Genomic DNA, 55901 nt, shown 5'->3' on the forward strand with positions numbered 1-55901 from the left:
ATCTGGACCGACGCACCCCTGCACCACGGCACCGACAACCCCGGGCGCATCGTGCGCACCCGCGGGGGCAGCGCGGCGAACGTCGCCGTCTTCGCCGCCGCCTCCGGTGCGCCCACCCGGTTCGTCGGCCGGGTCGGCGACGACGCCCTGGGCCGATCGCTGGAGGAGCAGCTGACCGTCGACGGCGTCGAGCCCCGGCTCCAGCACCTCGGCCGCACCGGCAGCATCGTCGTCCTGGTGGCCCCCGACGGGGAGCGCACGATGTTCCCCGACCGGGCAGCCGCCGCGGAGCTCGCCGACGTCCCGGCCGACTGGCTGGCCGGCGCCCGCGTCGTGCACGCCCCGGCGTACTCGCTGCTCGACGGCCCCATCGGCGCCACCACCCGCGAGCTGCTCACCGCCGCCCGGGCCGCCGGCGCCCTGGTGAGCGTCGACGTCTCCTCGGTCGACCTGGTGCGCCGGGTCGGGGCCGAGGCCTTCGCCGACCTGCTGCGCGCGATCGCCCCGGACCTGCTGTTCGCCAACGCCGACGAGGCCGCCGCGCTCGGTCTGGGCACGTCGTCCGCGCTGCCCGGCACCACCCTGGTGCTCAAGGCCGGGGCCGGCACCGCCGTCGTCCTCGCACCCGACGGCACCCGGCACGAGGTGGCGCCCGAGCCGGTCGCCGCCGTCCGCGACACCACGGGGGCCGGCGACGCGTTCGCCGCCGGCTACCTGTCCGCCCTGCTCGACGGCGCGGCGCCGCCCGCCGCAGCCCTGGCCGGCCACCGGCTGGCCGCCCGCGTGCTGGCCTCGCCCGGCGCCCGGCTCGCCTGATCCCGCACCCCACCCGAGGAGAACCCCCATGGCCCACCGCACCGAGACCGCCGAGCGCATCGGCCTGGTCGTCGCCGACGAGGTCGCCACCGCCCTGGCCGAGGGCACCCCCGTCGTGGCGATGGAGTCGACCATCTTCTCCAACCTCGGCCTGCCCGCCCCGGGCAACCGCGAGGCCTTCGACCGGTGCGAGGCCGCCGTGCGCGGCGCCGGCGCCGTCCCGGCCGTGACCGCCGTGCTCGACGGCCGCCCGCGCGTGGGCCTGTCGGCCGCCGACGTCGACCGCGTGCTCACCGGCAGCTCGAAGGTCGCCGAGCGCGACGTCCCGGTGGCCATCGCGCAGCGCTGGGCCGAGGGCATGACCACCGTGTCGGCCTCGGTCGCGCTCGCCCACGCCGCGGGCGTCGAGGTCTTCGCCACCGGCGGCATCGGCGGCGTGCACCGCGGCGTCGAGCTCTCCGGCGACGTGTCCGCCGACCTCGACGCGCTGGCCAGCCACCCCGTGGTCACCGTGTGCGCCGGCGCCAAGGCCTTCCTCGACCTGCCCCGCACGCTCGAGCACCTCGAGGCCATCGGCGTCCCGGTGCTGGGCTGGCAGCACGACTGGTTCCCCGCGTTCTACTCCCGCTCGGTCGGCCTGGCCGTGCCGCACCGCGTCGAGGACGCCGCCACCGTCGCGGGCGTGCTGCGCAACCGGCTGCGCCCGGACAACGGCGTGCTGCTCGCCGTCCCGATCCCCGAGTCGGCCGAGATCCCGGCCGAGGAGATCGAGGCGAAGATGCTGCGTGCGCTGGCCGCCGCCGACGAGGCCGGTGTCCGCGGGCCGAAGGTGACCCCGTTCGTGCTGGCCCGCATCGAGGCCGAGACCGACGGCGAGTCGATCCCGGCCAACCTCGCGCTGGCCGAGAACAACGCCGCGATCGCCGCCCAGGTGGCGAAGGCCCTGCTGGAGGCCTGACCCCACCAGCCGCCGCCTGACGCCGAGGACCCGGACCAGCTGGTTCTGGGTCCTCGGCGTCGTGTGACGGTCGTGGGCCAGGGTGCCAGGATGAGCGGCGTGACCGAGCAGCAGACGGCCCCGCGGGAAGTGCTCACCTACGAGCTGTTCGGGACGGCGGGGCGCGACCTCGCCCAGCAGGTCGCCGACGACGGCTTCGAGCCCGACCTGATCCTGGCCATCGCCCGCGGGGGTCTGTTCCTGGGCGGGGCGCTGGGCTACGCGCTCGACGTGAAGAACCTGTTCGTCATGAACGTCGAGTTCTACACCGGCGTCGACGAGCGGCTCGACCTGCCGGTGATGCTGCCGCCCAACCTCGACCGGGTGGACCTCACCGGCGCGAACGTGCTCATCGCCGACGACGTCGCCGACACCGGCAAGACCCTCGAGCTGGTGCGCGACTTCTGCGCCGGCTACGTCGCCGAGGTGCGCTCGGCCGTGGTCTACGAGAAGCCCCGCTCGGTGGTCAAGTGCGACTACGTCTGGAAGCGCACCGACGCCTGGATCGACTTCCCCTGGTCGGTGCAGCCCCCGGTGGTCAACCGCCGCGGCGGACTCGCGCACTGAGCGGTCAGCGGCGGGTCGACTCCGTCACCGTGAACTTCGGGTCGCGCGAGAGCTGACGCGTCGGCCCCACCAGGCGCTGCAGGGCCGGCCGGTGCGGCAGGTGCGAGTTGTAGACCGTGAGCAGCCGACCACCCGGGCGCAGCACCCGCGCCGCGGCCTCGAACAGGCGCTCGGCGATGCCCGCGTGCACCGTCGTCCCCTGGTGGAAGGGCGGGTTGCACGCGACGAGGTCGACGCTGCCCGGCTCGACGCCGGCCAGCGCGTCGTCCCGGGTGACGGTCACGCGGTCGGCCACCCCGTTGCGGACGGCGGTCTCGCGTGCCGAGGCCACGGCCGCGGCGGAGGCGTCCGACGCCAGGACGGCGAACCCCGCGCGGGCCAGCGCCACGGCCAGCACGCCGGTGCCGCAGCCGAGGTCGACCGCTACACCCGGCCCCTCGGCCGGGAGCTGGCGGAGCAGGGCGCGAGTGCCGATGTCGACCTTCGTGCCGGCGAACGCGGCGCCGTGCGCCGCGACGGTGATCCCGAGGTCGGGGTGCTCGGCCACCCGCGGGAACGACGAGGGACCCGGGCGCGGGCCGGTGGCCACCAGCACGCGGGACTTCTGCCGGGCGAGCGTGGCGTGCACGTGCTCGAACGAGTCGGCCAGCACGTCGTTCATCGCACGGGTCATGTGCTTGACGCGGCCGCCGACGAACAGCGTGACGGAGGGGTCCGCACCGGCGGCCACGACCTCGGCGACCTCGCGCAGCGCGTCGAGCGACTTGGGCGCCTGCACCAGCACGACCCGGGCGCCGGTGGCGTCGAGCTGCGGGAGCACGGTGAACCCCTGCACCCCGGTGCGCTCGGCGTTGGCGGCCAGAGCCAGCTCGGCGACCCGCAGGTCGGTGTGCGCGCGCACGCCGGTCGCCCCGTGCAGCGCGACGGCACCCAGGGTCAGTGCCCCGTGGGTGTCGTCGACGGTGAGCACGCCGTCGGGGTGGACGGCGATCGCCGCGGCGGCCTCGTCGAGCAGCAGCCGGTCGGTGGCGTCGACCGCCACCAGGTCGGGCGCCTCGACGTCGGGGGCGCGGCGAAGCTGGTCGAAGAAGGGGTCGGGCACCGCGACGACGCTAGACCCCGTCGTCCTCCGGCACGGAGGTCCGTCCCCCTCCACCAGATCCGGTGGAGGGGGACGGACTTCTGCGCACCCCCCTGATCGACGCTCGGGGGTCAGACCCCGGTGAGGCCCACGGGACAGCTCACGCCGGTGCCGTTCACCGGGCAGTAGCCGTTCGGGACCTTGTACAGGTACTGCTGGTGGTAGTCCTCGGCGTAGAAGAAGTCGCCCAGCGGCTCGATCTCGGTGGTGATCGCGCCGTAGCCGGCCGCGGTCAGCCGCTCCTGGTACGCCGCCCGCGACGCCTCGGCGGCAGCCTGCTGCTCGGGGCCGGTCACGTAGACCGCCGAGCGGTACTGGGTGCCGACGTCGTTGCCCTGCCGCATGCCCTGGGTGGGGTCGTGCTCCTCCCAGAACTCCTTGAGCAGCACGTCGTAGGAGATCACCGCGGGGTCGAAGACCACCAGCACGACCTCGGTGTGCCCGGTGCGCGCCGAGCAGACCTCCTCGTAGGTGGGGTTCGGGGTGAAGCCGCCGGCGTAGCCCGCGGCGGTGGAGTACACGCCGGGCAGCTGCCAGAACACCTTCTCCACGCCCCAGAAGCAGCCGGCGCCGAAGACGGCGGTCTGCAGGCCCTCGGGGAACGGCGGCTGGATGCGGTTGCCGTTGACCGCGTGCAGCTCGGGGATGTGCGGCAGCACCTGGGACCGGCCCGGCAGGGCGTCCTCCGCGGTGACCGACTGGGTCTTGGCACGGGAGAAGAACGACATGCCCCGAATGTAGGACCGGCCCGCAACCGAGCGGTCAGCCCTGCACCGGGGTGCGCGCCGGGACGGCGGCGGGCCGCCCGAAGAGGTACCCCTGCGCGAACGTGCAGCCCAGCTCCACGAGGGTGGCCTGCTGCGCCTGGGTCTCCACGCCCTCGGCCACGACGTCCAGCGAGAGGCTCCGCGACAGCTCGACGATCGACGCGACCAGGGTCGTGGCCGCGCCGCCGCGGTACAGGTCGGCGACGAAGCTGCGGTCGATCTTGACGATGTCGGCGGGCAGGCGGCGCAGGTAGGACAGGCTGGAGTACCCGGTGCCGAAGTCGTCGATGGCGATGCGCACCCCGAGGTCGCGCAGCTCCTGCAGCCGGCCGGACACGGTGTCCAGGTCGTCGGCCAGCAGGCTCTCGGTGACCTCCAGGACCAGCCGCTGGGCCGGCAACCCGCTGTCGGCCAGGGCGTCGCGCACCGTCTGCACGAACTCGGGGTCGGCCAGCTGGACGGCGGACACGTTGACCGCCACCCGGCTGGGGCCGACCTCCTCCCCCAGACCCCGCACGGCGTCCTGGGCAGCCCGGCGCAGCACCCAGGTGCCCAGCGCGGAGATCGCGCCGGTCTGCTCGGCGAGGGGCACGAACTGCAGGGGCGCGATGGGCCCGCGGGTGGGGTGCCGCCAGCGCACCAGGGCCTCGTACCCGTGCACCTGCCCGTCGGGCAGGGCGACGACGGGCTGGTAGTGCACGGACAGCTGGTCCCCCGACGCCATCGCGGCGGTGAGGTCCTCGGCCAGCGCCGCGCGGTCCGTGGCGGCCTCGGCCATGCCGGGCGCGAAGGTGACGACCTTGTCCCGGCCGGCCGCCTTGGCCTGGTACATCGCCAGGTCGGCGTTGCGCAGCAGCAGGTCGGCGTCCCGGCGTCCGGCCGTGCCCGTGCCGGCGATGCCGACGCTGGTGGTGACCGACACGGGCCGGCCCCCGAGCTGCACGGGGAAGCGGACGGCGGCCTGCAGCCGGTGCGCGACCTCGGCGGCGTGGCTGGCCGGTCCGGGCACCAGGACGGCGAACTCGTCGCCGCCCAGCCGCACCACCAGGTCGTCGCTGCGGACCCCGGCCCGCAGCCGGTCGGCCACCTCGACCAGCAGCGCGTCGCCGATGGCGTGGCCGCGGCCGTCGTTGACCGCCTTGAAGCCGTCGAGGTCCAGGAACAGCACCGACAGCGGCCCGTCGCCGCGCAGCAGCCCCACGGTGGCCTCGGCCAGCCGCCGGCGGTTGCCCAGCCCGGTGAGCGGGTCGGTGCGGGCGCCGTGCTCGGCCAGCTGCCACGTGCGGTGGTGCACCAGGCAGACCAGCAGGGTGGCCGCGACCGGGAGCAGGTCGAAGGGGTCGATGTCGTGGGAGCCGAAGACGACGACGGCGAAGTCGACCAGCGCGACCACCACGGCGGTGGGCACGATGACCCAGTCCTGGTAGAGGGCGCACACGGCGATGGCCAGCAGCATCCAGCTGAACGCCTCGCCCTGGCCGGTGATCGGCACCAGCACGGCCGCCCCGGCGGTCAGCGAGAGGGTGGCCAGGACGGTGCGCAGCCGCGCCGGCCAGGCCGGCCGTGCGGCGAACACCGCGGGCAGCCCGGTGCCGACCAGCACGAGGGCCGCCGCACCCCGGCCGTGGCCGAGCGCGCCGGTGGTCAGGGCCAGGACGACGGCCTGCCAGAGGGCACCGCGGACGATCCAGCGGTGCCGCGACTCCCACTCGGCCGCGGTCAGCGACGTGCCGCCGCGCCGTCGGCCGAGCTCCCAGGTCATGCCTCCACCTCGGCAGCCCGGCGACCGGGGTCGAGCCCGACGGGTGCCGGATCACCCTTTGGGGTGCGGGCGAACCGTCGAGCGCCCACGATCGAACGGTGCAGGTGACCGATCCTCAGCTCGAGCGCCACCCCGTCGACGGCGAGACCCGTGGGGTCGCCCTGTTCTGCCACGGCGGCACCGCCGCCAGCCAGGCCCCGCCCAAGGACCGCGCGTTGTCGTTGGTGCGCATGCGGGCCTTCGAGAAGTTCGTCCGCGACGACCTCGGCGGCCGCGGGGTCGAGACGGCGCTGGTGCGCTACCGGGTGGCCGGCTGGAACGGCGAGGCCGCCGACGCCTACCAGGACGTGCGGTGGTCGATCGAGCAGCTGCGCGCCGACCTCGGCAAGGACGTGCCGGTCGTGCTGGTGGGCCACTCGATGGGCGGTCGTGCTGCGCTCAAGGCCGGCGGCGACCCGCAGGTGACCGCCGTCTGCGCGCTGGCGCCGTGGACCCCGCCCGGCGAGCCCGTCATGCAGCTGCGCGAGCAGACGGTGGCGATCCTGCACGGCTCGGGCGACCGCTGGGTGCCGGCCAAGCTCTCGGCCGACTTCGCCGTGCGGGCCCGGCGGGCCGGCGCCCGGGTGGCCCGGTTCACCGTCCCCGGCGGGCACTCGATGCTGCGGCGGGCCCACACATGGCACGCGTTCGCCCGCGACGTCGTGCTGGCGGGCACCGGACTCGAACCGATGCGGGCCGACGTGGCGAACGCCCTCCAGCTGCCCAGCCCGGAGGGCCTCGCGGTACCGCTCTGACTCCTCCGAGCGGTACCGGGGGGCGCCCCGACTGCCGAGGAGAAGAAGATGTCCGCCGTGCACAATCGACCGACCGCCGCCGTCGTGGGTTCCGGGGTCTCCGGCCTCACCGCCGCGTACCTCCTGCAGCGCACCCACGACGTCACCCTCTTCGAGACCGAGGGCCGGCTCGGCGGGCACGCGCACACCCACGACGTCGAGACCCCCGACGACCGGGTGATCCCGATCGACACCGGCTTCATCGTGCACAACGAGCGCACCTACCCGAACCTGCTCAAGCTCTTCGCCCAGCTCGGGGTGGCCACCCAGCCCACCGAGATGAGCATGTCGATCGTCTGCGAGGGGTGCGGGCTCGAGTACGCCGGCGCCCGAGGGCTGCCCGGCGTCTTCGCCCAGCGCAAGCAGCTGGCCAACCCGGCCTACCTGCGCATGCTGGTCGAGGTGAAGAAGTTCCACCGGCAGGCCCACCGGCTGCTCGACCTCGCCGGCGCCGACCACGAGCGCGGCGCCGGCGGCACGGGCCAGTTCGACGGCCTGACCCTCGGCGCGTTCCTGGCGCTGGGCGGCTACTCCGACTACTTCGTGCGCCACTTCATGGTGCCGGTCGTCTCGTGCGTGTGGTCCTCGGGCACGGGCACCTCGCTGCAGTACCCCGCGCTCTACCTGTTCCGGTTCCTGGCCAACCACGGGATGCTCTCGGTCACCGGCTCGCCGCAGTGGCGCACGGTCACCGGCGGCTCCCGCGCCTACGTGGAGAAGGCCGCCAAGGGGCTGACCAGCGTGCAGACCGCCACCGGCATCCGGTCGCTCACCCGGCACGTCGACGGCGTCGAGCTCACCGACGTCGACGGCCAGCGGCACGCCGCCGACGTCGTCGTCGTGGCCACCCACCCCGACCAGGCGCTCGCGCTGCTCGGTGACCCCACGGACGACGAGCGCGACGTGCTGGGGGCCTTCTCGTACTCGCGCAACGAGACGCTGCTGCACACCGACGCCTCGATCATGCCGGTCGCCGACCAGGCCCGGGCGTCGTGGAACTACCGCATGCCCGGCTGCGCCACCGACACCTCGTCGGTGCAGGTCACCTACTGGATGAACAAGCTGCACGCGATCGACGAGCCGGTCGACTACCTGGTCTCGCTCAACGCGACCGACCGCATCGACCCGGCGACCGTGCTGCGCCGCATGGTCTACGACCACCCCGAGTACACCCCCACCTCGGTCGCCGCCCAGCGCCGGCTGCCCGAGCTGAACACCGGGCGCACCGCCTTCGCCGGCGCCTACCACGGCTGGGGCTTCCACGAGGACGGCTGCGCGTCGGGCGTGCGGGCCGCGGAGTCGTTGGGCAGCGGCTGGTGAGCGCGGGGTCCGTCGACTGGACGCCGACGGCCCTGCCCGCGCTGTACGACGTGCGGGTCGGGCACACCCGGTCGCACCCGTTGCGCAACTCCTTCGAGTACGGCGGCTACCTCTGGGTGGTCGACCTCGACGACCTGCCCCGGCTCCCCCGCGGGCTGGGCTGGGCCGCCCGCTTCGACGCGGCCGACCACCTCGGTGACCCGGCGTCCTCCATCAAGGAGAACGTGGTGCGCTTCGCCGCGCTGCACGGTGTCGGCGACGTCGCCCGGGTCGTGATGATGGCCAACGCCCGCAGCGGGCCGCACGTGTTCAACCCGCTGTCGACGCACTGGTGCTACCGGGCCGACGGGTCGCTGGCCTGCATCGTCGCCGAGGTGCACAACACCTACGGCGAGCGGCACGCCTACCTGCTGCACCCCGACGACGCCGGGCGTGCGGAGGCGGAGAAGGACTTCTACGTCTCGCCGTTCAACACCGTCGACGGCCGCTACCTCATGCGGTTCACCGGCCCCGGCGACCGGCTGCACGTGACGATGGCGCTGCAGGTCGGCGGGCGCACGCCGTTCGTGGCCACCCTGCGCGGCCGGGCTCGGCGGGCGAGCACCGCAGCCGTCGTCCGTACGATCTCGCGCTGGCCGCTCATGAGCCTGTGGGTGGCCGTGCTCATCCGGTGGCAGGGCATCCGGTTGTGGGCGCGCAGGTTGCCGGTGGTGCCCCGCCCCCCGCACGATCCACCGGCGGGGGTCGTTGCGAACACCCCTCGCCAGCAGCACTCCTTGCAGACGATCGAGGACAGGTCATGACCACGGTGCACCACAACGCGAACCGGACCGAGGACGCGCGCTTCCCCGTGCCGCGTCCCGACGAGGCGCACTGGCCCGGCTTGGCCACCCCGCCGCGCTCTCCCCTGCGGGCCCGCGTCGCCGAGCGGCTGTTCCGGCACGCCGTGTCCACGCTCCCCGTGCGGGTCGAGCTGCCCGACGGCACGGTGCTCGGCGCCGGCGACCGGCAGTCCCCCGTGATGCGCCTCGTGCGCCCCGAGGTCGTCTTCCACCGCCTGGGCGCCGACGCCAAGATCGGGTTCGGCGAGGCGTTCATGACCGGCGACTGGACGACGGGGCCGGACACCGACCTCGCCGACCTGCTCACCCCGTTCGCCGCGCGCATGTCCTCGCTGGTGCACCCGGCCCTGCAGCGGGTGCGCCACCTGGTCGAGCGCACCCAGCCGATGGGCGAGGAGAACACCAAGGAGAACAGCCGGCACAACATCAGCCGGCACTACGACCTGTCCAACCAGCTCTTCGAGGCCTTCCTCGACGAGACCATGAGCTACTCGTCGGCCTGGTTCGAGCCCGGCGACAGCTTCGAGGACGCCCAGCGGCGCAAGATCGACGGCGTGCTCGACCTGGCCCGGGTCGGCGAGGGCATGCACGTGCTGGAGATCGGCTCGGGCTGGGGCGGGCTCGCGATCCGGGCCGCGCAGCGCGGCGCCCGCGTGACCACGCTGACGCTGTCGACCGAGCAGCAGGCACTGGCCCGGGTGCGTGCCGCCGACGCCGGGGTCGACCACCTGGTCGACGTCCAGCTGTGCGACTACCGCGACGCCCGCGGCCAGTTCGACGCCGTCGTGTCGGTGGAGATGATCGAGGCCGTCGGCGAGAAGTTCTGGGCCACCTACTTCACCGCGCTGGACACGCTGCTCGCACCGGGCGGTCGGGTCGGCCTGCAGTCGATCACCATGCCGCACGACCGCATGATGGCCACCCGGCGCAGCTACACCTGGATCCACAAGTACGTCTTCCCGGGCGGGATCATCCCCTCGATCCGCTCGATCGAGGACAACCTCGCCCAGCACACCGGTCTGGGCATCGTCGAGCGCCGCGACCTGGGCCCGCACTACGCGCACACGCTGCGGTTGTGGCGCGAGCGGTTCCTGGACGCCTGGCCGACGCTGACGGGGGACTTCGACGGCACGTTCCGGGCGATGTGGGAGTTCTACCTCGCCTACTGCGAGGCCGGGTTCCGCTCGGGCTACCTCGGCGTGAGCCAGCTCGGCCTGGCGCGGAACCCCTTCCCCGCCCAGCCCGCCTAGCCCGCCACGCGCCCGGCCACCAGCGCGAGCACGTGGTCGGCGTGCTCGACCGCCGCCGGTTCGTGGGTGGCGTGCACGACGACGGCACCCCGCTGCGCCTCCAGGGCCAGCGCACGGAGGACGGTGGTCCGGGTGTCGGCGTCGACGCCGGCGGTCGGCTCGTCCACGAGCAGCACGTCGGCCCGCGACACCAGGCCCTGGCCGACCAGCGCGCGTTGCCGTTGCCCGCCGGAGACCGAGGACAGCGGGGCCGCCAGCAACGGGGTGAGGCCGAGCAGGGATGCGGTCCCGGCGACGAGGTCGCGGTCGCTGCGGCGCAGTCGACGCCAGGCCCCGACCCGGCGCCACGCACCCATGGCCAGGGTGTCGCCGACGGTGACCGGGAGGTCGTCGGGGACGGCACTGCGCTGGGGGACGTAGGCCACGCTGGCCCCGGCCAGGCCGGCGACCCCACCTGACGTGGGCGTCCGCACCCCGGCCAGCACGTCGAGCAGCGTCGACTTCCCGGCCCCGTTGTGGCCGACGAGCGCGGTCACCGCGGCGGGCTGCACGACCGCGCTGACCTCCGAGAGGGCGAGGGTGTCGCCTCGCCGGACGGTGAGGTGCTCGATGCGGAGCGGGGGGGCGGGCACGACCCCACCCTAGCGGGACTGGGAATCATTCCTAGTACTGTGCCCCGTCGTGACCTGGCTCCTCGACCCCTTCACGCTGCCGTTCATGCAGCGCGCGCTGCTCGGTGGCCTGTTGGCCGCGGTGATGTGCGCGGTGGTCGGCACCTGGGTCGTCACCCGCGGGATGGCCTTCCTGGGCGAGGCGCTGGCCCACGGGATGCTCCCGGGCGTCGCCGTCGCCACGCTGGCCGGCTGGCCACCGGTCCTGGGCGCTGCGCTCAGCGCCGGGGTCATGGGGGTCGGGGTGACCGCCCTGTCCCGCCGCGGCCGGCTGTCCCACGACACCGGCATCGGCCTGGTCTTCGCCGGGATGCTGGCCCTGGGCGTGCTCATCGTGTCCAGGTCACGGTCCTTCGCCACCGACATCACCGCGATCCTCTTCGGCGACGTCCTGGCCATCCGCCCGGCGGACCTGGTCCTGCTGGGCTGCGCGCTGGTGGCGCTGACGGCCATCTCGGTGGCGCTGCACCGACCCTTCGTCGCACTGGCGTTCGACGTCCGCACCGCCACCACCCTGGGCTTGCGCCCCGACCTGGCCCAGCTGGCACTCGTGCTCCTGGTGGCCGGGGCGGTGGTCACGTCCTACCAGGCCCTGGGCGCACTGCTCGTCGTGGCGCTGCTGCTGGCGCCGGCCTCGGCGGCCCGGCAGTGGACCCACCGACTGGCCCCGACCATGGCCCTGGGCGCCGTCCTCGGCGCCGTCGCCGTCCTCGCGGGGCTGCTGCTGTCCTGGCACGCCGGCACCGCGGGCGGGGCATCGATCGCCGCCTGCTCGGTGGCCCTGACCGGCCTGTCCGTCGCGGCCCGCTCCCTCACCGACCGCTCGTCCCGAGCTCGTCCGGCCGGCCGCTCGACGAGCGCCCGGCGACCCACCCCGACTCCAGGAGGACCTCCGTGCACCACCCCCTGACCCGCCCCGGCCGACGCCGGGCGCTCCCCGTCCCGCTCGGCCTCCTCGCCGCGCTCACCCTCACCGCCTGCGGCGCGGACCCCGCCGACGAGCCCGCCGACGACGCGTCGGCCTCCGCGACCCCGCACGGGTACGTCGCGGGTGCGCAGGAGCTCCCCGAACCCCAGCTGCAGCTGTCCTACCTCGACGCCGAGGGCTCCGCCCACGCCCTGGACCTGCTCACCGAGGACGACACCGAGCTCGGCGAGACCGGCGCGGCCGATGCGTTCGCCAGCGACGGGCGCTTCCTGTTCGCGGTGTCCGAGGACGCCGGCGAGATGACGATCGTCGACACCGGCACCTGGACCGTCGACCACGGCGACCACACCCACTACTACCGGGCCCCGGCACAGGTGGCCGGGACCCTCGACTGGTCCGGCGAGGTGCAGGCCGCGTCCTCGGAGACGCTGACCGCGGTCTTCTCCCCCACCACCGGCACCGGGGTGCTGCTCGACCGCGCCGACCTCGGCAGCGGCCAGGTCACCGAACTGGCCCGCATCGACACCGGCCCGCACCGGGGAGCGGTCATCCCGCTCGGCAACCGGGTGGTGGTCACCGACCCCACCTCGGTGACGGCCCTGGACTCCTCGGGCGAACCCCTCCCGGGGGACGGCGTCGAGTGCATCGACCCCCGGGGCGGTCTCGCGACCCGGGTGGGGGTGGTGGTGTCCTGCGCCGACGGTGCCGTGCTGGCGACCGGGACCGACGACGGCGTCGACTTCGAGCGCATCCCCTACCCCGCGCCCGTCGCCGACGCCGACCGCGCCGCAGCGCTGGACAACCGGCCCGGTCGACCCTCCGTGGCCGCCCCCGCCGGCACCGGCGGGGTCTGGCTGCTGGACACCCGGGCGCGGGAGTGGCAACTGCTGCCCACCGACACCCCCTGGGTGACCGCGGTGGCCGCCGACGACGACGCCGACCGCGTCGTGGGCGTCGACACCGCCGGCCGCGTGGTCGTGCTGGAGCCTGCATCGGGGACGACGACGGCCTCGGAGCCCCTGCTGCCCGTCGACCGGCTCGACGAGGTCGACCTGCAGGTGGACCCCGACCGCGCCTACGTCAACGTGCCGGGCGCCGGTCAGCTCCTGGAGATCGACTACGCCGACGACGTCCGGCTGGCCCGGACGTTCCCCACGGCGGTCGACCCGGCCCACCTCGCGGAGACCGGTCGATGAGGCGCTGCGCACCGCGCATCGCCGGCGGTCTGGCGGCCGCCCTGCTGGGCACCGCCGCACTGGCCGGCTGCACCGCCGGCGGCGACGACCGGCCGCTGGTCGTGGTGACCACCAACATCCTGGGCGACGTGGTCACCGAGGTCGTCGGGGACCAGGCCGAGGTGGTGACGCTGATGCCCGCCGGGGCCGACCCGCACTCCTTCGAGATCTCCGCCCAGGAGGCGGCCCGGATGCGGGAGGCCGACCTGCTCGTGGCCAACGGGCTGGGACTGGAGGAGGGCGTCCTGGCCCAGGTCGAGGCGGCCCGCGCCGACGGCGTCCCGGTGCTGGAGGCCGGGGACGTCGTGGACCCCGTGGAGTGGAGCACCGAGGACGACACCGGCACCGACCCGCACTTCTGGACCGACCCCGGCCAGATGGTCGCCGTCGTCGACGCCGTCACCGACGCCGTGGACGAGCACGTCGCCGGTGTCGACACCGCACGCCTCACCCAGGACGCCGACGCCTACCGGTCCCAGGTCGAGGACCTGGACGCATGGATGACCGAGCAGCTGGGCTCGGTCCCCGCGGAGCGCCGCAACCTGGTGACCAACCACCACGTCTTCGGCTACCTCGCCGAGCGCTTCGGCTACACCGTGGTCGGCGCCGTCGTCCCCAGCGGCTCGACACTGGCCTCCCCCAGCGCCCGCGACCTCGAGGAGCTGGCGACGGCGGTCCGGGACGCCGGTGTCCCGACGGTGTTTGCCGACTCCTCCCAGCCCGACCGGCTCGTGCAGGTGCTCGCCGAGCAGGCGGGCCTGGACGTCGCGGTGGTCCCGCTGTTCACGGAGTCCCTCACCCCCGCAGGCGGGGGTGCGGAGACCTACCTGCAGATGATGCGGGCCAACACCGAGGACATCGTCGAGGGACTCCGGTGACCCGCCCCATGAGAATGATTGTCATTGCCGTTAGAGTGCACAACATGAACACAGCTCGCCTCACCTCCCCGTGGCGCCTGGCCACCGTGGGCGCCGTCGGCCTCCTGGTCGCCGGTTGCTCGTCCCCGGCCGACGACGCCAGCGGCTCGGCCCCCGGGTCGTCCGCGGCCGCGTCCGCCGAGTCCGTCGCCGCTCCCCAGCCCCGCATCACCCTCACCTACGACGGCGGGCTGCTCGTCCTGGACGCCGACACCCTCGAGGTCGTCGGCGACCACGCGCTGGACGGCTTCCTCCGGGTCAACGCGGCCGGCGACGGCCGCCACTCCCTGGTCACCACCGAGGAGGGCTTCCAGGTCCTCGACGCCGGCGTGTGGACCGACGGCGGCCAGTCCTGGGCCGGGCCCTCCGCCCTGACCGACGACGTCTTCGCCGCCGACACCGCCGGCCACGTCGTCGTCCACGGCGACCGCACGGTGCTCTTCGCCGACGGCACCGGCGACATCACCTCCTTCACCACCGCCGACCTGCTCACCGCCGACGGGCTGCCCGAGACCCGGGAGTGGACGTCGGAGGCCGCCCACCACGGCGTGGCCATCGAGCTCGAGGACGGCACCCTGCTGTCCACCCTGGGCGACGAGGAGGGCCGCACCGGAGTCCGCGTCCTGGACGCCGACGGCCAGGAGACCGCCCGCAACGAGCAGTGCCCCGGCGTGCACGGGGAGGGCACCGTCGCCGGCGACGTCGCCGTCTTCGGCTGCGAGGACGGCATCCTCATCTACGACGGCGAGTTCACCAAGCTCACCGCTCCGGACACCTACGGCCGCACCGGGAACATCTTCACCACCGAGGACTCCCCCGTCGCCGTCGGTGACTACAACGACGACCCCGACGCCGAGGGCTACGAGCTGACCCGGGTCGCGCTCGTGGACACCACCACCGACCAGCTCACGGTCGTCCCGCTGCCCGACGGCGTCGCGTACACGTTCCGCGACCTGGCCCGCGGGCCCCAGGACGAAGCCGTCGTGCTCGGCACCGACGGCGCCCTGCACCTCATCGACGAGCAGACCGGTCAGCTGACCGCCAGCTACCCCGTGATCGACGCGTGGGAGGGCCCCGCCGAGTGGCAGGACCCCCACCCGGCGCTCAAGGTGCACGACGGCATCGCCTACGTGACCGACCCCGCCGCCGACGCCGTCCACGCCGTGGACCTGGCCACCGGTGAGGTCCTGGCCACCGGCGACCTCGGTGTCACCCCCGTCGAGATCGCCGTGGTCACCGGCTGACCGACCACCCACCGAGCACACCCGGGCCCCGCGATCGCGACCGCGGGGCCCGGGCGTGCCCGCTCCCGGGACGAGCACCCCGGGTGCACCCGAAGGGGGAGTTCCTCCGCGATCCGCTGCACCCCGGCGGCCGGACGCCGATGGGTGACGTGTGCAACCCGTGGACATGGCCCGGTCGATGGTCGCCATCGCCGAGGTGCCCGGAGAGGCCGGGATCCTCGACGAGCTGGTCGCCTCGTCGCGCCGGCTGCTCTCCGCCCAGTTCGGCATCGCACTGCTGGTGGGCGCCGACGGGCAAACCACTGCGCTGTCCCACCAGGGGATGAGCCCCGTCGACGTCGGCGCGATGCCCCGCCTGCCGCGGCCCGTGGGGCTGATCGGCGCCGTCCTGGCCGGGGAGGTCCTCCGCCTGGAGCGGATGGCCGACCACCCGGCCGCCGTGGGGTTCCCGGACGGGCACGTGCCCATGGGGCCGCTGCTGGCCACCCCGGTCACCGTCAACGACGCCGTGCTGGGCGCGCTGTACCTCGCCCGCACCCCCGAGCAGCCGCCCTTCACCGCCGACGAGGAGGCGGCCGCGTGCGCCCTGGCGCGGCTGGCCGGCCTGGTCGTGGTCGTCCGGCGACGCATGAACGGGCACCGCGACGTCCTGGACGGGCTGGCCACCATGGGTCTGGGCCTCACCGAGACGTCCCCCGCCACCACCGGGTCCATCGACCACCTCGTCGCGTCCGCCCGGGACGTGCTCGGGGTCGACGTCGCCTTCCTGTCCCACCTGGCCGGCGGTCAGCAGACCTGGACCCACGTGAGCTCACGTCCCGGCGGCCCGTCGCCGGAGCAGGGACTGTGCCTGCCCGAGGAGGCCGGCTACTGCAGCGCGATGCTGCGCGGGGACCTCCCCTCCAGCGTGCCCGACACCACCGAGCACCCGGTGACCGCGGCCATGCCGGTCACGGCCGCACTCGGGGTCGGTTCCTACAACGGCGTGCCGGTGGTCCTGGCCGACGGCACCGTGCACGGCACCCTGTGCACCCTCGACCGGGCCGCCACGAGCACAGCCGACGGCGCCGCGCGCACCGAGACCCTGCAGGTGCTGGCCCGCCTGGTCGCGTTCCAGGTCGACCGCCACCTCGCCGAACGACGGCGCACCGCCGTCGACCGGGCCCTGCTGGAGCCGTTGCTGGACGGATCCCGCCGGACCACCGTGCTGCAGCCCATCGTCGAGCTCGCCAGCGGCACCACCGTGGGCTACGAGGCGCTGTCCCGGTTCACCGACACCTACGGCGGGCCCCTGCGCCCCGACCTCGTCTTCGCCGAGGCCGCCCGGCTGGACCTCGGTGTACGGCTCGAGCAGCGCGCCCTGGCCTCGGCACTGGCGCTGCTGCCCCGGATCGCCGAGGACAGGTACCTCTCGGTCAACCTGTCCCCCGATGCGCTGACCGACCCCGCCACCCACGACCTGCTCGCGACCGTCCCCGCGCACCGCCTGCTGGTGGAGATCACCGAGCACGACGCCGTCCTGGACTACCCGGCCCTCACCAGGCACCTGGAGCACCTGCGCGGTCGCGGCATGCGCATCGCCATCGACGACGCCGGGTCCGGCTACGCCAGCCTCGCCCACATCACCCGGCTCGACGCCGACGTGATCAAGCTCGACATCGCCCTCGTCCGCGACATCGACACCGACCGCAACCGCCGAGCCGTCGCCCGCGCACTCATCGCCTACGCCGCCGAGACCGGCGCGACCCTCGTCGCCGAGGGCATCGAGAGCACCGCCGAGCGCGACCAGCTGCTGGCCCTCGGGGCGCCGCTCGGTCAGGGCTACCTCCTCGGCCGCCCCCGACCGGCCGAGGAGCTGGTGCCCCTCCCCCGGCGAACGGCGCTCGCCCCTCGTCCGCGACCGGCCGGGTCGTCCCCTGCACCCAGGGTTCAGGCTGCGGCGGCGGCCGGGGTCGCGACCGCGGCCTTGGGGCCGTGGCACTCGACGGAGTAGTACGTCTGCACGTCCTGCGGCTGCATGCTGATCTCGCACGCCGCGCTCATCGAGCGCTCGATGCCGCGGCTGAGGTGCTTCACCGTGTCGTTGTGGGCACAGATGTCGAACGCGACGACACCGCGGGCGGCGACCATGCGGTCGATGATCGGCTGCAGCGTGACCCGGAAGACCCGCCCCCGCTGCGCCCGCGGGTCGGTCAGGGTGAAGCCGAGGTAGAAGATCGCGTCGCGGGCGGCGTGCTCGGGGTGCCGGGCGGCGAAGTAGGCCGGCTCGATCCACGGCACCGACGAGAGGTCGCCGGTGAAGGTGGTGAGCCCGACCGCCGTGCCGTCGTCGTCGAAGGCCACGTACTTGTCGATGCGCTGGTCGGCCATCTCCTCGGCGAACTCCGCGGGCGAGAGCACGTGGCGGGCCGCGGCCAGCACGCGCAGCGGCTCGAAGGCATCGGCGTAGAGGACGTAGAAGCCCTCGACGAGCTCGGCCGGGACCGTCTGCAGCCGCTCGACCCTCATCGGGTGGACCCCCACCCGGTGGTCCCGCGGGCCGCGACGACCAGCGTGCAGACCGGCTCCTCGGTGCAGGTGGCACCGGTGACCACCGGGGTGGTCGGCAACTGTCGCATCATGACGCTCCGTACTTGCTCGGGTCCTTGCGATGCCCCGGGCGGGGAATCAGCCGTGCATCTGGTGACCGAACGTAGCGATACCCACCGTACTCGCCCAGGCCTGCGCCCGATGAGGTGAACGTCGTCCGCCGTCCGGGGGCGTTGCCCGTCGTCCGGGTCGGACCGGCCCGGCGCGACGCGCCCACGGACGAGCGCGACGCAGGTCACGCGGTCAGCCCCGGCGCGCACCCGGGCTGGTGCCGTACCTGCGACGGAAGGCGGCCCCGAACCCGTTGACCGACCCGTAGCCCACGCGGGCGGCCGCTGCCGCGACCGGGAGACCGGCGTCGAGCAACGGCAGCGCGGCCTGCAGCCGGGCCCGGCTGCGCCACTCGGTGAACGTCAGCCCGGTGCCCTCGACGAACGCCCGGCGCAGGGTGGACTCCCCCACCCTCAGCGCCGCGGCCCAGTCGGCCAGCGGGGTGGGGTCGGCCGGCGCCGCGAGCAGCCGCGAGGCCACCGCCCGTGCCCGACCGTCGACCGGCCACGGCAGACCGTCGTCGGCGGTGGCCGCCCCACCCAGCTCGTGCAGCACCAGCGCCAGTGCCTCCGCGGCCACGGGCCCGTCGCCGCCGGCACCCCCCAGCGACCGGAGCAGCTCGCGCAGCAGCGCCGACACGGCCACGACGGTCGGCGCCGTCCACGGCAGCGGGCAGGCGCGCGGCCAGACGTAGAGGCAGTGCAGCGCGGCCGGACGCCGGAGGACGACGTCGTGCGGCACCCCGCCGGGGACGAACAGTGCCCGCGACGGCGGCAGCACCCACGAGCGCTCACCGGCCAGCACCAGGGCGGAGCCCGACGCCGTCCACACCAGCTGGTGCTGGTCGTGCCGGTGCTGGCCCCAGCCGCCGGGCTCCTCGGCGTCGAAGGCGCACGTCCAGGCGTCACGCAGGGCGGAGCCGTCGTGGTCGATGGACGGGACGACGGTCACCGGGCCTCCTGGCGAGCGCTGGGCTCCTGGTCCGGGGCGCTGCGGTGCTGTCCCGGTCGAGCAAGGGCAGCCTAACCTTTGCCGGTTCCCACCCGTCGTCCCAGGAGTGCCCGTGCGCCCGCCCGTCGTCCGTCTCGCCGCAGCCTGCCTCGCCGTCGTCCTGCTGGGGGGCTGCGGTTCGTCGCCCTCGGCCCCGTCCGGGGACGACGGGGGGACGGCGGCGGACGGGGTCTTCCCGGTCACCGTCGAGCACGCGTTCGGCAGCACCACCGTCCCGGCGGAACCGACCCGCGTGGTCAGCGTCGGCGTCACCGAGCAGGACACCCTGCTCGCCCTCGGCGTCGTCCCGGTCGGGGTGACCGAGTGGTACGGCGACCAGCCGTACGCCACCTGGCCGTGGGCGCAGGACGAGCTCGGGGACGCCGAGCCCACCGTGCTGTCCACCGCCGAGGGCCTGCAGTACGAGGCCGTCGCAGCGCTCGACCCGGACCTGATCGTCGCCACCAACGCAGGCCTGGACCAGGAGTCCTACGACACGCTGTCGGCGATCGCCCCGGTCGTGGCGCACACCGAGCAGGGGTACTTCGAGGCCTGGGACGTGCAGACGCTGGCAATCGGCACCGCACTGGGCAAGGCCGAGGAGGCCCAGGAGATCGTCGACGACCTGCACCGGCAGTTCGCCGAGGCCGCGGCCGCGCACCCGGAGTTCGCCGGCGTCCCGGCGGTCTTCCTGCAGAACGCGGTCTACGACGGCGACCTCATCGCCTACCAGGAGGGCTTGTCGACGGCCTTCCTCACCGACCTGGGGTTCACGGTGCCCGCGGCGATCGACCGGTTCGCGACCGAGGGGCAGGCCTACATCCCGCTCGAGCAGGCATCGGTGCTGAACGAGGCCGAGGTGCTCGTCTGGGGCACCGAGGGACCGGCCGACCGCGCCGCGCTCGAGTCGCTGGAGGTGTACCGGTCGCTGACGGCGGTGCAGGGCGGGCACCTGGCGTTCACCGACGGCACGCTGGCCGGTGCCATCTACTTCACCAGCCCGCTCTCGCTGCCCTACGTCCTCGACGAGCTGGTGCCGATGCTGGCCGAGGCAGTGGCCGGGGACCCCGCCACCATCCCCTCCTGACGGAACGTGACCGTTCGTTTCACCCCATCGGACGACGTCGTGGCGGTGGCGGAAACGGTTCCGTCTCGTTGTACTGAGTGTTGTCGTTCCGTCACTCAGGGTGGAGGTGGGAGCTGTGGCCAGTGCTGGTCGTCGTCCCCACCTGCGCCGCCTCGCCGGGCGCGCCCTCGTGGTCGCCGGTGTGGGTGCCGGGGTCTGGCTGGCCGGTCAGGCCGCCGCCCAGGCCGACGAACCCGCCGGTCCGGTCAGCGGCCTGCTGTCCACGGTGACCGCGCCGGTCGCCCCGGTGGTGGCCCAGGTCAGCGCGCCGGTGACGGCCGTGACCGCGCCGGTGACCGCCGTGGTCGCCCCGGTCGTCGAGCAGATCAGCGTCCCGGTCGCACCCGTCGTCCGGGAGGCCACGGCACCGGTCGCACCCGTGATCAGCCAGGCGGTGACCCCCGCGGCGGCTCCGGTCGTGCGGGCCGCGACCCCCGTGGTGACGGCGGTCAGCCCGGTCGTGGGCTCGGTCGTCACGCCGGTCGCGTCCGCCGTCGCGCCGGTCGTCGGCGCGGTCGCCCCCGTGGTCGGGGTGCTGTCGCCGGTCGTGGACGCCGTGTCCCCCGTCGTCGACGCGCTGACCCCCGTGGTCGCAGCGCTCGACCCTGCGCTCGACCCCGTGGTGGACGCCCTGGCGCCGGTCACCGGGCCGGTGCTGGCCCCCGCGCCCTCCGCCGCGGCCGACCTCCTGCAGCCCACCGTCGGCGGTGACCCGTCGGCGGCGTCCGCCGTCCTGGTGCTCGGTGGCTCCGCCTCCGCGACCGCCTCGACCGCGGCCTCCTCCGCCGGCTCCGCTGCCGTCCGGGGCGACGCCGGGGGCCAGGTGCTGCCGCGATCGGCGCCGTCCGACCTGCCCGTCCCGGGTACCCCCGGCGACGTCCCGCCGGCCACCGCCCCCGTCGGCGGCACGGTCGGCGGCACCCCACAGCACGACCAGGCCGCCGCCGACCTCTCGGCCGCGCCCCTCGCCGCCGGCACCGCGGGTCTCCTCGCGGCCGCCGACACCGCCCGTGACGCCACGGGCGGCCCCGCGTTCGACCCCTCCTTCTCGCCCGACTGAGCAGCCCGTCCCGGCCCCTGCGCCGCGGCCCGGCTCGACCCGACCCCTGCGGTCGGCTCCCTCAATCGGCTCTCCTCGAGAAGGAACCCCTCATGAACGTGTGGATGAAGCGCGGCCTGCAGACGGCGCTGCTCACCGGTGGCCTGCTGGCCGTCGGCAGCGGCATCGCCTCCGCCGACGACGGCCTCGACGTGACCGTCCCGGTCACCGTCACCGACAACGCGATCGCCCTGCTGGGCACCGCGGACTCCGGCTCCCCCGCCCCCGCACCCGACGCGGCCCTGACGGTCGACGCCGGCGCACTCAGCATCTCGGTCCCGATCACGGTCTCCGGGAACGCGGTCGGCGTCCTGGGCGACGCCGGCACGCAGCCGGCGCCGGCACCCGCTGCTCCGGCACCCGCCCCGGCCGGTGACGGCGGCGGCATCGACCTCACCGTGCCCGTGACGGTGACGGGCAACGCGGTCGGCGTCCTCGGCGACGCCGAGGCGCAGGGATCGGCACCGGCGTCGACCGGGAGCACCGGCGGGGGCATCGACGTCGACGTCCCCGTGACCGCCTGCGGCAACGGCATCGGCGTCCTCGGCGACGCCGCCGGCACCTGCACCACCCCCGCCCCGGCCACCGACGACACCGACGGCGGCCTCGACGTCGACGTGCCGGTGCTGATCGGCGGCAACGGGGTCGGCGCCGTCGGCGGCACGGGCACCGGCACCACCACCGGCACGGGCACCACCCCGGCTGCCGGCACCGGCGGGAACGGCGGCGGCATCGACGTCGACGTCCCCGTGACCGCCTGCGGCAACGGCATCGGCCTGCTCGGCGACGCTGCCGGCACCTGCACCACCTCCGGCCCCACCCCGGGCACCGGCACCGGTGGCACCCCCAGCACCGGTGGCGGTCTCGACGTCGACGTCCCGGTGGCGGTCTGCGGCAACGGCATCGGCCTGCTCGGCGACGCCGCCGGCACCTGCACCCTGCCGGCCGGCGGGGGCGGCGGCGACGTCGACGTCCCCGTGACCGTCTGCGGCAACGGGATCGGTCTGCTCGGCTCGGCCGCCGCCGACTGCGGCACGCCCACCACGCCGCCGACCACCCCGGAGATCCCCAGCACCCCGGAGACCCCCGGGACGCCGCAGAGCCCGAGCACCCCGCAGGGCATCACCCCGGTGGTCCTGCAGGGCTCCCCGGTCGCGGCCGGCACCCCGGTCGCGTCGGGCAGCTCGGTCCCTGACAGCTCGCTGGCCTACACCGGCAGCGAGCTCGGCACCGCGCTGCTCGCCGGGCTGCTGGCCCTCCTGTCGGGCCTCGGCCTGGTGGGGGCGGCCCGTCGCTCCACCCGCTAGGCGGCCCCGCCCCGGCCCGGTCGTCCTCGCGACGACCGGGCCGTCGGCGTGCCCGCATGTTCCACGTGGATCCGTGCGAGCCCGGCAGCTCCTCAGTACCGGAAGGAGCCGACGCTGGTGCGCAGGTCGGCCGCCATCCGGGACAGCTCGTCGACGGCGACGCGGGTCTGGGACAGCGCCTGCGTCGTCGAGTCGGCCGCGGTGGACACCCCGCTGATGTTGGCGGCGATCTCCGTCGTCCCACCGGCGGCCTCGGCCACCGACCGGGACATCTCGTTGGTCGTGGCCGTCTGCTCCTCCACCGCCGAGGCGATGGTCAGCTGGTAGTCGTTGATCTGCCCGATCACGTCGCCGATGCGCCCGATCGCGGCCACCGCACCACCGGTGTCGGCCTGGATCGACTCCACCCGCCGGGCGATGTCCTCGGTGGCGCGGGCGGTCTCCTGCGCGAGCTCCTTGACCTCGTTGGCCACCACGGCGAAGCCCTTGCCGGCCTCACCGGCGCGAGCGGCCTCGATGGTCGCGTTCAGGGCCAGCAGGTTGGTCTGCTCGGCGATGCTGGTGATCACCTTGACGACGTCGCCGATCTCCTTGGAGGACAGCCCCAGCTTCTGGATGGTCTGGTTCGTCGTCTCGGCCTCGCTGACCGCCGCGGCCGCGACCCGGGCAGCCTCGTTGGCGTTCTGCGCGATCTCCCGGATCGACGCGCTCATCTCCTCGGCACCCGCGGCCACGGTGGCCACGCTGCGGGAGACCTCGTCGGCGGCACCGGAGACGACCGTCGACTGGACCGAGGTCTCCTCCGACGACGCCGAGATCTGCGCCGCCGATGCCGACAGCTCCTCGCTGGAGGCCGCCACCGCGTCGGACGCCCCGGCGACCTTCGTCATCACCCCGCGCAGGTTCACCATCGCCGCGTCGAGCGAGGCGCTCATCCGGCCCAGCTCGTCGTGGCTGGTCAGCCCCACCTGCACGGTCAGGTCACCGGCAGCCAGCTTGTCCGTCGCGTCCTGCACCTTCCGCAGGTTGCGGGCGACGCTGCTGGCGACCAGCCAGCCGATGGCCACCGCGGCCGCGATGCCGACCAGGAGCGTCACCAGGTTGACGGTGCGGGAGGCCGACGCCGAGTCCCGTGCGCTCTCCGCAGCGGCCACCGCCTGGGTCCGCTCGATCTCGGCCAACTCGTTGAGGTCGGCCACCACCGTGTCGAAGCGCGGCTTGACCTCTGCCGTGTTGGTGGTGACCCATCCGTCGTAGTCGTTGGCCAACGCCAGCGGCTCGAGGCTCTGGTCGGCCACGGCGCGCGCCTGCTCCATGTTGGCCGTGGCGTCGTCCAGCAGCTCCCACTTGTCGTCGTCCATGCCGAACGCGGTGTAGTCGGCCATGTGCTCGGCGAAGGCTTCGAAGGCTGCGTCGCCAGCCTGCAGGGCGGACTGCGTACCGGCCTCGTCCAGGGCCAGGACCGCGTTGCGGTTGGCGATCCGGATGTTCGCGGCGTCCTGCTGCATCTGGCTGATCGAGATGATGCTGGTCACGTTGTTCTCGTACATCCGCTGGGTGATGTCAGCGCTCTCGCCCAGAGCGGCGATCCCCACGACCCCCACGGCGGCGGCGACGGCGGAGGCGGTGGCGACGGCGGTGAGGACCTTGACCTTGACGCTGCGGTCGGCCCAGAAGCGCGCGGCGGTGGTGGAGCGGGACATGGTGTCTCCAGACGGGTGGTCGATGTACCGGGCCCGGCTGCTTCAGGCACGGGGGTTAACGACCGTCCGCGTCCCGTTTGAACACGAAAACGGCATGCACGAATATTCGTTCGATGGAACGACCACGTTCCGGTTCACATGTCGATTCCCGGCCCTGTCGGGCCGACCGTGCAGTGGCGGTCGCCGACACCCCGGACACGCCCGGGCGGGCGACCCCGACTGCACGGTCAGCGCGGACGCCTCAGCTGAAGAGGGCGCTGTACCCGTTCAGGGCGGGCTGGCCACCGAGGTGGGCGTAGAGCACCGTCGCGTCGCGGGCGATCTCGCCCGAGCGCACCAGCTCGATCATCGCGGCCATCGACTTCCCCTCGTACACGGGGTCGGTGACCATGCCCTCGATGCGGGCCGCGGTCTCCATGGCGCGCAGGGTGGTGTCGTCGGGGATGCCGTAGATGCCGGCGTGGAAGCGCTCGTCGAGCTCGACGTCCTCCAGCGTCAGCTCGCGCTGGAGGCCGATGGCGGACGCCGTCCGCTGGGCGATGCGCAGTACCTGGTCGCGGGTCTCGGCGGGCTTGGCCGAGGCGTCGACGCCGAGCACGCGGCGCTTGCGTCCGCCGTCCTCCTCGAGCTTGGCGAACCCGGCCACCATGCCGGCCTGCGTCGACCCGGTCACCGAGCAGACCACGACGGTGTCGAAGAAGACGCCTAGCTGCGCCTCCTGCTCGGCCACCTCGTAGGCCCAGCCGGCGAAGCCGTGCCCGCCCAGCGGGTGGTCGCTGGCCCCGGCCGGGATGGCGTAGGGCTTGCCGCCGCGCGCCTCGATCTCGGCGAGCGCGGTCTCCCACGACTCCTTGAACCCGATGCCGAACCCGGCCTTCACCAACCGGACGTCGGCGCCGGCCAGCCGCGAGATGAGGATGTTGCCGACCTTGTCGTAGACCGCGTCGGGCCACTCGACCCAGCTCTCCTGCACCAGCACGCACTTCAGGCCGAGGTGCGCGGCGACCGCGGCGACCTGGCGGGTGTGGTTGCTCTGCACGCCACCGATCGAGACGAGGGTGTCGCAACCCTGCGCGAGGGCATCGGCCACGAGGTACTCCAGCTTGCGGGTCTTGTTGCCGCCGTAGGCGATGCCGGAGTTGCAGTCCTCGCGCTTGGCCCAGACCGCGGCACCGCCGAGGTGCTCGGTGAGCCGGTCGAGACGGTGCACGGGCGAGGGCCCGAACAGCAGGTTCGTCCGGGGGAAGTCGGCCAGCGTGGTCGGGGCGGTGGTCGGGGCGGTGGTGGTCATGCGGTCTCCTCGGTCAGCCCGGACAGCAACGCCGTCCAGATCTCGGTGGTGGTGGCGACGGCGGCGTCGACGTCGCCGGTGGCGCAGGCGGTGATGAGCTGGTCGTGCAGGTCGACGGAGTCGGTGGCGTGCGCGGCGGCGAACCGCAGCCGCTCGAGCCGGCGCACCAGCGGCGCGAACCGGTCGACGGTCGCCCGCACCGCGCCGTTGCCGGCCCGGTCGAGCAGCACGTCGTGCAGCTCGTCGTCGCAGGCCAGCGCGGTGTCGACGTCGCCCGCGGCCACGGCGGCGGCGAACCGGGCGTTGGCGTCGCGCATGGCCGCGACGTCGGCGGCGTCCACGCGCGGCACGGCGGTGCGGACGGCGAGCTCGTGCATCGCCCGGACGACGACCGCCGCGTCGTGCACCACCGCGGGCACCAGCGGCGTGACGCGGGTGTGGCTCTGCGGCTTGGACTCGACCAGCCCCTCGTCGGCGAGCTTGGCCAGCGCGCTGCGCACGGGTGCCACCGAGAGCCCCCACCGGCCGGCGAGCGCGGCGTCCTTGACGACCTCCCCCGGGGGCAGGTCACCGCTGACGATCGCCTCGCGGATCAGCACGAGTGCTTGGTCGCGCAGCAGCACCCGGGGCGTGGTCACGACTGACATCTAACATTTCAATGAGACCGGTGTCCAGCACCGTCTACGTTCCGGGCATGACCGGAGAGCCCACCCGACAGCGCACCTACACCTGGGGCGACCCGATGGAGTCCGCCGCCGAGGTGCGCACGAGCGCCGGCATCGAGGTGCTGCGCGCCATCGCCGCGGGCCGCCTGCCCGCCGCCCCGATCGCCCGCACCCTGGGCATGGGCCTGGAGTCGGTCGAGCCCGGGGAGGTCGTCTTCACGATCGAGCCGGCCGAGTTCCACTACAACCCGATCGGCTCGGTGCACGGCGGCGTCTACGCCACGATCCTCGACTCGGCCTGCGGCTGCGCCGTCCACTCGATGCTGCCCGCGGGCGTCGGCTACACCAGCCTGGACCTCACGGTGAAGTTCCTGCGCGCCATGACCACCGGCACCGGGGTGGTCCGCTGCACCGGCACCGTCACCCACCTCGGGGGTCGCACCGCCCTGGCCGAGGCCCGGCTCACCGACGCCGACGACCGCCTGCTGGCGACCGCCACCAGCTCGATCCTGGTCATCCGGCCGTGACCGTCCGCCCCGCCCGGCGTCCCGACGTCCCGCGGACCTCGGCCACCCTGGCCCGCGCCTGGTCCGACTACCGCTGGTCGAGCTGGGCGTTCCCCGAGGACGGCCGGGCCCAGCGGCTGCACCGCTGGTGCGAGCTCGCCGTCCTGCAGGGCCTGGACACCGACTCGGTCTGGACGACCGACGACGGCGCGAGCGTGGCCGTGTGGACGCCGCCGTCCCCCCCGCCGGTCGCCGCCGACCTGCAGGCCGTGCTCGACCGCGACCTGCCGCGGATGCTGGGCAGCCGGCAGCCCGTGGTGCTGGCCAGCGACCGGCTCGGCGCGCTCGGGCTGCCCGACGAGCCGCACTGGCGGCTGGTCTCCCTGGGCACCCTGGCCGACCGTCGGCACGCAGGTCTGGCCGCCGAGGTCGCCCGCCCGGTGCTCGAGCGCTGCGACGCCGAGGGGACGCCGGCCGCGGTCACCGTGCACACGCGGCTGGCCGTCACCTGGGCGCAGCGGCAGGGGTTCGCGGTCACCCACGCCACCCGCACCGCGGTCGACCACGAACTGCCGATCTGGACGCTGGTGCGCCGGCCGGCCGTGGGGTCAGGCGGCGGCGAGGGCGGGGACGAGGGGTAGCTGCAGCGCGCCGGCCAGCTCGGCCGCCCGGTCCCCGCGCAGCGCCGGCGACCGGGTGAGCAGCGCGACGGCGACCATGTAGGAGTCCTCGTCGGCCCAGCCGCGCCCGGCGTCGACCAGCTCGCGGATGCGTGCCAGCACCTTGGGCTCGCGGCTGTAGCGACCCAGCTCCAGCGGCATGGCCAGGAAGCTGGTCACCCGGTACCCGGCGTCGGCGGCCGCCTCGAGCGTGCCGACCGGGTCGGCGTAGCTGGCCACCGCGGTCACCACGTGCTCCCACGGGCCATCGAGCAGGCGCAGCAGCAGGGCGTTGCCGTCGGGCCCGCCCCACAGGCCGGGCAGCTCGAGGTCGCCGTCCGGGGCGGGCAGGTAGGGCGGGTTGGTGATCACGGTGCGGGCGGGGCTGCCCGCGCTGCCGGCGAAGAAGTCGCCGTGCTCGACGGTGTAGCGGTCACCCACGCCGTGCTCGGCGATCGTGGCGCGCGCGGCCACCACCGAGGGGGCGTCGACGTCCCACGAGCGCACGCGCAGGCCGGGCACCCCGGCGACCACGCCGGCCACCGCGGAGGCGTCACCGGTGCCGAGCTCGACGACGCCGTCGCGGGCCCAGTCGAGCTCGCGGGCGTATTGGCGCAGCACGAGGCCCAGGGAGCAGCCGAAGTGCTGGGACTCGGCGGTGCAGTCGAACGGCATGGGCAGCTCCCCGGTCGGGTTCCGCCTGGCCCTGCTGGCCCGGCGGTGACGTCCCGGCCGTGGTCTCCAGCCGCAATGCTCTGCGACGCCCGTTACCCGAGGGGTCGCGGTGCCCAACCATCCGCAGGTGGGAGCGGGTCCCACCTGCGGACGACGAGGTCAGGCCCGCGGGCCGCCGGCGACGTAGATGACCTGGCCCGAGACGAAGCCCGCGCCCTCGCTGGTCAGGAACGACACGGTGTGCGCGATGTCCTCGGGCTGGCCGACGCGGGCCACCGGGATCTCCTTGGCGGCCATCTTCTTGAAGTCCTCGAAGGGCACGCCCACGCGCTCGGCGGTGGCCGCGGTCATCTCGGTCTCGATGAAGCCGGGGGCGATCGCGTTGGCGGTGACGTTGTAGCGGCCCAGCTCGATGGCGAGGGTCTTGGTGAAGCCCTGCATGCCGGCCTTGGCCGCGGAGTAGTTGGCCTGGCCGCGGTTGCCCAGCGCCGAGACGCTGGACAGGTTGACGATGCGGCCCCACTCGGCAGCGACCATGTGCTTCTGGGCGGCCTTGCTCATGAGGAACGCCCCGCGCAGGTGCACGCCCATGACGGCGTCCCAGTCGTCGACACCCATCTTGAACAGCAGGTTGTCGCGGGTGATGCCGGCGTTGTTCACCAGCACCGTAGGCCCGCCGAGCTCCTCGGCGACCCGCTCGACGGCGGCGGTGACGCTGGCCTCGTCGGCCACGTTCGCCCCCACCGCGATCGCGTCGCCCCCGGCGGCCTTGATCTTCTCCACGGTGGCGCCGCAGGCACCCTCGTCGAGGTCCAGCACCGCCACCGACATGCCGTCGGCGGCCAGCCGGGTGGCGATCGCCGCCCCGATGCCCCGGGCCGCACCCGTCACGATCGCCGTCCGCTGCGCCTGCGCCATTGCCTGCTCCTCCACTACCGGTGAGTACGTCTCACGAGATCTCTACCAGCCGCTCCCGGGGACGGCGCGACGCGGGCCGGACGCCCTCCTGGATCACCCCGCAGTCATCGGGTCGCGTCGTGGCGCGACCCGATGACCGTGGGATGCCCCTGCGCACGGATCCGCGGTCCGTCCAGGCCACGGCCGGATCTGTGGACGGACGAACCGCGTGTGGACGACGACCCCCGCCCCGGCCGCCCATCCGGCACGGTGCGGGCGTGCACCCGCTCCTGGACGAGCTCCGCCCCCGACGGATGGGGCTGATCGTCACCGCCGACCTGCGCCGGGCCGGGATCACCGACGCCGAGGTGCGCCGGCAGCTGCGCCGGGGCGAGTGGGTCCGGCTGCGGCGCGGTGTCCTGGCCGAGGCCACCCACCTCGCGGGTCTGGACGCCGCCGGCCGGCACCTGCTCGACACGGCCGCCGTGGTGCTCGCGCTGGGGCGTCCGGGTGCCGTCGTGGGGCGGCACAGCGCGGCCACGCTGTACGGGCTGCCCCTCCCGCGCTCCGTCGACCGCACCGTCGCCCTCCTCGACCCGGCGCAGAACCGCACCGGCGAGGGGTACCGCATCCACCGCGCACCGCTGCCCGACGGCGACGTCACCCGGCTGCGCGCCATCCCGGTGACGACGCTGCCCCGCACCCTGGTCGACCTCGCCCGCACCCTGCCGCTGACCGACGCGGTGGTCGCCGCCGATGCAGCCCTGCACCGGCTGCCCCAGCTCGTCACCCCGGAGCTGCTGCGCGATGCCGCCGGCGCGGCTGCGGGGTGGTCGCGCGCTGCCGACGCCCGCCGGCTGGCTGACCTGGCCGTGGAGCACGTGGAGTCCCCTCTGGAGACCCGGCACCGGCTCGGGCTGATCCGCTCCGGCGTGCGCCTGCCCCGGCGCGGCATGCGCATCGACCTCGACGGCGAGCACTTCTACCCCGACGGGCTCTGGGAAGAGGAGGGCATCGTCCAGGAGTCCGACGGGCGGGTGAAGACCCGCGACCCGTGGCACGGTCGGTCGGCGGAGCAGAAGGTCTGGGAGGAGAAGCGCCGGGCCGAGAAGCTGACCGCTGCCGGCCTGCGGTTCTGGCGGGTGGCCGCGGAGGACCTGGAACCGCGGGCCTGGTCCAGGGCCGTCGAGCGGCTGGTCGCGATGCTGGCTCTCTCACCCCCGGGTACGCGCCGGTACACCGCGGTCTTCGCCCCGCGGCCGCGCTCGCGATGACGGCGGGTCACCTGGCAGTCGTCGGGTCGCGTCGCGACGCGACCCGACGACCGTGGGGTGACCCTCTGCGCGGCGTGCGTACCATCTGCGGCACAACCGAACACACGACAGGGGAGCGCCTCGGCGCTGAGAGTGCGGGCAACCGCAGACCCTCGAACCTGAACCGGGTCATGCCGGCGTAGGGAGTCTGGAGCAGCACCGTGTCCGTGCAGGACCGCACCACCGTCAGCACCCGTTGGCGCACCGTCGACATCGTGACCACCGCCGTGCTCGGGGTGGCCTTCGGCGTCGTGTTCATCCTCTGGAACCTGGTCAACTCGGCCGTGGCCCTGGTCCCGCCGGTGGGCGGGATCATGAACGGGGTCTACCTGCTGCCCGGCGTCGTCGCCGGCCTGCTGGTGCGCAAGCCGGGCGCAGCGACCTTCGCCTCCACCCTGGCCGCCGCGGTGAGCCTGCTGGCCTCGCCCTACGGCGGGATCATCGTGGTCTACGGCCTGGTGCAGGGCCTGGGCGCCGAGCTGGGCTTCGCGCTGGCCCGCTACCGCTCCTTCGGCTGGGGCACCGCCGTGCTCGCCGCGGTCACCGCCGGGCTGGCGACCACGGTGCTGGACATGACGATCTACTACCCCGCGGTGTCCTTCTGGGCGGTGAAGGTGCCCTACGGCGCGCTCACCGTGCTGAGCAGCGTGGTGGTCGCCGGGGTGCTGGGCCTGCTGCTGGTGCGCGCCCTGGCCCGCACCGGTGCGCTGAGCGCCTTCGCCTCGGGCCGCAGCCGCGTCTGAGGTGGTCGGCCCGGGTTCGGCCCGCCTGGTCGCCCGCGGGCTGGCGGTCCGGCACGCCTCCCGGCTCGCCTGGGCGCTGACCGGCGTCGACCTCGTGGTCGAGCCCGGCGAGCGGGTGCTGGTCACCGGGGCGTCCGGGGCCGGGAAGTCGACGCTGTTCGCCGCCGTCGCCGGGCTGCTGGATCCCGAGGCCGCCGAGGTCTTTGGCGAGCTCACGGTGGACGGCGAACCTCCGCGGGCGGCCCGCGACCGGCTCGGGTTGCTCATGCAGGACCCGGACTCGCAGCTGGTCATGACCCGCGCCGGCGACGACGTCGCGTTCGGGCTGGAGAACGCCGGCCTGCCCCCGGCGGAGATCTGGCCGCGGGTGGACGCCGCCCTCGCCGACGTCGGCTGGCGGTACAGCCGGGAGCGGGCCACGCAGGCGCTGTCCGGCGGGGAGAAGCAGCGCCTGGTGCTGGCCGGCGCCCTGGCCCGCCGTCCCGGCCTGCTGCTGCTGGACGAGCCCACCGCGCAGCTGGACCCGGCCGGCTCGGACGTCGTGCGCGACGCCGTGTCCCGGGCCGTGGCCGCCCGCGGGACGACGCTGTTGGTGGTCGACCACGACGCCGCCCCCTGGCTGCCGCTGGTCGACCGGGTGGTCGAGGTCCGGGACGGCGGCCTGGCCGAGCACCCGCCCGGCTGGCGCCCCCTCCCCCGCGCCGCCGGCCTGGTGCTGCCCCCGGCCCCGGCATGGACCAGCCCCGTCCACCCACCTCCGTCCGGGATCACCGACGCCGGTGAGCCAGGCCCCCCACCGGTGGACCCAGCTGGTCGGCGCCGCGACCCCGCGCTCGTGGCCGCGGGCGCCGGGTTCACCTACCGCGGGACGACGACGCCGGCCCTGGCGCCGACCGACCTCGCGCTGCACCCCGGGCAGGTGACCGCCGTGACCGGCCCGAACGGCACCGGGAAGTCGACACTGGCGCTGCTGCTGGCCGGGCTGCGCGCACCCACCACGGGCTCGGTGCTGGCGTCGGCCGACCTCGCGGTGCGCGGCGAGCGGCGTCCGCACCGGTGGCGGGCCGGGGCGGTGGTGACCCGCATCGGCACCGTCTTCCAGCAGCCCGAGCACCAGTTCCTCACCGGCCGGCTGCGCGACGAGCTCGAGCTGGGTCCGTTGCGCAGCGGCACCGGGTCCGCCACCGCGCGGGCCCGGGCCGAGGAGCTGCTGGAGCGCCTGGGGCTGGCGCCCTTCGCCGACGCCAACCCCTACACGCTGTCGGGCGGCCAGCAGCGCCGGTTGTCGGTGGCCACCGCGCTGGCCACCGCACCGCGCGTGCTGGTGCTCGACGAGCCGACCTTCGGCCAGGACGCCGCGACCTGGCGCGAGCTGGTCACCCTGCTGGCCGAGCAGCGGGCCGCCGGGTGCGCCGTCTGCACCGTGACGCACGACCGCGACCTGGTCGACGTCCTGGCCGACGAGGAGGTCGCGCTGTGACCGCCTCGCTGGCGCTCGGGCCCGCGCCCGACGTCCCGCTGTCGCGGATCAACCCGTGCGCGCAGATCCTCGCGTCGGTCGTGGTCAGCCTGGTGCTGCTGGCCACCCTCGACGTCGTCACCCCGGCGGTGGTGGTGGCCGCCGAGCTGTGCCTGCTGCCCGCGGCGGGCCTGACCTCCCTGCGCACCCTGCTGCTGCGCACCTGGCCGCTGCTGCTGGGCGCGGCGACGCTGGCCGTGGTCAACCTGGTGCTGGGCGACGCCGGCGTGCTCGGCGCGCTGGGCATCGCGCTGCGGGTGGTCGGGCTGGCGCTGCCCGGCGTGCTGCTGGTGGCCTCGACCGACCCGGTGCGGTTGGCCGATGCGCTCACCGTGCACTGGCGCTTCCCGCCCCGGGTCGCGGTGGGGTCGCTGGCCGCGCTGCGCCTGGTGCCGCTGCTGGTGGCCGAGTTCGAGACCGTGCAGCTGGCCCGGCGCACCCGCGGGGTGGAGGCCGGGCACAACCCCCTGGCGCGGGTGCGGCTGCTGGCCGGGGTCGCGTTCACGCTGCTGGTGGGCGCGGTGCGCCGGGCCGGGCGGCTGGCGACGGCGATGGATGCCCGCGGCTTCGACTCCGGCATCGCGCGCACCAACGCCCGCGGGTCGGTGCTGCGCGCCCGCGACCACGTCTTCGTGGCCGCCGCCGTCGTGGTGGCCGCCGCCGCGGTGACCACCAGCGTGCTGGCCGGCACCTGGGCCCCGCTGTTCGTCGGCGGCTGACCGTCACCGTCCGGGCGGGGGCAGCTCCGGGTAGGGCTGCAGGAACTCGGCGAGCAGGTACGTGCGCCGGCCGTCGTCCAGACCCCGGGTGCGGTCGGCCCACCGGGCCACGACGGCGTCGAGGTCCCGCGCGAGCTCCCGGGCCTCCTGCTTCGTCAGCCGCAGGGTGGCGCTGCTGATGTGCGTCGTCCGGTCGTCGTCGGGGGGGTGCGCGTAGGCGGCGTCGACCACGCCGTGGGCCCACGCCCGGTTCTGCGTGCGCCAGACACCCACGGCCGCCCGGCCACCGGGGCGGGACTCCAGGTCGGTGAGGTCGATGCTCAACCCGCGCTCCGCGGTCAGCCGCCACACGCGGTCCCGGCGGTCCCGGCCCTCGCCCTCGGCCTCCTCGACCAACCCGTACTTGGCCAGCTGGCGCAGGTGGAAGCTGGCCTGGTTGGCCGGGATGCCGAGCGCACGGGCGACGTCGGCGGCCCGGACGGGGCCGGTGGCGTTCATCTCGTCGACGATCCGGCCGCGCACCGGGTGCGCCAGCCCGCGCAGCACCCGGGGGTCGTGCACCGGCCGGACGCCGCCGGGGTCCTCGTCGTCCGCCACGCCGACCACGCTACCGGCCCAGTTGCGCACGCATCATTGCGCAACAAGTCTTGCGCACCCTACGGTGCGCATCATGACCGGCCTCCGCGCGCTCGCCCGCAACCGCGACTTCACGACGCTGTGGGTCGGGGAGACGGTCAACGAACTGGGCACCCGGATGAGCACGTTCGTCCTCCCGCTGGTCGGCCTCGCGATCAGCCGCTCGGCCGTCACCGCCTCGCTCGCCGAGGCGGCCTACCTGCTCGGCACGGTGCTGACCCTGCTGCCCGGCGGCGTGCTGGTCGACCGGTTCGACCGGCGCCGGCTGATGATCGCCGCCAGCGCCACCGGCGGGCTCTGCTACGGCTCGCTCGCCGTCGCCGCCTCCGCAGGCGTGCTGACCATCCCCCACCTGGTGGCCGTCGGTCTCGTCGCCGGGGCCGCCGTCGGCGTCTTCGGGCCGGCGCAGATCTCGGCCATCCGGTCGGTGGTGCCCACCGCGCTGCTGCCGGCGGCCCTGAGCCAGAACGAGGCGCGGCAGCACGTCGCCGGGCTGCTCGGCGGGCCGCTGGGCGGCCTCCTCCTCGCCGTCGCCCGCGGCCTGCCCTTCGCGGTCAACGCGACCACCGCCGCGGTGTCCTGCTGGACGCTGAGCCGGATCCGCACCGACCTGTCCGCCACCGCCGGCCGGGGCTCCCCGTGGCTGGCCGACCTGCGGGAGGGGGTGCGGTTCGTGCTGGCCCGACCGTTCTTCCGGCACCTCGCGCTCTGGGCGGCGCTGGTCAACCTGGTGCTGAACGCGCTGCTGTTCGTCGTCGTCCTGAGGATGGCCCGGGCGGGCTCCCACCCCTCGGAGATCGGGTTGGCCAGCGCCGCGGCCGGGGTGGGCGGCATCCTCGGCGCCCTGCTCGCGCCGTGGCTCGTCGCCCGGGTGGCCACCGGCCGGCTCACCGTGCTGATCGCCTGGTCGGTCGTCGTGCCCGTTGCGCCGCTGGTGTGGTGGGCGCACCCGGTCGTCGCCGGTGCGGCGCTGTTCGTCGTCCTGCTGCTGAACCCGGCCGGCAACGCCGGCATCGCCGCCTACCGGATCGCGGTCACCCCGGCCCGCCTGCAGGGTCGGGTCAGCTCGGCGTCGAGCTTCCTGTCCAGCTCGGTCATGCCGCTGGCCCCGGTGCTGGGCGGGGTGCTGCTGGAGGCGTTCGGGGGCCGCGCCGCGACGGCGGTCCTGCTCGCCGCGACCGCGGGCACCGCACTGCTCGCGACGCTGAGCCGACCGATCCGCGAGGTCCCCGGCCCCCACGCCTGGCCCCGCGCCGTGCAGCCCTGACCCCCCCGGAGAGGTGTCGACTCAGGCCTTCTTCTGCGCGGTCTCCACCGAGATCAGGGCCAGCAGCAGCGACCAGCCCAGGGCGACGGCCAGCAGCAGGTCGGGCACGTCGCCGAGCAGCAGGCCGATGATCAGCGGCACCGTGCCCAGGATGCCCAGGTCGAGCCCGCGCACCAGGGTGACCGTGACGCTGGTGGGCACGGCCCCCATCGGCGACGACAGCACGGGCCCCGACCAGTCGAGCTCGGGCCGGTACCCCCCGCGGACGACGGCGCCGGCCCACGCCGGTGCGGTCGCGGCCCCCAGCGCGGCCCACTGCCAGCCCAGCCCGGCCACCCCGGCGGACACCGCGCACACCAGCACCAGCGCCGCGGTGGGCACGATCGCCCGGGCCCGGACGACGTCCTTGGCCCCCAGCGGCAGCGCACGGTCGGCGGCGGGTGCTGCGTGCGCGCTGCGCGACGGCTCGCCCAGCGCGACCGCGGCGATCGACCAGCCCACGACGACCGCCACCGCGACCAGTGCCGGCACCCCGCCCAGGCCGTCGGTGCGCGCCGCCAGCACCGGCAGCGCGGTGCCGATGGCCAGCTGGCCCCAGCGCCACGGCGACCGGGCCAGCACCGCGAGGTCACCGGCCACCACCGCCTGCCACGGCTGGCGCACCCAGGCCCAGGTCCGCGTGCGCCGCGGCGGGTGCACCGGGGTGCCCATCGCCCGACCCAGTTCACGGGTGTCCAGCGACAGCGCCGAGGCCGAGGCGACGAAGACGGCCGCGCCGCGGTCGCGGAGGGCACCGGCCCGCAGCCGCCCGGTGACCCGGTCGGCGGCCAGCAGCGCCGCCGCGGCCAGCGCCACGAGCACCCCGGCCAGCACGGGCAGCGGGACGCCGGGGCCACTGGGCACCCAGCCCCAGGTGCCGATCGTGCCCACCACCGCCGGGACGACGACGGCCACCGTCGCGACGGCCCCGGCCGCCGGCGCCACCCAGCCGGTGAGCTCGCGGGCCTGCAGCACCACCAGCACCCCGACGGCGGCCAGGGCGAGCAGCACCGCGGCCAGCACGCCGACCGCCACCTCGGGCACGGTGGGCGCGGTCGGCGCGGCGAGCACGACCGGGAGCGCCACCACCACGGCGGCGACGACGGCGACCCAGCAGGTGCGCACCAGCTCGCCGCGCAGCAGGCCGCGGCGGTCGGCGGGCAGCGGCAGCCACCAGGCCGCGGTGGCCGGGGTGGCGCTGACCGGGCCCAGCCGGGACAGCAGGGCGACCACCCCGGCGGCGACCAGCAGCGCAGCGACCAGCGCGGTCAGCTCGCCGGGCAGGTGGGTGGCGGCGGCCTCGGGGCGGGCGGCGATGCGCTCGCGCAGCGCGGAGAAGGCACCGCCGAACACCGCCACCACGACGCCGGCGACGGTGAGCGCGCTGAGCACGTCGCCGCCGAGGGTCAGCCAGCTGGTGTCGGCGCGGGCGGCCGTGGCCTGCCGGGTGGCCCGCCGGACGCCGGCCCCGGTGAGCTCGCGGGTCGGGTCCGCATGCATCACTCGTGCAGCATCGCGACGGCGGCCTTCGGCGAGACCACGGTGCACGCGTCGTCGTCGACCACGAGCACCCGCCGGGCGACGGTGGACAGGAACTCGGCGTCGTGGCTGGCGAACACCACGGTGAGGCCGTCGGCGACGTCGGCGGCGATGCGGGCGGCGAGCTGGCGGCGCATCTGGGCGTCCAGCCGCCGCTCGGGCTCGTCGAGCACCATGAGCCGGGCCGGCCGCACGAACGCCGCGGCCAGCGCGAGGCGCCGTCGCTGGCCCGACGAGAGCGCCGAGGGCAGGGCGTGCGCCCGCTCGGTGAGCCCGAACTCCTCGACCTCCTCGGCCACCACCTCGTCGGCGTCGGCGACCCCGTGCCCGCGTGCGGTGAGCAGCAGGTGCTCGGCCCCGGTGAGCGAGGGGAAGAAGGCGTCGTCGTCGAGCACGGTGACGACGTCGCGGCGGAAGGCGGCCTCGCGCTCGTCGACCGGCCGGCCGTCGAACTCGACCGTCCCGCCGATGGGCGGCAGCAACCCCACCAGGGTCTGCAGCACCGTGGACTTGCCCGCGCCGTTGGGGCCGATGACCCCGAGCGCGGTGCCGGCCGCCACGGCGACGGTCACCGGGGCGCAGACGGGCTCGCCGCCGTAGCCGACGGACAGGTCGTGCACCTCGAGCAGCCCGGTCTTCGCCATCGCCGGCAGCCTAGGGGCCGAACCTGTGCCCGGTCGGCCTCCGGTCCGGTCCCGGGCGGGACCGGACCGGGCCGGGCGGGTCACTCCGTGCGGCGCTGCTCCTCGCGGGTCTCGACCGCGGCCTCGACGAACGGCTCGGCCGGCGAGGGGATCTCCGGCGCGGGCACCGGGCGGCCGGGCAGCACCAGGTTGAGCACGATGGCCACCAGCGCCGAGACGACGATGCCCGAGCTGAACAGCGCGCCCCACTCCCCGGCGATGCCCGCGATGGCGTCGGGCGCCGAGGCGATGCCCCGGCCCAGCGCGATCGACAGCGCCACGATGAGCAGCGACCGGGTGTCCAGACCGTTCTTGCTGAGCAGCTCGATGCCGATCGCGCAGACCATGCCGAACAGCACGAGCACGCCACCGCCGAGCACCGCGGGCGGGACGGCGGCGAGCACCGCGGCCAGCTGGGGCAGGAGTGAGAGGGCCACGAGGACGACGGCGCCGATGGTCACCACGTGCCGGCTCATCTGCTTGGTGAGCGCGACCAGGCCGATGTTCTGGCTGAACATCGTCGTCGGCAGGGCGCCGAACACCCCGCCCAGCACGGCCGACCCGCCCTCGGCGAGGATCCCGCCGCGCAGCTCGCGGCGGGTGGCCGGCCGGCCGGCCCCGCCCTCGGTGACCGCGTGCACGGTGCCCACCGAGTCGACCATGTTGACCACGCCGACGATGGCCATCGAGGCGATGGCGACGACCTCGAAGGAGACCCCGAACTCGAAGGGTGACGGGAAGGCGACCACCGGCCGGTCGGCCGCGCCGGAGAGGTCGAGCAGGCCGAGCGGGATGGCCACGACGTAGCCGACGACCACCGCGATGAGCACCGAGGCGGCCTTGGCCAGCCCGCGGGCGAACTGGTTGAGCACCACGGTGAGCACGAGCACGAGCCCGGCGACGCCGAAGTTGGTCCACGAGCCGAAGCCCTCACGGCCCACCCCGCCGGCGGCCAGGTTGATGCCGCTGGGCAGCAGGCCCAGGCCGATGACCAGGATGATCGTGCCGGTCACCACGGGCGGGAACAGGAACGCGATCTTGTGGATGCCCAGGCCGATCGCCACCTGCACCAGCGCGGTGACCAGGACGCCGCCGAGCACCGCGGGCAGCCCGCGCTCGGCGGCCAGCGGGACGGCGACCGCGATGAACGCGAACCCCGACCCCATCATCAGCGGCAGTCGACTGCCCACCGGGCCGATCCCGATGGTCTGCAGCAGCGTGGCCAGCCCGGCGCAGAGCAGCGCGGCCTGGACCAGCAGCACGGCCTCGCCGGTGGTGGCGCCGATGACGCCGGCCAGCAGGATCGCCGGGGTCAGGTTCGAGGTGAACATCGCCAGCACGTGCTGCAGGCCCAGCGGCACGGCCACGCCCCACGGCGGCATCGCATCGGGGTCGCTGGGGTCCCGCCGCACCTTCGCGGGCTTCGTCGTCGCCATGTCGCGCATCCCCCTGCCTCGTGCGGGACCCGCCGTCCCGCCGTGGGGCGAGACTGCACCGTCCCGGTCACAGCCGGGTCACAGATCCGTGTCGGGTCCGCTCCAGTCGACCGCGGCCAGCAGGCCCGCCAGGCGCCCGCCGCGGGCGGGGTGCACCTGGGCCACCCAGGCGACCCGACCGGCCAGGTGCCGGCGCAGGGCGTGCCGGTCGCCGTCGAACGCGGCGAGGTCGGCCGCCGAGGGCCCGCGCCGGACGGCGTTGGTCAGCCGGGCGCGCAGGGCGTCGAGCTCGGCCCGGGGCAGGGACGTCCGGTCGTTGACGACGACGCCGGTCACCGTCTGCCGGGCACCGCGCCCGCGCACGCGGGTCTTCGTGGGCTGCACGGTGAAGCCCTCCTCGGCGACCACGGCCGCGACCCGGTGCCGCAGCCCGGCCGTGCCGCGCCGGCCGGAGAACGTGAGGTCGTCGGCGTAGCGGGTGTAGACCGCGCCGGCCGACGCGGCCAACCCGGCCAGTCGACGGTCGAGCCGGTGGGCGGCGAGGTTGGCCAGCTGCGGCGAGGTGGGCGCCCCCTGCGGCAGGTGCGGGAGGGCGAGCGCGGCGCGCACGTGGTCGCGGGCCCCGGGGGTGCCGCCGGCCGGCATGGTGGCCAGGTCGTCGCGGGTGGCCCGGGTGGTGCACAGGCCGGTGATCAGCGCGGCCACCGGCTCGGGGTAGCCGGCGCTGCGCAGGGTCGCGAACACCCGGCCGGAGCGGACCGTCGCGAAGAAGGCGGCCAGGTCCATGGTCAGCAGCTGCTCGGCGCCCACGTGCTGCCGGGCGCCGGTCAGCGCCGAGCGGCCGGCCACGAAGCCGTGCGCTGCCGGGTGCGGCGGCACCGGGGCGAGCACCGCGTCGAGCAGCACCCGCTGCACCCGGCGCAGCCGCGGGGTGGGCACCTCCACCAGCCGGGGCACCCGGCCGGGCCGGGCCAGCCAGTGCCGGCGGTACAGCTGGAGGTGGCCGGCGGGTTCGGTGCGCTGCCGGTCGAGGGGGTCGGCGTACCAGCGCAGCTGGTCGAGGTCGGTGGCCAGCAGCTCGGCGACGTCGGACAGGTCGTGCAGCGGGTGCACCGGCCACCGGGCGCGGCCCATGCGGGTGGCCGTCGGCAGCCACTCGCGCACCCGGGGCTCGGGGACCGGCGGCGGCAGGTCCTCCTCGTCGTCGTACCCGGGCGGCTCGGCGGGCGGGTGCTCCCGGGCGGCGCTGAGGTAGCGGGCGAACTCGCCCGGGGCGTCGCGGGGCGGCTCCCGCCAGGCGGCCACCGTGGCCGCGGCCAGGGCGGGCAGCCAGTCGGGCGCGGGATCCAGGGCGCGGCGGCCCCGGGCGGTGAGGCCCTCGACGGTCCAGGGTCCGTCGGCCAGTAAGGCAGTGGCCAGCGCCCGCGCGGTGCGCTGCTCGGGGGGCTGCTTCACGTGGAACAGCGGGGTGCGGTGGTGGGGGTCGACCTGACCCGTCGTCCCGGCGTACGCGTGCGCGGAGCGCACCGACACGCCGGAGGCGTGGTGGTGGAGGCTGCGTGCGGTCCCCGGGGCATCCCCGGAGCTGCCGCGCCGACCTGCGGAGCGGCACCCTCGACCGCCCACCACCGCATGCCCGACACCCTCCCAGAACCCCCTTCCGGAGCGCTACGGTGCCGGACGTGACCCGTGCCGTCGTCCTGCTCCGCGGGATCAACGTGGGCCGCGCCAAGCGCATCGCGATGGGCCCGCTGCGCGAGGCGCTGACCGCCCGGGGCCACGGTGCCGTCGTCACCCACCTGCAGAGCGGCAACGTCGTGCTCGACACCGACCTCGACGAGGCCGCCCTGGCCGCCGACGTGCACGCCTGCGTCCGGGAGGAGTTCGGGCACGACGTCGACGTCGTCGTGCGCACCGGGGCGGAGCTGGCCGACGTCGTGGCGGGCGGGCCGGTCGCCCTGCCCGCGGGCACCGAGCTGGCCCCGAAGCGCTACCTGGTCACCTTCCTCACCGCGGTGCCCGCGCCGGCGGCGGCCGCCGCCGTCCCGGTCGCCGGCCCCGGGGACGGCGCGTGGGCTCTCGTCGGCCGCGACCTGCACCTCTGGCTGCCCGACGGCGTGATCGGCACTCCGGTCGGCGGCTGGCGGTGGGACCGCCTGCTCGGCACGGCCGGCACCGGCCGCAACTGGACGACGGTCGGCCGGGTCGCCGAGCTGGCCGGGACGCCGTGACCGAGGCACCCGCCCCGGGGACCCCGGGGCCCCGCCCCGCCCCGCACGTGGTCGAATGGCGCGGGTCCAGGCCCACCCGCGCTGCAGACCGACGGCCGGGTCGACCACGAGGAGGGTCCGCGTGAACCGCGAACCGACGAGCCCCGTGTGGCCGTCGGCTCCCCCGCCGGCCGCCGAGCAGGGCCTGACCTGGAGCCTGGACCACGTGTCGCAGCTCCCCCGGGTGCGCGCGCAGCTGCGCCGGCACCTGGCCGAGGGCCGCAGCGAGGACCCCACCCCCGAGTCCACCGACCTCGACGACCAGCTCGTGCTGGCCTTCGACGAGATGGCGTCGAACGCCCTGCGGCACGGCGGCGGCGGCGTGGTGGCGCGGGTGGCGCCGCACGGCGCCTCCTGGCTGGTGGAGGTCTGCGACGAGGCGCCGGTCTCCCCGCCCACCCCGGCGGTCGACCGCGACCCCAGCCAGGGCGGGCTCGGGCTGCACCTCATCGCCGAGATGGCCACCGCGCACGGCTGGCACACCCACGGCCGCGCCAAGAGCGTCTGGGCCCTGCTCCCCCGGTGACCGAGGGCGTCGACGCGGTGCTGGCCCGCGCGCGCGAGGGCGTCGTCCGGCTCGACCCGGCGCAGACCGCCGCGGCGCTGGGCCGGGGTGCATTGGTCGTCGACACCCGCACCGAGACCCAGCGCGCCGAGCAGGGCGAGATCCCGGGCGCCCTGGTCATCGACCGCACGGTGCTCGAGTGGCGGCTGGACCCCACCGGCAGCCACCGCATCCCCGAGGCCACCGGCTGGGACGTCGAGGTGGTCGTCGTCTGCCACGAGGGCTACAGCTCGTCGCTGGCCGCCGCGAGCCTGCGCGCGGTGGGCCTGCACCGGGCCACCGACCTGGTGGGCGGGTTCGCCGCCTGGCGCGATGCCGGGTTCCCGGTCGACCGCGGCCCGGCCGACGTCCGCCGCTGACCCCGTCGCGGACGCCGTCGCCGGGCCCGGCGCGGGGGCCGGCGCCGGACCTCAGCGGCCGACGGCGTAGCCCTGCATGCCGCGGGGGTTGGCAGCCGCCGTCAGCAGGCCGGTGCTCGGGTCGGCGCTCACCGCCGACAGCCGGCCGAGCGACCAGGCGTCGGCCACCACCACGGTGTGCCCGCGGCGGCGCAGGTCGGCGATCACCTGCTCGCCCACCCGCGACTCCACGACCACCTCGCCGGGCACGGTCTCGCGGGGGTAGAACGACGACGGGAAGCTCGTGGTGTGCCAGGCCGGGGCGTCGATCGCGGCCTGCAGGTCGAGCCCGCGCACGGTGTGCGCGAGCCAGAAGCACAGCTGCCACTGCTCCTGCTGGTCACCGCCCGGGGTGCCGAAGGCCAGCCAGCGGCCGGTGCTGCGGTCCTGCGCCAGGGTCGGGGTGAGCGTGGTGCGCGGCCGTTTGCCCGGGGCCAGGGAGTTGGGCAGGCCGCGGTCGAGCCAGAACATCTGCGCCCGGGTGCCGAGCGCGAAGCCCAGCTCGGGGATGGTCGGAGAGCTCTGCAGCCACCCGCCCGAGGGGGTGGCCGAGACGACGTTGCCCCAGCGGTCGACGACGTCGACGTGGCAGGTGTCGCCGCGGGTGGTGCCGTCGCGCTCGGTGATCTGCTCACCGGTGCGCTGGACGGTGGGTTCGCCGACGCCGGCCCCGACGGCGAAGCTGCCGGACGGGTCCGTCACGTGCCGGGGGAGCCGGGGCGGGCGCCCGTCGGGTGACCCGGGCCGCAAGGTCAGGCTTGCGGTGTCACCGACGAGCGCCCGCCTCTCAGCGGTGTACTGCGGGTCGAGCAGGTGATCGAGCGGGACGTCGGGCACGTCCCCGTACCAGGCCTCGCGGTCGCCCATGGCCAACTTGACCGCCTCGACGGTGGCGTGGACGACCTCGGCCGATGGCGCCTGCTGCCCTGCTCCCTCGCCCGGTGCCAGTGCGGGCACACCGTCCAGCATCGCCAGCGTCTGCAGCATCGCCGGTCCCTGGGACCACGGCCCGGCCTTCGAGACGTCCCACCCTCGCCAGTCGGTCGTGACCGGGGGCTCGTACGTCGGCTGCCAGCTGGCCAGATCGTGCCCGGTGAGGAAGCCCGCATGGTCGCGACCGGAGTCGTCACGCACGGGGCGCCGGGAGAACACGTCGATCGCATCGGCGACGAATCCGGAGTACCAGGCCGCGAGCGCCGCATCGATGCCTGCCTCCCGGGAGGGTCCGCGCGCTGCGTCGAGCAGCCGGCGGTACGTGGAGGCGAGAGCTGTGTTGCGGAACAGGCGGCCCGCTGCCGGAGGAGCTCCGTCGGCGGCGAGCCAGGTGGCGGCCGAGGTCGGCCAGTGGGTGGAGAAGTGCTCGGAGACCGAGGCGACGGTCGCTGCCACCCGTGGGGAGAGCGGGTGGCCGGACTCGGCGTACTCGACCGCGAAGCGGAGGACGGCGTCCAGCGGCAGGCTGCCGTGGTCGCGGAGGAGGGTCAGCCAGGCACCGACAGCACCGGGGACGGTGGCCGCGAGCAGGCCCGTACCGGGGACCAGCTCGAGACCGAGTGCCTCGAACGCTTCGATGGTGGCTGCGGCCGGGGAGATCCCCTGGCCCGAGAGCACGGCGGCCCGGCCCGCGAACCCACCGGCCCCGCCGCGGGCGAACACGATCGGGACCTCGCCACCCGGGCCGTTGAGGTGCGGCTCGACGACGTGGAGGACGAAGCCGGCAGCGACAGCGGCGTCGAACGCGTTCCCGCCGGCCTCGAGCGTCGCCATGCCGGCTGAGCTGGCGAGCCAGTGCGTCGAGGCGACCATGCCGAAGGTGCCGGCGAGTTCGGGACGGGTCGTGAACACCGGTCCAACCTACGAGCCCCACCACTGGGTCGCAGGCTGCCCGACCCCGAGGTGCACGAGGTCCAGGCGACTCCCCGCACCACCGCACGACGTCGCGTCCTGACTGCAGGACGGGACGCCGGGACCGGCGCGGGAGCGGTCACCCGGCGCAGCGGCGCCCCTGCCGGGAACGCGCGGGTCGAGCTGGCGGGCCGGGGCGACGTCGGCCCGGGGAGCTCCCGCATCGGTGCGGGGTCGTCGTCGGGGGCGCGGTGCCGGGACGCGGGCGAGGCCGTGGGCGTGCTGGGCAGCTCGCGCATCGGCACCGGGTCGTCGTCGTCCGGGGCGCGGTGCCGCAGGTCGAGCTCGGCCTGCGCCGCTGCGGCCGCCAGGGCCGCGGCGGCCGGCCGGCCCCAGGCGAGGTTCTCGCCGTCGGGCCCGGCACCCCAGGAGGCCAGGCGGTGCAGAGCGGCGCGGACCCAGGTGATGAGCCGGGTCAGGGTCAGCACCGGCGACCGCCGGGGCCGGCGCGGGTGGGCCGGGACCAGCCGGGCGACGGTGAACGTCTGCTGGCCCTCCACCGCGGCCCGTGCCCGGGCGACCCGCTCGGCCGACGACAAGCTGGTCAGCGCGACCGCCCGCTGCCGGGCGTCGTGGTCTGCCGCTGCCCGCAGCCGAGCAGCGCTGCTGGGCCGGATGACCGGGTACTGCAGCGTCTCGGACATGGGGTTCTCCTCTCCTGCTCGAAGCGTGAGCCGCAGCCGGGGAAGGGACTGCGGTCAGGGAGAAGAGTGGCTCGTGGGGCGCACGGGAACGGTCGTCCGCGACACGTCACCGACGGCGCGTGACCGAACCGTTGCGCGGGCCGCGCCGCGGGCCGGTGACCAGCCCGTCCGGCGGTTCACATGTCGACCCGAATCGGTGTTTTCGCAGGTCGGACTGTGAACGCCAGCCGGTGACCCCAGGACGCGTCGGGTGGGGCGGGCGTGTCGCGTGTGACGGAGGGGGTCAGCGGTGGTGCGCGACGGCGGGGTCGGCACCCACCGCGCGCAGCGCCTGCACCAGCAGCGCACCCAGCGGACCCTCGGCGACCGTGTAGTAGACGAACGTGCCCTCGCGGCGGCCCTGCACGAGCCCGGCCAGCCGCAGCTTGGAGAGGTGCTGGCTCACCGCGGTGGCCGAGGTGCCGGCCAGCTCGGCCAGGCACGCCACGTTGCTCTCGCCCTGCGCCAGCGCCCACAGCACCGAGAACCGGGTGGGGTCGCTGAGCATGCGCAGCAGGTCGGTGGCTTCCCGCACCTGGGCAGGGTCGGGCATCGCGAAGTCGTCGATGCCCTGGTGCATGGCCCGGATCCTAGTGCGGCAGGCTCTCCGACGTGACGGCACGCACCCCTCTGGTCATCGACACCGACCCCGGCATCGACGACGCCCTGGCGATCCTGCTCGCCCTGGCCAGCCCGGAGGTGGACCTGCAGCTGGTCACCACGGTGCACGGCAACGTCGAGCTGGCGCAGACCACGCAGAACGCACTGCGGGTGCTGCACCTGGCCGGGCGCCCCGACGTCCCGGTGGCCGCCGGTGCCGCCGGCCCGCTGGTGCACCCGCTGCCCGAGCGTGCCGGGCACGTGCACGGCGCCGCCGGGCTGGGCGGCGTGGAGCTGCCGGCCTCGCCCGCGACGGTGGACCCGCGGCCCGCGGTGGTCGCCCTGGCCGACCTGCTCATGGCCCACGAGCCGGGCACCGTCACCGTCGCGCCGATCGGGCCGCTGACCAACATCGCGTTGCTGCTGCACGTGTTCCCGGAGGCGGCGGCCCGCATCGGCCGGGTCGTGTGGATGGGCGGCTCGGCCACCCGCGGCGGCAACGTCACCGCCGCGGCCGAGTTCAACGCGTGGGCCGACCCCGAGGCCGCGCAGGCGGTGCTGCGCTCCGGTCTCGCGGTGACGATGGTGGGGCTCGACGTCACCATGCCCACCGTGCTGACCGAGGCCGGCATCGAGCGCTTCCGCGACACCGGCGGGCGGGTCGGAAAGACCGCCGCCGGCATCCTGCGGCAGTACGTCGACTCCGCCCGCGACCGCTACGGCATCGACGGCGTGGTGGTGCACGACGCGCTCGCGCTGACCGAGGCGATCGTGCCCGGCACGCTGACCACCACCCGGCGGGACGTCGTCGTCGACACCACGCTGGGTGCCGGCCGCGGCCAGACGCTGGTCGACCGCCGCGCGGTGGCCGGGCACGGGGTCGAGGTCGCCGAGTCCGTCGACAGCGCCGCCGCGGTCGAGTTCCTGGTCGAGCGCCTCAGCTCCTACGGGACCTGAGGCCCAGTCCCGCACCGCGGTCTCCTGGAACAGGGCGACCTGCAGGCCGGCCGGCTCGGCGAGCCGGGAGTCGACCGACCGCCACGGCCTCAGCACCAGCTCGGCGCCTGCGTCGCACCGGACACTGCAGGAACGGCTGCGCGACGAGGTCCAGCGCCTGGAGGACCGACGTCGCGAGCTGGCCCGGCAGGTCGCCGTGCTCGCCGACCTGCTCTTCGAGCAGCCCCCGCTCAGTGCCCCGCGGGGGTCGGGCCGACCGGCGGCCTGACCACCAGGACGACGACGACCGCGACGACCACCGCAGCGCTCAGCGACACCGGGACCGGCAGCAGCGGGTCGGCCAGCACCAGCACCGCGCCGGCCGGGACGACCGCGTTCACCAGCCCGTCGGCCACCGGGCGCACCGCGATCCACCAGGTGCCGAGCAGGAACACCGCGATCGGCACGGTGACGGTGAACGAGGCAGCGACCTCCGAGAGCTGCGAGCCCCCGGTCTGGCTGTCGATCTCGACCTCCACACCCGCGGAGAAGGCCCCGGCGGCGGCGAAGACCGCGTAGTGCACGTAGCCGTAGCTCAGCGACTGCCGCAGGGTTCCGATGGCGTGGTGGTGCGGGGGCCAGAAGTAGACCCACCAGAGTCCCGCGGTGACCACGAGGGCGAGGACGGCGGTGCTGATCAGCGGGGCCAGGGCCTCGTCGTCGTGCAGCGCCTCGATGACCGCGTTCGCGCTGGCCAGCAGGCTCTCACCGAGCAGGATCAGGGTGAACAGCCCGAACCGCTCGGTGAGGTGGTGCGGGTGCCAGGGCGTCGTCCCCTGCCGCTCGGCGACCACCGGGACGGCGAGCTCCCCGGCGACCAGCACCAGGTAGCCGACGACGGCCGCCGTGCCGTCGAGGGCGAGCAGGGCCACCCAGAGCACCTGGAGCCCGGCGATGCCGCCGGCGTAGGTCAGGCAGGTGCGACGGTGCTCGGGCGAGGCGCGGGCGGCGCGCAACCACTGGGCGACCATCGCCACCCGCATGACCACGTAGCCGACCACGACGACGGTGATCGGGTCGCCGGCGAACACGGCGTCGATGCCGGCGGCCAGCACCAGCACCCCGGCCATCTGCACGATGGTGAGCACCCGGTACAGCCAGTCGTCGGTGGCGAAGCTCGTGGCGAACCAGGTGAAGTTCATCCACGCCCACCAGACGGCGAAGAACACCATCAGGTAGTGACCGACCCCGGCCAGCACATGACCCTCGGTCAGCTCGTGGTGCAGGTCGACGGCGGCGATGCTCACCGCGACCACGAACACCAGGTCGAAGAAGAGCTCCAGCGAGCTGGCGGTCCGTCCCGGTTCGTGGGGGTCGCGCGGTCGCATCGGGGTCAGCAGCACGACGACGGTCTACCGCACGCCGGGCCCGGACGGGAGCATGTCGGCATGGCCGCCGCCGACGAGACCGGACCCTTCTTCCACGGCACCGCCGCGGACCTGCGGCCGGGCGACCTGCTCACCGCGGGACGGCCGTCGAACTACCGGCCCGAGATCACGATGAACCACGTCTACTTCACCGCACTGGTGGACGGCGCCGGGCTGGCTGCCGAGGTGGCCGTGGAGCTGACGTCGGGCCCGGCCGCCCCGCACGTGTACGAGGTCGAGCCGACCGGTGCGTTCGAGGACGACCCCAACGTCACCGACAAGAAGTTCCCGGGCAACCCCACCCGCTCCTACCGCAGCACCGACCCGTTGCGGGTGGTCCGCGAGGTCGACGGCTGGACCCGGCTCACCCCGGAGGCGCTGCAGGGCTGGCGCGACCGGTTGACCGCGTTGCTCCACGTGGAACACGCCGAGATCGACAACTGACCGTCAACCCATGGTTGACGAATGAGGCTTCGTCAACCTACGGTTGACGGCATGACCTCCCCCGTGCGCCTGGACCACCTCATCGAGACCGTCGAGCAGATGCACCCCGACCCCCTCGACCGGCTGGGCGGCGCGGTCGCCATCGGCGAGCGCCTCGGCGAGGTGGCCGACCACCTCGTGGGCCACTTCGTCGACGAGGCCCGCCGGGCCGGTCTGTCCTGGACCCAGATCGGTGCGGGGATGGGCGTGACCAAGCAGGCCGCGCAGAAGCGGTTCGTGCCCAAGGAGGGCAGCAACCCCTTCGAGCGCTTCAGCGAACCCGCCCGGCGGGCGGTCATCGGCGCTCAGGAGACCGCCCGCGGCGCGCGGGCCGGCGAGATCGGCACCGACCACCTGCTCGTGGCGCTCCTGGACGACGACGGCGTGCGCGAGCAGCTGCGCGCCCTCGACGTGGACCCCGCCCAGGCCCAGGAGCTGGCCCGGGCGCGGTGCGGCACCGGCACCGGTGAGCCGCCCGCGCTGATCCCGTTCGACTCCCCCACCAAGGCCGCCTTGGAGCGGGCCGCCCGGACCGACGACGCGACCATCACCCCCGGGCACCTGCTGCTCGCCGTCCTCGTCGGCGAACCGGCCGACGGCGTGCTCACCGGGCTGGGCCTGGACCGCGCCCGGCTGGCAGCCGCGCTCAGCTGAGCTCGTCGACCACCTGCTGGGCGCGGTCGCGGTCGGCCTCGGCGCGCTGCAGGTCCTCCTCCGCGGCGGCCCGGTCGGCGTCGGCCTGCTCGGCGTCGTGCTCGGCGGTGGTCGCGTCCTCGTCCGCCTGGTCGGCCCGCTCGCGCGCCTGGGCCAGCGCCTCCTCGAGCTCGGCGACCCGGGCGCGCGCGTCGTCCCGGGCCTTGCCCGCGGCGGCTGCGGCCTGCGCGGCTTCGCGGGCGGCCGCGGTGGCCTCGTCCAGCTCGCCGGCGGCGTCGTCCACGGCCGTGCGGGCGGTGCGCAGCGTGGTGCGGGCGGCCCGCAGCTTCTCCTCCGCCTCCCGGCGGGCGGCCCGGTCGGCCTTGGCGGCGCGGGCCGCGTCGAGGTCCACCGGCGGCGGGGGCGGCTCGGCGGGTGCCGCGGCGGCCGGACGGCGGGGCGGACGCCCGGTGGTCGACGTGGCCTCCGGCGTCCCCAGCCCGTTGTAGGTCAGCGCCCCCGTCAGCCGGCCGGCCAGCACCACCTCCGCGGCGGCCGGGTCGGCGACGGCGGCCTTGAGCGTCTCCTCCACCTGCACCAGCACCTGGTCGCTGACCGCGTGCCCGGCGCGGCGGGCGAGCTTGCCGGCCTCCCGGGCCAGCGCCCGCACCACCTGGCGACGCTGCTTGTCCAGGGCGCGCAGCTGATCGGGGTCGAGGTCGTCCTGCGCTCGGCGGAGCAGGTCGCCCAGCTCGACCAGCTCGGTGACCTGGTCACCGGCCTCCCGCACCAGCAGGTTCACCACCCAGCCGGCCAGCGTGGGCTTGCCCAGCTCGCCGATCCGGCGGGCCAGCCCCTTGTCGGTGCCCTTGGCCGCGGCGACGGCGTCGGTGCGGGCCGCGATGAACTCCGCCGGCAGCACCGCGTACAGCTGGTCGGCGACGTCGTCGAAGCTCGGCACCCCTCTAGGAGACCAGACCCTCGCTGCGCATCCAGTCCAGTGCCACGTCGACCGGCTCCTCGCCGTCGACGTCGACCCGGCGGTTCAGCTCGATCATCACGTCGTCGGTGATGAGCGGGGTGATCTCGGCGAAGACGTCGGCCAGCTCGGGGTGCGCCTCCAGCGTCGGCGTGTAGAGCACCGGCGCCACGTTGTAGGCGGGGAAGAACTGCCGGTCGTCCTCCAGCACCGTGAGGTCGAGGGACTCGATGCGGCCGTCGGTCGTGAACACCTCGCCGAAGTTGCACGAGCCCTGGTCGGTGGCCGTGTAGACCGCGCCGGTGTCCAGCGTCGACACGTTGTCGCGCGGGACGCCGTCCGGGCTGCCCAGCGGCAGGTCGTAGGCCTCGAGCATCGGCACGAAGCCGTCGTTGCGGCTGGCGAACTCGGCCTCGACGCAGAACGTGCGCTCCTCGACCGGCAGGTTCGCGATGTCGCTCAGCGAGGCGACGCCCAGCTCGGCGGCGGCCTCGCTGCGGATCGCGAACGCGTAGGTGTTGTTCATCTCCGCCGGCGGCAGCCACGTGAGGTCGTTGGCCAGGTCGGCCTCGCGCACGGACTCGTACTGCTCGGTGCGGTCGGGGATGCCCTCGGGCTCGCTGAGGTAGGTCAGCCAGGCGGTGCCCGTGTACTCCCAGTTCATGTCGATCTCGCCCGACGTGGCCCCCGTGCGCACCGGCACCGAACCCGGGATGTTGGTGCGGTCGAGCACGTCGAACCCGGCCGTCTGCAGCGCGATCACGGCGATCTTGCCCAGGATCAGCTGCTCGGTGAAGTTCTTGCTGCCCACCACCAGCTCGACGCCCTCGGCCCCGTCCACCGGCTGGATCGAACCGGGCGAGGCCTCGGGGGTGTACTGGTTGGCCGCCTGCAGCCCGCACCCGGCCAGCAGCAGGGGGACGGCGAGCAGGGCGGTCGCGGCGCGGCGCATCAGAGTCCCTTCGGGCGGGCGACGGTCTCCACGACCCGGCCGACCCAGTCGACGGCCAGCGCGAGGAGCGCGACCAGCAGGGCGCCGCTGTAGAGCAGCGCGTCGAGGTTGAGGTTGATGCCGGTGGTGATGAGCAGGCCCAGGCCGCCGCCGTCGATGAAGGTGGCCAGGGTCGCCGTCCCGACGAGCAGGACGAGGGCGGTGCGGACGCCGGAGAGCATCACCGGCACCGCCAGCGGCAGCTCCACGCGCAGCAGCACGGCCAGCGCGCTCATGCCCATGCCGCGGCCGGCCTCCACCAGCCGGGCGTCGACGCCCTGGAGGCCGACCATCGTGTTCCGCAGCACCGGCAGCACCGAGTAGAGCACCAGCGCGACCACCGCCGACCGGAAGCCGAAGCCCAGCCAGGTGGCCAGCAGCACGAAGAGCCCGATCGCCGGCGCGGCCTGGCCGGTGTTGGCGATGCCCAGCACCAGCGGGGTGGCCCGGCGGAAGGGCCCGCGGGTCAGCAGCACGCCCAACGGGATGCCGATGACCAGGACGACCACCGCCGAGACGGCGACGAGCTCGAGGTGGTCCACGATGCTGCCCAGCAGTGCGCTCCAGGCCAGCGGGCGGGCCTCGGCGTCGGTGAGGTCGGCGGTGGCCCGCCACACGGCGAACGCGCCGAGGGCCACCAGCACCAGCACCGGCTGCAGCAGCAGGCCGCGCCAGGAGAAGCCGTCCCGCCGCCCGCCGGGCTCGACGTCGGCCTGCGCGTCGACGGCCGGGTCGACCGCCGGGTCCGTCGCGCTGGTCATCCGCGGGTCTCCCCGCGGGTGGCCTGGATCGCGGCCATGACCTGCTCCACCACCAGCACGCCGGCCACCGAGTCGCGGCGTCCCGTGACGACGACGCCGCCCTGGCTGGCGGCCAGCATGGTGTCGAGGGCGTCGTTCAGCGTGGAGCGCAGGCCCACCACCGGCAGCCGGTCGTCGCGGGTGCCGGGCACCGACGTCGTCCGGGAGAGCTCGGCGACCGAGGGCCAGCTGACCGGGCGGCCGCGGCCGTCGGTGACCACGACGTACTGCTCACCGGCCTCGGTGGCCCGGGCGACGACGGCGGCGCTGTCCTCGCCCACCTGGGCGGTGATCGGGGTGTGCAGCTCGGTGTCGGCGACCCGGGTGAGGGTGAGCTGCTTGAGCGTGGCGCCGGCGCCCACGAAGTCGGCGACGTAGTCCTCGGCCGGCTCGGCCAGGATCGCCTCGGGGGTGTCGTACTGCACCACCCGGGCGCCGACGTCGAACACCACGATCTTGTCGCCGAGCTTCACGGCCTCGTCGAAGTCGTGGGTGACGAAGACGATCGTCTTGCCCAGCTCCTCCTGGATGCGCAGCAGCTCGTCCTGCAGCCGCTGGCGGGTGATCGGGTCGACCGCCCCGAAGGGCTCGTCCATGAGCAGCACCGGCGGGTCGGCGGCCAGCGCGCGGGCCACGCCGACGCGCTGCTGCTGGCCGCCGGAGAGCTCCTTGGGGTAGCGGTCGCGGTAGACCTCGGGGTCCAGGCCGACCAGGTCGAGCAGCTCGTCGGTGCGCTCGGCGATCTTCTTCTTGTCCCAGCCGAGCATGCCGGGCACGATCCCGATGTTCGTGCCGACGGTCATGTGCGGGAAGAGGCCGCCGGCCTGGATGACGTAGCCGATGCGGCGGCGCAGCCTGTCCGGGTCCTGGCCGGTCACGTCCTCGTCGCCCAGGAAGATCTTGCCGCCACTGGGCTCGATGAGCCGGTTGAGCATCTTCAGCAGCGTGGTCTTCCCGCAGCCCGAGGGGCCGACGAACATGACCGTCTCGCCGGCCGCGATCTCGAGGTCGACGGCGTCGACGGCCGGCTTCTGCTGGCCCGGGTACCGCTTGGTGACGCCCTCGAGCCGGATGGCGACCCCGCTGACGGTGCGCTGGTCCTGGACGGTGGTCTCAGACACGGATGCCCTTCGAGGTGGTCAGGCGGCCGACCAGCACGAGCACCACGTCGAGGACGAGGGCCAGCAGGACCATCGCGATGGTCCCGACGAGCGTGGCGTTCAGCGCGTTGGCGCCGCCCAGCCGGGAGAGCCCGGAGAAGATGAGGCTGCCGAGGCCGGGGCCCAGCACGTAGGCGGCGACGGCGGCGATGCCCATGACCATCTGGGTCGAGACCCGGACGCCGGCCAGGATCACCGGCCAGGCCAGCGGCAGCTCGACCCGCCGGAGGGTGGCCCAGCGGCTCATGCCGATCCCCCGGGCGCTCTCGACCAGCGACTGGTCGACCCCCGCCAGCCCGACGACGGCGTTGCGCAGCACGGGCAGCGCGGCGTAGAAGACCACCGCGACGACCGCCGGGGTGATGCCGAAGCCGAACGGGGCCAGCAGCAGGCCGAGCAGCGCGAACGAGGGGATGGTCAACCCGATGGCCGAGATGCCGTTGGCCAGGCCCGTGATGCGCGGGCTGCGGTAGGCGAGCACGGCCAGCCCGACGGCGAGGACGGTGGCCAGGGCCACGCACTGCACCACCAGGCTGACGTGCTGGTAGGCCTGGAACGCGATGAGCTCGCGCCGGTCCACGAGGTACTGCCACACGGTCGCTGACCTCCCGGACGACGTACCGGGAACCACCCGATCCGAATATTGGACGTCGACCGTGTCACAGCAGCCCCACCCGTCGCACGGTGGAGCGGGTCACGATGTGGTCACGGACCAGGTTTGCCGGGCGCCGCGGCGGCTCAAGGACCATGTCGTGGGAGAACACCGGGACGGGGGCTTCGCGCTGTCGACCGCCGAGGGCGGGGACGGCGAACTGGTGGCCCACGTGGCCGGCACGCTCGACGCCGCGCACGGCCCGCAGCTGCAGCGCGAGCTGCTGGAGACGCTGCGCCGGGCCCCGCACCGGCTGGTCGTCGACCTGTCGGAGGTCGTCTTCTTCGGCTCGGCCGGGGTGACCGCGCTGGTGTGGCTCAGCCAGCACCCCGAGGCCGAGGGCAAGCACGTGCGGGTGATCGCCACCAGCCGCATCGTCACCGGCCCGCTGGAGATGACCGGCCTGCTGCTGCGGCTGGACGTCTCGGGCATGCCGCCGGGGTCCGTGCCACCGGCCGATCCCACCGCGCCCGCCGTGCCGCCGTCGGATTGACTGGCTCCATGAGCAACCGCGAGAAGGCCGAGACCCTTGCCCGCCTGCACACCGACCCCGAGCTGCTGACCGTCGTCAACGTCTGGGACGTCATCAGCGCGACCGTCGTGGCCGACCTGGCCGGCACGAAGGCGCTGGCCACCGCCAGCCACTCGATCGCCGCCTCCTACGGCTACGCCGACGGCGAGCAGATCCCGGTCGACACGATGATCGAGGCCGTGGGCCGCATCGCCGCCGCCGTCGCGCAGCCGGTGTCGGCCGACCTCGAGGCCGGCTACGGCGACCCGGGTGAGACCACCCGCAAGGCCATCGGGGTCGGCGTCGTGGGCGCGAACCTCGAGGACCAGATGAAGCCGCTGGCGCAGGCCGTGGCCGCCGTCGAGGCCGTGGTGGCCGCGGGCGAGGCCGAGGGCGTGCCGTTCGTGCTCAACGCCCGCACCGACGCCTTCGTCAAGGCCGGCGACCGCCCGCGGGCCGACGTCGTCGCCGACGCGGTCGAGCGCGGCAAGGCCTTCCTCGAGGCCGGTGCCACCTGCGTGTTCGTGCCCGGCAAGCTCGACGAGCCCACCGTGGTGCAGCTGGTCGAGGGCATCGGCGAGCGCCGCGTCTCGGTCATCAACGTGCCCGGCTCGCTGCCCCAGGAACGGCTGCAGCAGCTCGGCGTCGCCCGGGTCTCGTTCGGCCCGTGGACCCAGCGCCTGGCGCTGACCGCGTTCGCCGACTTCGCGGTCTCGGCCATCCGCGGCGGCAACCTGCCCGACGGCGTCCGCCCGCTGAACTGACTCCCCCGCGCCGCCGGCCGGTCAGCCGGCGGCGCGGGCCAGGGCGGCGCAGAACTTCGCGTGGTCGTCGGCCGTCTCACGCAGGGGGTCCAGCACCTCGGCCCGCCCGACCTCGGAGACCGCCCGCTCCAGCCTGCGGCCGGCCCGCCTCGCCCGGCGCCGTGCCCGGACCCCGACCAGCGGGCGGGCCAGCACGGCCAGCAGCAGCCCGGCCAGCAGACCGCCCACCAGCAGCACCGTGGGCAGCGGGAGCCCCTCGACCCGGGGCAGCGGCACCACGTCGGCCAACTGCAGCCAGCCCAGCACGACCAGCAGGAGCAGCCAGAGCGCGCCGACCAGCGCCGCCGCGGTGACCACCCACTGCAGGGCCCCGACACCGCGCTGCCACAGCGGGGTGCGCTCGGACCCGAGGTCGGTTCCGGTCACGGCCTGGTCGAGGCGGTCGGCCAGGCGGTCGGTGTGCACCTCGACGGTGCGCCGCAGGTCGTCCGACCACGCCAGGGGCAGACCCTCGCCGGCGTCGTCGCGGACCCGCCGCACCGCCGTGGCCACCGCGGCCTGCTGCACCGACCCGGGGGTGGGCAGCGAGCTGCGGGCCGCCGCATCGCCCAGGTGCAGCCGGCGCAGCGGGTCGGGGCGCAGCTTGCCTGCCCACCGCACCACGGGCCAGCCGGTCGCCGCCGTGCCCGCCTTGACCGTCGAGCGCTCGACCGCCGACACCACCGCCGGCACCCCGGCCGCGGCCGCCAGCGCCCGGGTCAACCCCCGCTCGTCGGCCCGCACCTCCGACGTGGTGCCGCAGTGCACCTGCAGCGCCCGGGCCGCCCCGCGGACGTCGGCGGTCAGCCGCTCGGTGGCCGCCCGCCGCGCAGCCACCCGGTCGGCGAGCCCGGCCAGCAGCTCGGGCAGGCCGGCTCCGGTGCGGCCGCTGACGGTGAGCAGGGCGGCGTCGGCCAGGCCCTCGGCGTCCAGCAGCCCGCGCAGGTCGGCGCGGCAGGCCTCGAGGTCGGCCGCGGGCAGCCGGTCGGCCTGGTTGAGCACCACCAGGAGCGTGCCGGCGTGCCCGGCCAGCGGCCGCAGGTAGCGGTCGTGGACGGCGGCGTCGGCGTACTTCTCGGGGTCGAGCACCCACACCAGGACGTCGACCAGCTCGACCAGCCGGTCGACCTCCAGCCGGTGCTCGAGCCGCACGCTGTCGTGGTCGGGGAGGTCCAGCAGCACCAGGCCGTCCAGGGCGGGGTCGGCGTCGTGCCGGTGCCGGCGGGGCACCTCGAGCCAGTCGAGCAGGGCGTCCTGCGGCGGCCCCCAGACGGTCGCGTGGGCCACGCCGGTGGTCGGGCGGCGCACGCCCGGGGTGCTCACGTGGGCACCGGACAGCGCGTTGAACAGGGTGGACTTGCCG

General features: G+C 75.0%; 55 protein-coding genes and 1 riboswitch (2 of these 56 only partly in view). Of the genes, 30 read left to right on the forward strand and 25 right to left on the reverse strand.

The window, feature by feature from the left end; all coding sequences use genetic code 11:
* The 3 genes from BLP29_RS18025 to BLP29_RS18035 form a co-directional block, all read left to right on the forward strand.
* Positions 1-816 carry the 3' portion of a carbohydrate kinase family protein gene (locus tag BLP29_RS18025; RefSeq protein ID WP_092807143.1) on the forward strand. It extends 39 nt beyond the left edge of the window, so only the last 816 of its 855 coding nucleotides appear in the window; its start codon lies off the left edge, out of view; it ends in the stop codon at positions 814-816.
* 28 nt (positions 817-844) lie between these two features.
* Positions 845-1774: a pseudouridine-5'-phosphate glycosidase gene (locus BLP29_RS18030; protein WP_092807145.1), complete on the forward strand. Its 930-nt coding sequence runs from the start codon at positions 845-847 to the stop codon at positions 1772-1774.
* A gap of 90 nt (positions 1775-1864) precedes the next feature.
* Positions 1865-2380: a phosphoribosyltransferase gene (locus tag BLP29_RS18035; protein ID WP_092807484.1), complete on the forward strand. Its 516-nt coding sequence runs from the start codon at positions 1865-1867 to the stop codon at positions 2378-2380.
* A gap of 4 nt (positions 2381-2384) precedes the next feature.
* Here BLP29_RS18035 and BLP29_RS18040 read toward each other — a convergent pair whose 3' ends face one another.
* The 3 genes from BLP29_RS18040 to BLP29_RS18050 form a co-directional block, all read right to left on the reverse strand.
* Entirely contained in the window at positions 2385-3482 is a 1098-nt protein-coding gene (locus tag BLP29_RS18040; RefSeq protein ID WP_092807147.1) for a class I SAM-dependent methyltransferase, read from the reverse strand.
* A gap of 110 nt (positions 3483-3592) precedes the next feature.
* A complete protein-coding gene (gene msrA / locus BLP29_RS18045) occupies positions 3593-4249 on the reverse strand; it encodes a peptide-methionine (S)-S-oxide reductase MsrA (RefSeq protein WP_092807149.1) in 657 nt (218 codons plus the stop codon).
* A gap of 34 nt (positions 4250-4283) precedes the next feature.
* Positions 4284-6050: a putative bifunctional diguanylate cyclase/phosphodiesterase gene (locus BLP29_RS18050; protein ID WP_092807151.1), complete on the reverse strand. Its 1767-nt coding sequence runs from the start codon at positions 6048-6050 to the stop codon at positions 4284-4286.
* A 98-nt stretch (positions 6051-6148) separates the two neighbouring features.
* Here BLP29_RS18050 and BLP29_RS18055 point away from each other — a divergent pair, with 98 nt between their 5' ends.
* The 4 genes from BLP29_RS18055 to BLP29_RS18070 are packed head-to-tail and all read left to right on the forward strand — an operon-like array spanning position 6149 to position 10295.
* Positions 6149-6844 (forward strand): alpha/beta hydrolase, encoded by a 696-nt coding sequence (locus tag BLP29_RS18055; RefSeq protein WP_243470079.1) that lies wholly within the window; start codon positions 6149-6151, stop codon positions 6842-6844.
* Between the two features lie 48 nt (positions 6845-6892).
* Positions 6893-8203: an NAD(P)/FAD-dependent oxidoreductase gene (locus BLP29_RS18060; RefSeq protein ID WP_092807153.1), complete on the forward strand. Its 1311-nt coding sequence runs from the start codon at positions 6893-6895 to the stop codon at positions 8201-8203.
* On the forward strand, positions 8200-9006 hold the full coding sequence (locus BLP29_RS18065; RefSeq protein WP_207798584.1) for a DUF1365 domain-containing protein: 807 nt from the start codon (positions 8200-8202) through the stop codon (positions 9004-9006). The genes BLP29_RS18060 and BLP29_RS18065 overlap by 4 nt, the downstream gene beginning before the upstream one ends.
* The gene (locus BLP29_RS18070) at positions 9003-10295 is read left to right on the forward strand and encodes an SAM-dependent methyltransferase (protein WP_092807155.1); all 1293 of its coding nucleotides are present in this window, start codon (positions 9003-9005) and stop codon (positions 10293-10295) included. The genes BLP29_RS18065 and BLP29_RS18070 overlap by 4 nt, the downstream gene beginning before the upstream one ends.
* Here BLP29_RS18070 and BLP29_RS18075 read toward each other — a convergent pair.
* Positions 10292-10927 (reverse strand): metal ABC transporter ATP-binding protein, encoded by a 636-nt coding sequence (locus BLP29_RS18075; protein WP_207798585.1) that lies wholly within the window; start codon positions 10925-10927, stop codon positions 10292-10294. The genes BLP29_RS18070 and BLP29_RS18075 overlap by 4 nt on opposite strands.
* Positions 10928-10976: 49 nt before the next feature.
* On the opposite strand from BLP29_RS18075, the gene aztB reads away from it, so the two are divergent.
* From aztB to BLP29_RS18100, 5 genes are all read left to right on the forward strand, one after another.
* Positions 10977-11876: a zinc ABC transporter permease AztB gene (gene aztB / locus BLP29_RS18080; protein WP_092807157.1), complete on the forward strand. Its 900-nt coding sequence runs from the start codon at positions 10977-10979 to the stop codon at positions 11874-11876.
* Positions 11861-13090 carry a hypothetical protein gene (locus BLP29_RS18085; RefSeq protein ID WP_092807159.1) on the forward strand — a complete coding sequence of 410 codons (1230 nt, stop codon included), beginning with the start codon at positions 11861-11863 and terminating at the stop codon, positions 13088-13090. The genes aztB and BLP29_RS18085 overlap by 16 nt, the downstream gene beginning before the upstream one ends.
* On the forward strand, positions 13087-14007 hold the full coding sequence (gene aztC / locus BLP29_RS18090) for a zinc ABC transporter substrate-binding protein AztC (RefSeq protein WP_092807161.1): 921 nt from the start codon (positions 13087-13089) through the stop codon (positions 14005-14007). Before BLP29_RS18085 ends, aztC begins: the two co-directional genes overlap by 4 nt.
* Positions 14008-14051: 44 nt before the next feature.
* Entirely contained in the window at positions 14052-15290 is a 1239-nt protein-coding gene (aztD, locus tag BLP29_RS18095) for a zinc metallochaperone AztD (protein WP_092807163.1), read from the forward strand.
* A gap of 166 nt (positions 15291-15456) precedes the next feature.
* Positions 15457-17283, forward strand: coding sequence for an EAL domain-containing protein (locus BLP29_RS18100; RefSeq protein ID WP_243470107.1), 1827 nt, complete (start codon positions 15457-15459; stop codon positions 17281-17283).
* Here the strand turns inward: BLP29_RS18100 and BLP29_RS18105 are convergent.
* Positions 17220-17798: a hypothetical protein gene (locus tag BLP29_RS18105; RefSeq protein ID WP_092807167.1), complete on the reverse strand. Its 579-nt coding sequence runs from the start codon at positions 17796-17798 to the stop codon at positions 17220-17222. The two genes, BLP29_RS18100 and BLP29_RS18105, sit on opposite strands and share 64 nt — an antisense overlap.
* 324 nt (positions 17799-18122) lie before the next feature.
* Positions 18123-18881, reverse strand: coding sequence for an AraC family transcriptional regulator (locus BLP29_RS20775; RefSeq protein WP_165839439.1), 759 nt, complete (start codon positions 18879-18881; stop codon positions 18123-18125).
* 112 nt (positions 18882-18993) lie between these two features.
* Here BLP29_RS20775 and BLP29_RS18120 point away from each other — a divergent pair, with 112 nt between their 5' ends.
* The 3 genes from BLP29_RS18120 to BLP29_RS18130 all read left to right on the forward strand — a co-directional run bounded on the left by BLP29_RS18120 (position 18994) and on the right by BLP29_RS18130 (position 22452).
* A complete protein-coding gene (locus BLP29_RS18120) occupies positions 18994-20007 on the forward strand; it encodes an ABC transporter substrate-binding protein (RefSeq protein WP_207798586.1) in 1014 nt (337 codons plus the stop codon).
* A 115-nt stretch (positions 20008-20122) separates the two neighbouring features.
* Positions 20123-21106, forward strand: a complete 984-nt coding sequence (locus BLP29_RS18125) for a hypothetical protein (RefSeq protein ID WP_133379271.1) — start codon at positions 20123-20125, stop codon at positions 21104-21106.
* 92 nt (positions 21107-21198) lie between these two features.
* Positions 21199-22452: a hypothetical protein gene (locus BLP29_RS18130; RefSeq protein WP_092807174.1), complete on the forward strand. Its 1254-nt coding sequence runs from the start codon at positions 21199-21201 to the stop codon at positions 22450-22452.
* Positions 22453-22544: 92 nt separating this feature from the next.
* Here the strand turns inward: BLP29_RS18130 and BLP29_RS18135 are convergent, their stop codons facing one another.
* From BLP29_RS18135 to BLP29_RS18145, 3 genes are all read right to left on the reverse strand, one after another.
* A complete protein-coding gene (locus tag BLP29_RS18135) occupies positions 22545-24155 on the reverse strand; it encodes a methyl-accepting chemotaxis protein (protein WP_092807176.1) in 1611 nt (536 codons plus the stop codon).
* 241 nt (positions 24156-24396) lie between these two features.
* Entirely contained in the window at positions 24397-25446 is a 1050-nt protein-coding gene (locus BLP29_RS18140; protein ID WP_092807178.1) for a 1-aminocyclopropane-1-carboxylate deaminase, read from the reverse strand.
* A complete protein-coding gene (locus tag BLP29_RS18145) occupies positions 25443-26093 on the reverse strand; it encodes a GntR family transcriptional regulator (RefSeq protein ID WP_092807180.1) in 651 nt (216 codons plus the stop codon). Before BLP29_RS18145 ends, BLP29_RS18140 begins: the two co-directional genes overlap by 4 nt.
* Positions 26094-26140: 47 nt before the next feature.
* On the opposite strand from BLP29_RS18145, the gene BLP29_RS18150 reads away from it, so the two are divergent.
* Together BLP29_RS18150 and BLP29_RS18155 are read left to right on the forward strand one after the other, a co-directional pair.
* A complete protein-coding gene (locus tag BLP29_RS18150) occupies positions 26141-26638 on the forward strand; it encodes a PaaI family thioesterase (RefSeq protein ID WP_092807492.1) in 498 nt (165 codons plus the stop codon).
* Positions 26635-27258 carry a hypothetical protein gene (locus BLP29_RS18155; RefSeq protein WP_092807182.1) on the forward strand — a complete coding sequence of 208 codons (624 nt, stop codon included), beginning with the start codon at positions 26635-26637 and terminating at the stop codon, positions 27256-27258. The genes BLP29_RS18150 and BLP29_RS18155 overlap by 4 nt, the downstream gene beginning before the upstream one ends.
* On the opposite strand, the gene BLP29_RS18160 is transcribed toward BLP29_RS18155, so the two are convergent.
* Together BLP29_RS18160 and fabG are read right to left on the reverse strand one after the other, a co-directional pair.
* The gene (locus tag BLP29_RS18160) at positions 27226-27951 is read right to left on the reverse strand and encodes a class I SAM-dependent methyltransferase (RefSeq protein WP_092807184.1); all 726 of its coding nucleotides are present in this window, start codon (positions 27949-27951) and stop codon (positions 27226-27228) included. The two genes, BLP29_RS18155 and BLP29_RS18160, sit on opposite strands and share 33 nt — an antisense overlap.
* A gap of 159 nt (positions 27952-28110) precedes the next feature.
* Complete coding sequence (gene fabG / locus BLP29_RS18165) at positions 28111-28869, reverse strand: 3-oxoacyl-ACP reductase FabG (protein WP_092807186.1); 759 nt, start codon at positions 28867-28869, stop codon at positions 28111-28113.
* Between the two features lie 257 nt (positions 28870-29126).
* Between fabG and BLP29_RS18170 the strand changes: the two genes are divergently transcribed.
* From BLP29_RS18170 to BLP29_RS18185, 4 genes are all read left to right on the forward strand, one after another.
* Positions 29127-30122, forward strand: coding sequence for a type IV toxin-antitoxin system AbiEi family antitoxin domain-containing protein (locus BLP29_RS18170; protein ID WP_165839440.1), 996 nt, complete (start codon positions 29127-29129; stop codon positions 30120-30122).
* 99 nt (positions 30123-30221) lie between these two features.
* Positions 30222-30324, forward strand: a riboswitch (TPP riboswitch).
* A complete protein-coding gene (locus tag BLP29_RS18175; protein WP_092807190.1) occupies positions 30323-30904 on the forward strand; it encodes an ECF transporter S component in 582 nt (193 codons plus the stop codon). (Overlaps the previous riboswitch by 2 nt.)
* A 1-nt stretch (position 30905) precedes the next feature.
* A complete protein-coding gene (locus BLP29_RS21855; RefSeq protein ID WP_279385467.1) occupies positions 30906-32384 on the forward strand; it encodes an ABC transporter ATP-binding protein in 1479 nt (492 codons plus the stop codon).
* Positions 32381-33142, forward strand: a complete 762-nt coding sequence (locus BLP29_RS18185; protein WP_207798587.1) for an energy-coupling factor transporter transmembrane component T family protein — start codon at positions 32381-32383, stop codon at positions 33140-33142. Before BLP29_RS21855 ends, BLP29_RS18185 begins: the two co-directional genes overlap by 4 nt.
* A 3-nt stretch (positions 33143-33145) precedes the next feature.
* Here BLP29_RS18185 and BLP29_RS18190 read toward each other — a convergent pair whose 3' ends face one another.
* Entirely contained in the window at positions 33146-33739 is a 594-nt protein-coding gene (locus tag BLP29_RS18190) for a helix-turn-helix domain-containing protein (protein WP_207798588.1), read from the reverse strand.
* Between the two features lie 73 nt (positions 33740-33812).
* Here BLP29_RS18190 and BLP29_RS18195 point away from each other — a divergent pair, with 73 nt between their 5' ends.
* The gene (locus BLP29_RS18195; RefSeq protein WP_092807500.1) at positions 33813-35045 is read left to right on the forward strand and encodes an MFS transporter; all 1233 of its coding nucleotides are present in this window, start codon (positions 33813-33815) and stop codon (positions 35043-35045) included.
* 21 nt (positions 35046-35066) lie between these two features.
* Here the strand turns inward: BLP29_RS18195 and BLP29_RS18200 are convergent, their stop codons facing one another.
* The 4 genes from BLP29_RS18200 to BLP29_RS18215 all read right to left on the reverse strand — a co-directional run bounded on the left by BLP29_RS18200 (position 35067) and on the right by BLP29_RS18215 (position 40275).
* Complete coding sequence (locus BLP29_RS18200) at positions 35067-36584, reverse strand: DUF6297 family protein (RefSeq protein WP_133379275.1); 1518 nt, start codon at positions 36582-36584, stop codon at positions 35067-35069.
* Positions 36584-37267, reverse strand: coding sequence for an ABC transporter ATP-binding protein (locus tag BLP29_RS18205; protein ID WP_092807194.1), 684 nt, complete (start codon positions 37265-37267; stop codon positions 36584-36586). The genes BLP29_RS18200 and BLP29_RS18205 overlap by 1 nt, the downstream gene beginning before the upstream one ends.
* An 80-nt stretch (positions 37268-37347) precedes the next feature.
* A complete protein-coding gene (locus BLP29_RS18210; RefSeq protein ID WP_165839441.1) occupies positions 37348-38742 on the reverse strand; it encodes a uracil-xanthine permease family protein in 1395 nt (464 codons plus the stop codon).
* Positions 38743-38820: 78 nt separating this feature from the next.
* Positions 38821-40275, reverse strand: a complete 1455-nt coding sequence (locus tag BLP29_RS18215) for a reverse transcriptase family protein (protein WP_092807198.1) — start codon at positions 40273-40275, stop codon at positions 38821-38823.
* A gap of 149 nt (positions 40276-40424) precedes the next feature.
* On the opposite strand from BLP29_RS18215, the gene BLP29_RS18220 reads away from it, so the two are divergent.
* From BLP29_RS18220 to BLP29_RS18230, 3 genes are all read left to right on the forward strand, one after another.
* Positions 40425-40973: a DUF1697 domain-containing protein gene (locus BLP29_RS18220; protein ID WP_165839442.1), complete on the forward strand. Its 549-nt coding sequence runs from the start codon at positions 40425-40427 to the stop codon at positions 40971-40973.
* 121 nt (positions 40974-41094) lie between these two features.
* Positions 41095-41538: an ATP-binding protein gene (locus BLP29_RS18225; protein WP_092807202.1), complete on the forward strand. Its 444-nt coding sequence runs from the start codon at positions 41095-41097 to the stop codon at positions 41536-41538.
* On the forward strand, positions 41535-41936 hold the full coding sequence (locus BLP29_RS18230; RefSeq protein WP_092807204.1) for a rhodanese-like domain-containing protein: 402 nt from the start codon (positions 41535-41537) through the stop codon (positions 41934-41936). Before BLP29_RS18225 ends, BLP29_RS18230 begins: the two co-directional genes overlap by 4 nt.
* A 51-nt stretch (positions 41937-41987) precedes the next feature.
* Here BLP29_RS18230 and BLP29_RS18235 read toward each other — a convergent pair whose 3' ends face one another.
* Both BLP29_RS18235 and BLP29_RS18240 read right to left on the reverse strand, forming a co-directional pair.
* Positions 41988-43820: a gamma-glutamyltransferase family protein gene (locus BLP29_RS18235; RefSeq protein WP_092807206.1), complete on the reverse strand. Its 1833-nt coding sequence runs from the start codon at positions 43818-43820 to the stop codon at positions 41988-41990.
* Between the two features lie 987 nt (positions 43821-44807).
* Entirely contained in the window at positions 44808-45143 is a 336-nt protein-coding gene (locus BLP29_RS18240) for an ArsR/SmtB family transcription factor (RefSeq protein WP_092807208.1), read from the reverse strand.
* 32 nt (positions 45144-45175) lie between these two features.
* Between BLP29_RS18240 and BLP29_RS18245 the strand changes: the two genes are divergently transcribed.
* Positions 45176-46120, forward strand: a complete 945-nt coding sequence (locus BLP29_RS18245; RefSeq protein WP_092807210.1) for a nucleoside hydrolase — start codon at positions 45176-45178, stop codon at positions 46118-46120.
* A gap of 230 nt (positions 46121-46350) precedes the next feature.
* Here the strand turns inward: BLP29_RS18245 and BLP29_RS18250 are convergent, their stop codons facing one another.
* Complete coding sequence (locus tag BLP29_RS18250) at positions 46351-47502, reverse strand: low temperature requirement protein A (protein WP_207798589.1); 1152 nt, start codon at positions 47500-47502, stop codon at positions 46351-46353.
* Between the two features lie 45 nt (positions 47503-47547).
* Between BLP29_RS18250 and arr the strand changes: the two genes are divergently transcribed.
* Entirely contained in the window at positions 47548-47970 is a 423-nt protein-coding gene (gene arr / locus BLP29_RS18255; protein WP_092807212.1) for an NAD(+)--rifampin ADP-ribosyltransferase, read from the forward strand.
* A 51-nt stretch (positions 47971-48021) separates the two neighbouring features.
* Positions 48022-48663: a Clp protease N-terminal domain-containing protein gene (locus BLP29_RS18260; protein ID WP_092807214.1), complete on the forward strand. Its 642-nt coding sequence runs from the start codon at positions 48022-48024 to the stop codon at positions 48661-48663.
* Here BLP29_RS18260 and BLP29_RS18265 read toward each other — a convergent pair.
* Genes BLP29_RS18265 through BLP29_RS18285 form a run of 5 tightly spaced genes read right to left on the reverse strand, consistent with a single transcriptional unit; the run spans position 48656 to position 53167 of the window.
* Entirely contained in the window at positions 48656-49603 is a 948-nt protein-coding gene (locus BLP29_RS18265) for a hypothetical protein (RefSeq protein ID WP_092807216.1), read from the reverse strand. The two genes, BLP29_RS18260 and BLP29_RS18265, sit on opposite strands and share 8 nt — an antisense overlap.
* A gap of 4 nt (positions 49604-49607) precedes the next feature.
* On the reverse strand, positions 49608-50573 hold the full coding sequence (locus tag BLP29_RS18270; protein ID WP_092807218.1) for a glycine betaine ABC transporter substrate-binding protein: 966 nt from the start codon (positions 50571-50573) through the stop codon (positions 49608-49610).
* Positions 50573-51373 carry an ABC transporter permease gene (locus BLP29_RS18275; RefSeq protein ID WP_092807220.1) on the reverse strand — a complete coding sequence of 267 codons (801 nt, stop codon included), beginning with the start codon at positions 51371-51373 and terminating at the stop codon, positions 50573-50575. The genes BLP29_RS18270 and BLP29_RS18275 overlap by 1 nt, the downstream gene beginning before the upstream one ends.
* Entirely contained in the window at positions 51370-52533 is a 1164-nt protein-coding gene (locus tag BLP29_RS21860) for an ABC transporter ATP-binding protein (RefSeq protein WP_092807222.1), read from the reverse strand. Before BLP29_RS21860 ends, BLP29_RS18275 begins: the two co-directional genes overlap by 4 nt.
* The gene (locus tag BLP29_RS18285; protein ID WP_092807224.1) at positions 52526-53167 is read right to left on the reverse strand and encodes an ABC transporter permease; all 642 of its coding nucleotides are present in this window, start codon (positions 53165-53167) and stop codon (positions 52526-52528) included. Before BLP29_RS18285 ends, BLP29_RS21860 begins: the two co-directional genes overlap by 8 nt.
* Positions 53168-53324: 157 nt before the next feature.
* Between BLP29_RS18285 and BLP29_RS18290 the strand changes: the two genes are divergently transcribed.
* Entirely contained in the window at positions 53325-53717 is a 393-nt protein-coding gene (locus BLP29_RS18290) for an STAS domain-containing protein (protein ID WP_165839443.1), read from the forward strand.
* Positions 53718-53725: 8 nt separating this feature from the next.
* Positions 53726-54499 (forward strand): isocitrate lyase/PEP mutase family protein, encoded by a 774-nt coding sequence (locus BLP29_RS18295; RefSeq protein ID WP_092807226.1) that lies wholly within the window; start codon positions 53726-53728, stop codon positions 54497-54499.
* Positions 54500-54520: 21 nt separating this feature from the next.
* Here BLP29_RS18295 and BLP29_RS18300 read toward each other — a convergent pair whose 3' ends face one another.
* A protein-coding gene (locus tag BLP29_RS18300; protein WP_092807506.1) for a GTPase crosses the window boundary here: on the reverse strand, positions 54521-55901 show its 3' portion. The gene runs 170 nt beyond the window's last position; 1381 of the gene's 1551 nt are visible here — the last part of the coding sequence; its start codon lies off the right edge, out of view; the stop codon is at positions 54521-54523.

Source organism: Klenkia marina (genome assembly GCF_900101025.1).
Taxonomy (GTDB): domain Bacteria; phylum Actinomycetota; class Actinomycetes; order Mycobacteriales; family Geodermatophilaceae; genus Klenkia; species Klenkia marina.

Excerpts from the sequence above, each read along its gene's own strand:
- BLP29_RS18030 (WP_092807145.1), top strand. The coding sequence starts at position 845 with ATGGCCCACCGCACCGAGACCGCCGAGCGCATCGGCCTGGTCGTCGCC.
- BLP29_RS18035 (WP_092807484.1), top strand. The coding sequence starts at position 1,865 with ATGAGCGGCGTGACCGAGCAGCAGACGGCCCCGCGGGAAGTGCTCACC.
- msrA (WP_092807149.1), bottom strand. The coding sequence starts at position 4,249 with ATGTCGTTCTTCTCCCGTGCCAAGACCCAGTCGGTCACCGCGGAGGAC.
- BLP29_RS18050 (WP_092807151.1), bottom strand. The coding sequence starts at position 6,050 with ATGACCTGGGAGCTCGGCCGACGGCGCGGCGGCACGTCGCTGACCGCG.
- BLP29_RS18060 (WP_092807153.1), top strand. The coding sequence starts at position 6,893 with ATGTCCGCCGTGCACAATCGACCGACCGCCGCCGTCGTGGGTTCCGGG.
- BLP29_RS18070 (WP_092807155.1), top strand. The coding sequence starts at position 9,003 with ATGACCACGGTGCACCACAACGCGAACCGGACCGAGGACGCGCGCTTC.
- aztC (WP_092807161.1), top strand. The coding sequence starts at position 13,087 with ATGAGGCGCTGCGCACCGCGCATCGCCGGCGGTCTGGCGGCCGCCCTG.
- aztD (WP_092807163.1), top strand. The coding sequence starts at position 14,052 with ATGAACACAGCTCGCCTCACCTCCCCGTGGCGCCTGGCCACCGTGGGC.
- BLP29_RS18100 (WP_243470107.1), top strand. The coding sequence starts at position 15,457 with ATGGCCCGGTCGATGGTCGCCATCGCCGAGGTGCCCGGAGAGGCCGGG.
- BLP29_RS18105 (WP_092807167.1), bottom strand. The coding sequence starts at position 17,798 with ATGAGGGTCGAGCGGCTGCAGACGGTCCCGGCCGAGCTCGTCGAGGGC.
- BLP29_RS18130 (WP_092807174.1), top strand. The coding sequence starts at position 21,199 with ATGAACGTGTGGATGAAGCGCGGCCTGCAGACGGCGCTGCTCACCGGT.
- BLP29_RS18135 (WP_092807176.1), bottom strand. The coding sequence starts at position 24,155 with ATGTCCCGCTCCACCACCGCCGCGCGCTTCTGGGCCGACCGCAGCGTC.
- BLP29_RS18140 (WP_092807178.1), bottom strand. The coding sequence starts at position 25,446 with ATGACCACCACCGCCCCGACCACCGCCCCGACCACGCTGGCCGACTTC.
- BLP29_RS18145 (WP_092807180.1), bottom strand. The coding sequence starts at position 26,093 with ATGTCAGTCGTGACCACGCCCCGGGTGCTGCTGCGCGACCAAGCACTC.
- BLP29_RS18150 (WP_092807492.1), top strand. The coding sequence starts at position 26,141 with ATGACCGGAGAGCCCACCCGACAGCGCACCTACACCTGGGGCGACCCG.
- BLP29_RS18160 (WP_092807184.1), bottom strand. The coding sequence starts at position 27,951 with ATGCCGTTCGACTGCACCGCCGAGTCCCAGCACTTCGGCTGCTCCCTG.
- fabG (WP_092807186.1), bottom strand. The coding sequence starts at position 28,869 with ATGGCGCAGGCGCAGCGGACGGCGATCGTGACGGGTGCGGCCCGGGGC.
- BLP29_RS18195 (WP_092807500.1), top strand. The coding sequence starts at position 33,813 with ATGACCGGCCTCCGCGCGCTCGCCCGCAACCGCGACTTCACGACGCTG.
- BLP29_RS18200 (WP_133379275.1), bottom strand. The coding sequence starts at position 36,584 with ATGCATGCGGACCCGACCCGCGAGCTCACCGGGGCCGGCGTCCGGCGG.
- BLP29_RS18205 (WP_092807194.1), bottom strand. The coding sequence starts at position 37,267 with ATGGCGAAGACCGGGCTGCTCGAGGTGCACGACCTGTCCGTCGGCTAC.
- BLP29_RS18210 (WP_165839441.1), bottom strand. The coding sequence starts at position 38,742 with ATGGCGACGACGAAGCCCGCGAAGGTGCGGCGGGACCCCAGCGACCCC.
- BLP29_RS18240 (WP_092807208.1), bottom strand. The coding sequence starts at position 45,143 with ATGCACCAGGGCATCGACGACTTCGCGATGCCCGACCCTGCCCAGGTG.
- arr (WP_092807212.1), top strand. The coding sequence starts at position 47,548 with ATGGCCGCCGCCGACGAGACCGGACCCTTCTTCCACGGCACCGCCGCG.
- BLP29_RS18260 (WP_092807214.1), top strand. The coding sequence starts at position 48,022 with ATGACCTCCCCCGTGCGCCTGGACCACCTCATCGAGACCGTCGAGCAG.
- BLP29_RS18270 (WP_092807218.1), bottom strand. The coding sequence starts at position 50,573 with ATGCGCCGCGCCGCGACCGCCCTGCTCGCCGTCCCCCTGCTGCTGGCC.
- BLP29_RS18275 (WP_092807220.1), bottom strand. The coding sequence starts at position 51,373 with ATGACCAGCGCGACGGACCCGGCGGTCGACCCGGCCGTCGACGCGCAG.
- BLP29_RS18295 (WP_092807226.1), top strand. The coding sequence starts at position 53,726 with ATGAGCAACCGCGAGAAGGCCGAGACCCTTGCCCGCCTGCACACCGAC.